This is a genomic window from Campylobacter sp. BCW_6873 (assembly GCF_001762365.1).
Classification (GTDB): Bacteria; Campylobacterota; Campylobacteria; order Campylobacterales; family Campylobacteraceae; genus Campylobacter_D; species Campylobacter_D jejuni.
Window position 1 is genome coordinate 1 of record NZ_MJWS01000077.1, and the last position, 57671, is coordinate 57671.

At 30.1% G+C, this 57671-nt stretch carries 55 protein-coding genes, 3 tRNA genes and 2 pseudogenes (1 of these 60 running past the window's edge); 38 read left to right on the forward strand and 22 right to left on the reverse strand.

The window, feature by feature from the left end; all coding sequences use genetic code 11:
- Positions 1-765, forward strand: a pseudogene (locus AJ932_RS10970) (tyrosine-type recombinase/integrase); the annotation flags it as partial.
- Positions 766-815: 50 nt separating this feature from the next.
- Here the strand turns inward: AJ932_RS10970 and AJ932_RS10355 are convergent.
- From AJ932_RS10355 to AJ932_RS06545, 5 genes are all read right to left on the reverse strand, one after another.
- Entirely contained in the window at positions 816-1187 is a 372-nt protein-coding gene (locus tag AJ932_RS10355; RefSeq protein ID WP_070278547.1) for a hypothetical protein, read from the reverse strand.
- A gap of 11 nt (positions 1188-1198) precedes the next feature.
- Positions 1199-2194 (reverse strand): tyrosine-type recombinase/integrase, encoded by a 996-nt coding sequence (locus AJ932_RS06535; protein WP_410002270.1) that lies wholly within the window; start codon positions 2192-2194, stop codon positions 1199-1201.
- On the reverse strand, positions 2191-2406 hold the full coding sequence (locus tag AJ932_RS10115) for an Arm DNA-binding domain-containing protein (protein ID WP_002881691.1): 216 nt from the start codon (positions 2404-2406) through the stop codon (positions 2191-2193). The genes AJ932_RS06535 and AJ932_RS10115 overlap by 4 nt, the downstream gene beginning before the upstream one ends.
- Positions 2407-2600: 194 nt before the next feature.
- Positions 2601-2686 (reverse strand) — tRNA-Leu (locus AJ932_RS06540).
- Between the two features lie 33 nt (positions 2687-2719).
- Entirely contained in the window at positions 2720-3058 is a 339-nt protein-coding gene (locus AJ932_RS06545; RefSeq protein WP_002861627.1) for a F0F1 ATP synthase subunit C, read from the reverse strand.
- A gap of 231 nt (positions 3059-3289) precedes the next feature.
- Between AJ932_RS06545 and AJ932_RS06550 the strand changes: the two genes are divergently transcribed.
- Genes AJ932_RS06550 through argH form a run of 5 tightly spaced genes read left to right on the forward strand, consistent with a single transcriptional unit; the run spans position 3290 to position 10786 of the window.
- On the forward strand, positions 3290-4624 hold the full coding sequence (locus tag AJ932_RS06550; RefSeq protein ID WP_070278549.1) for a sodium-dependent transporter: 1335 nt from the start codon (positions 3290-3292) through the stop codon (positions 4622-4624).
- Between the two features lie 12 nt (positions 4625-4636).
- On the forward strand, positions 4637-5977 hold the full coding sequence (locus AJ932_RS06555; RefSeq protein WP_044779224.1) for a sodium-dependent transporter: 1341 nt from the start codon (positions 4637-4639) through the stop codon (positions 5975-5977).
- 30 nt (positions 5978-6007) lie between these two features.
- Positions 6008-7807, forward strand: coding sequence for a biotin/lipoyl-containing protein (locus AJ932_RS06560; RefSeq protein WP_070278551.1), 1800 nt, complete (start codon positions 6008-6010; stop codon positions 7805-7807).
- 12 nt (positions 7808-7819) lie between these two features.
- Complete coding sequence (gene pckA, locus AJ932_RS06565) at positions 7820-9394, forward strand: phosphoenolpyruvate carboxykinase (ATP) (RefSeq protein WP_004305981.1); 1575 nt, start codon at positions 7820-7822, stop codon at positions 9392-9394.
- 9 nt (positions 9395-9403) lie between these two features.
- On the forward strand, positions 9404-10786 hold the full coding sequence (gene argH, locus AJ932_RS06570; protein ID WP_070277254.1) for an argininosuccinate lyase: 1383 nt from the start codon (positions 9404-9406) through the stop codon (positions 10784-10786).
- Positions 10787-10807: 21 nt separating this feature from the next.
- On the opposite strand, the gene ychF is transcribed toward argH, so the two are convergent.
- The 6 genes from ychF to rpiB are packed head-to-tail and all read right to left on the reverse strand — an operon-like array spanning position 10808 to position 15285.
- Positions 10808-11911 carry a redox-regulated ATPase YchF gene (gene ychF, locus AJ932_RS06575; protein WP_070278552.1) on the reverse strand — a complete coding sequence of 368 codons (1104 nt, stop codon included), beginning with the start codon at positions 11909-11911 and terminating at the stop codon, positions 10808-10810.
- On the reverse strand, positions 11908-13359 hold the full coding sequence (locus AJ932_RS06580; RefSeq protein ID WP_070277256.1) for a leucyl aminopeptidase: 1452 nt from the start codon (positions 13357-13359) through the stop codon (positions 11908-11910). Before AJ932_RS06580 ends, ychF begins: the two co-directional genes overlap by 4 nt.
- A complete protein-coding gene (locus AJ932_RS06585) occupies positions 13356-13952 on the reverse strand; it encodes a DedA family protein (RefSeq protein WP_002861619.1) in 597 nt (198 codons plus the stop codon). The genes AJ932_RS06580 and AJ932_RS06585 overlap by 4 nt, the downstream gene beginning before the upstream one ends.
- A gap of 18 nt (positions 13953-13970) precedes the next feature.
- Positions 13971-14519, reverse strand: a complete 549-nt coding sequence (gene apt, locus AJ932_RS06590; RefSeq protein ID WP_070277257.1) for an adenine phosphoribosyltransferase — start codon at positions 14517-14519, stop codon at positions 13971-13973.
- Complete coding sequence (locus tag AJ932_RS06595; RefSeq protein ID WP_002853247.1) at positions 14516-14848, reverse strand: membrane protein; 333 nt, start codon at positions 14846-14848, stop codon at positions 14516-14518. Before AJ932_RS06595 ends, apt begins: the two co-directional genes overlap by 4 nt.
- Positions 14848-15285 carry a ribose 5-phosphate isomerase B gene (rpiB, locus tag AJ932_RS06600; RefSeq protein WP_002861617.1) on the reverse strand — a complete coding sequence of 146 codons (438 nt, stop codon included), beginning with the start codon at positions 15283-15285 and terminating at the stop codon, positions 14848-14850. The genes AJ932_RS06595 and rpiB overlap by 1 nt, the downstream gene beginning before the upstream one ends.
- 163 nt (positions 15286-15448) lie before the next feature.
- On the opposite strand from rpiB, the gene AJ932_RS06605 reads away from it, so the two are divergent.
- The 9 genes from AJ932_RS06605 (at position 15449) to kcuS (ending at position 23388) form a co-directional block, all read left to right on the forward strand.
- On the forward strand, positions 15449-16003 hold the full coding sequence (locus tag AJ932_RS06605; RefSeq protein WP_002861616.1) for a CheB methylesterase domain-containing protein: 555 nt from the start codon (positions 15449-15451) through the stop codon (positions 16001-16003).
- A gap of 15 nt (positions 16004-16018) precedes the next feature.
- On the forward strand, positions 16019-16807 hold the full coding sequence (locus AJ932_RS06610; RefSeq protein WP_002861615.1) for a CheR family methyltransferase: 789 nt from the start codon (positions 16019-16021) through the stop codon (positions 16805-16807).
- A gap of 135 nt (positions 16808-16942) precedes the next feature.
- Positions 16943-17671, forward strand: coding sequence for an amino acid ABC transporter ATP-binding protein (locus tag AJ932_RS06615; protein ID WP_002865902.1), 729 nt, complete (start codon positions 16943-16945; stop codon positions 17669-17671).
- 21 nt (positions 17672-17692) lie between these two features.
- On the forward strand, positions 17693-18472 hold the full coding sequence (gene peb1A, locus AJ932_RS06620) for a bifunctional adhesin/ABC transporter aspartate/glutamate-binding protein PEB1a (RefSeq protein ID WP_070278554.1): 780 nt from the start codon (positions 17693-17695) through the stop codon (positions 18470-18472).
- 1 nt (position 18473) lies between these two features.
- Positions 18474-19226, forward strand: a complete 753-nt coding sequence (locus AJ932_RS06625) for an amino acid ABC transporter permease (protein ID WP_002853332.1) — start codon at positions 18474-18476, stop codon at positions 19224-19226.
- A gap of 10 nt (positions 19227-19236) precedes the next feature.
- Complete coding sequence (locus AJ932_RS06630) at positions 19237-19896, forward strand: amino acid ABC transporter permease (RefSeq protein ID WP_002861613.1); 660 nt, start codon at positions 19237-19239, stop codon at positions 19894-19896.
- Positions 19897-20003: 107 nt separating this feature from the next.
- Positions 20004-20933 (forward strand): ribose-phosphate pyrophosphokinase, encoded by a 930-nt coding sequence (locus AJ932_RS06635; RefSeq protein WP_002861611.1) that lies wholly within the window; start codon positions 20004-20006, stop codon positions 20931-20933.
- A gap of 165 nt (positions 20934-21098) precedes the next feature.
- Positions 21099-23210 (forward strand): carbon starvation CstA family protein, encoded by a 2112-nt coding sequence (locus AJ932_RS06640; RefSeq protein WP_044779231.1) that lies wholly within the window; start codon positions 21099-21101, stop codon positions 23208-23210.
- Positions 23191-23388 (forward strand): KCU-star family selenoprotein, encoded by a 198-nt coding sequence (kcuS, locus tag AJ932_RS06645; RefSeq protein WP_002867452.1) that lies wholly within the window; start codon positions 23191-23193, stop codon positions 23386-23388. The genes AJ932_RS06640 and kcuS overlap by 20 nt, the downstream gene beginning before the upstream one ends.
- 40 nt (positions 23389-23428) lie before the next feature.
- Here the strand turns inward: kcuS and AJ932_RS06650 are convergent, their stop codons facing one another.
- Positions 23429-23842, reverse strand: coding sequence for an acyl-CoA thioesterase (locus AJ932_RS06650; protein WP_002853544.1), 414 nt, complete (start codon positions 23840-23842; stop codon positions 23429-23431).
- 61 nt (positions 23843-23903) lie between these two features.
- On the opposite strand from AJ932_RS06650, the gene ciaB reads away from it, so the two are divergent.
- The 3 genes from ciaB to cysM all read left to right on the forward strand — a co-directional run bounded on the left by ciaB (position 23904) and on the right by cysM (position 27160).
- Positions 23904-25736 carry an invasion protein CiaB gene (gene ciaB, locus AJ932_RS06655; RefSeq protein WP_070278555.1) on the forward strand — a complete coding sequence of 611 codons (1833 nt, stop codon included), beginning with the start codon at positions 23904-23906 and terminating at the stop codon, positions 25734-25736.
- A 101-nt stretch (positions 25737-25837) separates the two neighbouring features.
- Positions 25838-26134: an HU family DNA-binding protein gene (locus tag AJ932_RS06660; RefSeq protein ID WP_002861608.1), complete on the forward strand. Its 297-nt coding sequence runs from the start codon at positions 25838-25840 to the stop codon at positions 26132-26134.
- A gap of 126 nt (positions 26135-26260) precedes the next feature.
- Positions 26261-27160, forward strand: coding sequence for a cysteine synthase B (gene cysM / locus AJ932_RS06665; RefSeq protein WP_070210065.1), 900 nt, complete (start codon positions 26261-26263; stop codon positions 27158-27160).
- Positions 27161-27166: 6 nt separating this feature from the next.
- Here cysM and AJ932_RS06670 read toward each other — a convergent pair whose 3' ends face one another.
- The 4 genes and pseudogenes from AJ932_RS06670 to AJ932_RS10800 all read right to left on the reverse strand — a co-directional run bounded on the left by AJ932_RS06670 (position 27167) and on the right by AJ932_RS10800 (position 29115).
- Positions 27167-27727, reverse strand: a complete 561-nt coding sequence (locus AJ932_RS06670; protein WP_070278557.1) for an SCO family protein — start codon at positions 27725-27727, stop codon at positions 27167-27169.
- Complete coding sequence (locus AJ932_RS06675; RefSeq protein ID WP_002861605.1) at positions 27724-28176, reverse strand: hypothetical protein; 453 nt, start codon at positions 28174-28176, stop codon at positions 27724-27726. The genes AJ932_RS06670 and AJ932_RS06675 overlap by 4 nt, the downstream gene beginning before the upstream one ends.
- Positions 28177-28179: 3 nt before the next feature.
- Positions 28180-28599 (reverse strand): copper chaperone PCu(A)C, encoded by a 420-nt coding sequence (locus AJ932_RS06680; protein ID WP_002861604.1) that lies wholly within the window; start codon positions 28597-28599, stop codon positions 28180-28182.
- A gap of 85 nt (positions 28600-28684) precedes the next feature.
- Positions 28685-29115 (reverse strand): annotated as a pseudogene (locus tag AJ932_RS10800) (hypothetical protein).
- A gap of 167 nt (positions 29116-29282) precedes the next feature.
- On the opposite strand from AJ932_RS10800, the gene AJ932_RS06690 reads away from it, so the two are divergent.
- From AJ932_RS06690 to AJ932_RS06705, 4 genes are all read left to right on the forward strand, one after another.
- Positions 29283-30260 (forward strand): murein L,D-transpeptidase family protein, encoded by a 978-nt coding sequence (locus AJ932_RS06690; protein WP_004305957.1) that lies wholly within the window; start codon positions 29283-29285, stop codon positions 30258-30260.
- Positions 30261-31247: an alanine racemase gene (locus tag AJ932_RS06695; RefSeq protein ID WP_002861602.1), complete on the forward strand. Its 987-nt coding sequence runs from the start codon at positions 30261-30263 to the stop codon at positions 31245-31247.
- Between the two features lie 2 nt (positions 31248-31249).
- On the forward strand, positions 31250-31717 hold the full coding sequence (locus AJ932_RS06700) for a tRNA (cytidine(34)-2'-O)-methyltransferase (protein WP_002921721.1): 468 nt from the start codon (positions 31250-31252) through the stop codon (positions 31715-31717).
- Positions 31718-31820: 103 nt separating this feature from the next.
- Complete coding sequence (locus tag AJ932_RS06705) at positions 31821-33287, forward strand: alanine/glycine:cation symporter family protein (RefSeq protein ID WP_002861600.1); 1467 nt, start codon at positions 31821-31823, stop codon at positions 33285-33287.
- 20 nt (positions 33288-33307) lie between these two features.
- Here AJ932_RS06705 and AJ932_RS06710 read toward each other — a convergent pair whose 3' ends face one another.
- Positions 33308-34039 carry an amino acid ABC transporter ATP-binding protein gene (locus AJ932_RS06710; protein WP_002861599.1) on the reverse strand — a complete coding sequence of 244 codons (732 nt, stop codon included), beginning with the start codon at positions 34037-34039 and terminating at the stop codon, positions 33308-33310.
- On the reverse strand, positions 34032-34775 hold the full coding sequence (locus tag AJ932_RS06715) for an amino acid ABC transporter permease (protein WP_004305952.1): 744 nt from the start codon (positions 34773-34775) through the stop codon (positions 34032-34034). Before AJ932_RS06715 ends, AJ932_RS06710 begins: the two co-directional genes overlap by 8 nt.
- Positions 34776-34857: 82 nt before the next feature.
- Between AJ932_RS06715 and AJ932_RS06720 the strand changes: the two genes are divergently transcribed.
- Together AJ932_RS06720 and AJ932_RS06725 are read left to right on the forward strand one after the other, a co-directional pair.
- Positions 34858-35037 carry a hypothetical protein gene (locus AJ932_RS06720; protein WP_072224015.1) on the forward strand — a complete coding sequence of 60 codons (180 nt, stop codon included), beginning with the start codon at positions 34858-34860 and terminating at the stop codon, positions 35035-35037.
- Positions 35030-35599: a DJ-1 family glyoxalase III gene (locus AJ932_RS06725; RefSeq protein ID WP_004305949.1), complete on the forward strand. Its 570-nt coding sequence runs from the start codon at positions 35030-35032 to the stop codon at positions 35597-35599. The genes AJ932_RS06720 and AJ932_RS06725 overlap by 8 nt, the downstream gene beginning before the upstream one ends.
- A gap of 29 nt (positions 35600-35628) precedes the next feature.
- On the opposite strand, the gene AJ932_RS06730 is transcribed toward AJ932_RS06725, so the two are convergent.
- Complete coding sequence (locus AJ932_RS06730; RefSeq protein WP_002857192.1) at positions 35629-35994, reverse strand: histidine triad nucleotide-binding protein; 366 nt, start codon at positions 35992-35994, stop codon at positions 35629-35631.
- A gap of 123 nt (positions 35995-36117) precedes the next feature.
- Between AJ932_RS06730 and pheS the strand changes: the two genes are divergently transcribed.
- The 10 genes from pheS to abc-f all read left to right on the forward strand — a co-directional run bounded on the left by pheS (position 36118) and on the right by abc-f (position 49272).
- Entirely contained in the window at positions 36118-37110 is a 993-nt protein-coding gene (gene pheS / locus AJ932_RS06735) for a phenylalanine--tRNA ligase subunit alpha (protein ID WP_004305945.1), read from the forward strand.
- The gene (gene pheT / locus AJ932_RS06740; RefSeq protein WP_044780503.1) at positions 37107-39428 is read left to right on the forward strand and encodes a phenylalanine--tRNA ligase subunit beta; all 2322 of its coding nucleotides are present in this window, start codon (positions 37107-37109) and stop codon (positions 39426-39428) included. The genes pheS and pheT overlap by 4 nt, the downstream gene beginning before the upstream one ends.
- Positions 39425-40711: a 3-phosphoshikimate 1-carboxyvinyltransferase gene (aroA, locus tag AJ932_RS06745; protein WP_070278559.1), complete on the forward strand. Its 1287-nt coding sequence runs from the start codon at positions 39425-39427 to the stop codon at positions 40709-40711. Before pheT ends, aroA begins: the two co-directional genes overlap by 4 nt.
- The gene (locus AJ932_RS06750; RefSeq protein WP_002861592.1) at positions 40701-41534 is read left to right on the forward strand and encodes a 4-hydroxy-3-methylbut-2-enyl diphosphate reductase; all 834 of its coding nucleotides are present in this window, start codon (positions 40701-40703) and stop codon (positions 41532-41534) included. Before aroA ends, AJ932_RS06750 begins: the two co-directional genes overlap by 11 nt.
- 132 nt (positions 41535-41666) lie before the next feature.
- Entirely contained in the window at positions 41667-43337 is a 1671-nt protein-coding gene (locus AJ932_RS06755) for a 30S ribosomal protein S1 (protein ID WP_070278561.1), read from the forward strand.
- Positions 43337-43825, forward strand: a complete 489-nt coding sequence (locus AJ932_RS06760) for a hypothetical protein (protein WP_070278564.1) — start codon at positions 43337-43339, stop codon at positions 43823-43825. The genes AJ932_RS06755 and AJ932_RS06760 overlap by 1 nt, the downstream gene beginning before the upstream one ends.
- On the forward strand, positions 43822-45405 hold the full coding sequence (gene serA, locus AJ932_RS06765; RefSeq protein ID WP_070278566.1) for a phosphoglycerate dehydrogenase: 1584 nt from the start codon (positions 43822-43824) through the stop codon (positions 45403-45405). The genes AJ932_RS06760 and serA overlap by 4 nt, the downstream gene beginning before the upstream one ends.
- Positions 45392-46054 (forward strand): response regulator transcription factor, encoded by a 663-nt coding sequence (locus AJ932_RS06770; protein WP_004305935.1) that lies wholly within the window; start codon positions 45392-45394, stop codon positions 46052-46054. Before serA ends, AJ932_RS06770 begins: the two co-directional genes overlap by 14 nt.
- Positions 46048-47337, forward strand: coding sequence for a sensor histidine kinase (locus tag AJ932_RS06775; RefSeq protein WP_070278568.1), 1290 nt, complete (start codon positions 46048-46050; stop codon positions 47335-47337). The genes AJ932_RS06770 and AJ932_RS06775 overlap by 7 nt, the downstream gene beginning before the upstream one ends.
- A 3-nt stretch (positions 47338-47340) precedes the next feature.
- A complete protein-coding gene (abc-f, locus tag AJ932_RS06780; protein WP_070278570.1) occupies positions 47341-49272 on the forward strand; it encodes a ribosomal protection-like ABC-F family protein in 1932 nt (643 codons plus the stop codon).
- A 30-nt stretch (positions 49273-49302) separates the two neighbouring features.
- On the opposite strand, the gene AJ932_RS06785 is transcribed toward abc-f, so the two are convergent.
- Positions 49303-49377, reverse strand: a tRNA-Gly gene (locus tag AJ932_RS06785).
- Positions 49378-49387: 10 nt separating this feature from the next.
- Positions 49388-49474, reverse strand: a tRNA-Leu gene (locus AJ932_RS06790).
- A 180-nt stretch (positions 49475-49654) separates the two neighbouring features.
- Here AJ932_RS06790 and flgL point away from each other — a divergent pair.
- Complete coding sequence (flgL, locus tag AJ932_RS06795; RefSeq protein WP_044779240.1) at positions 49655-51904, forward strand: flagellar hook-associated protein FlgL; 2250 nt, start codon at positions 49655-49657, stop codon at positions 51902-51904.
- 107 nt (positions 51905-52011) lie between these two features.
- A complete protein-coding gene (locus AJ932_RS06800; RefSeq protein ID WP_070278572.1) occupies positions 52012-54852 on the forward strand; it encodes an FtsK/SpoIIIE family DNA translocase in 2841 nt (946 codons plus the stop codon).
- An 85-nt stretch (positions 54853-54937) separates the two neighbouring features.
- Here AJ932_RS06800 and rpsO read toward each other — a convergent pair whose 3' ends face one another.
- A complete protein-coding gene (rpsO, locus tag AJ932_RS06805; RefSeq protein ID WP_002852579.1) occupies positions 54938-55210 on the reverse strand; it encodes a 30S ribosomal protein S15 in 273 nt (90 codons plus the stop codon).
- 174 nt (positions 55211-55384) lie between these two features.
- Between rpsO and AJ932_RS06810 the strand changes: the two genes are divergently transcribed.
- Positions 55385-55795, forward strand: coding sequence for an Rrf2 family transcriptional regulator (locus AJ932_RS06810; RefSeq protein WP_002861509.1), 411 nt, complete (start codon positions 55385-55387; stop codon positions 55793-55795).
- A protein-coding gene (gene flhA / locus AJ932_RS06815; RefSeq protein WP_002852599.1) for a flagellar biosynthesis protein FlhA crosses the window boundary here: on the forward strand, positions 55782-57671 show its 5' portion. It continues 285 nt past the right edge of the window; only the first 1890 of its 2175 coding nucleotides appear in the window; the start codon lies at positions 55782-55784; its stop codon lies off the right edge, out of view. Before AJ932_RS06810 ends, flhA begins: the two co-directional genes overlap by 14 nt.

The window sequence follows — 57671 nt, forward strand, 5'->3', positions numbered from 1 at the left end:
AAATGCAAATAAACGATATAAAAACGACTTTTTTAGTCAATTTTCTTAATTATTTAGAAAATAATTCAAAAAATGGCAATAAACTATCAAAAAAAAACAAAAATAACTTATTTGAGAGTATTAACTAGCTTTTTTTATAAGCGATAATAATGATGATTTGTTTATTTTTTCCTTTGATATGAAGAAAATTAGATTTAGAACAGAAAAATCAGAAGAAAAATTAAATTATCTTAATGAAAATGAAATTATAAGGCTAAATAATGTTTTAGAGAAAGAAAAAGCAAAAAAAGAAGTTTACAATAGTTTTAGAAAAAACTTATGCTTTATGGAGGACTTAGAATTTCTGAAGCTTTAAATGTAAAACTTTGTGATTTTGAAGAGGTTGATGATGAAATATTAAAAATATCCATAATAGGCAAGGGCGGTAAAGAACAATTTGCATTTATTAAAAAAGAAGAAATTGAAGACGAGCTTGAATATTTTAAAGAAAATATCCAAGATAGTGATTACATAATGCAAACTAGCACAGGAAAACATTTAAATAGAAGCAATGCTTTTTTGATTGTAAATAATATTTACGCTAAAGCTTTGATCAGCAAAAAAGGACTTCATTTGCTTAGACACACTTTAGCCATGAGATTAACAGCCAAAGGAACAAATCTTGTGGTCATACAAAAAATTCTAAGACATGCAAATCTAAATACTACAACTATATATGCCAAAGCAACAAATGATACAATAAAAGCTGCGTTATCGAATAATTAATTTTTCTAAAATTGAGTATTTGCATAGACTTCAAGAAGAAGTCTATGTGTTTAAAATTGTTCTAATAAAAGTTTAGGTTCTCCGCCAAGTATTTTGATGAAATTTGCAATTCTTGATTGTATTATTTCTACGGAATACATACCTCCTAAACCGCCTAAAGCATAAAATAATTCTTCGAAAATGTCTTCTTTGTTAAATTCAAGTTCTTCTATATCAATAAGATCAGGAGTTCGGCTACATTTTTGTAAATTTTGATATATTTTGACTAAAATCTTGATTTTTTGTAGATTACTTTCAGCCTCTAAATAAGAATTTAAGTGTATTATTAGGGTTTTTATGAGTTTTTCTCTATTTTCTTTATTTTCAAGAAATTCACCCCCCCCCGCCCGAGTGAATGCTTCTTTTAAATATTTGTTTTTCATATTATTCCTTTTTATATAAAATCAAGTAAAATAAAATCTTTTAATTTTGGACATATTTCGCACAAATAATCACTATACCATTGCATCAACTCCCTTCTCTCTTTTAAATTTTGTGCAAAATTATATGAAGCTTTAACCTTATTTTTTTCCGTATGTGCCAAACACATTTCTATAATATTGCTACTAAACTGATGTTTTTGAATATTTTCGTGAGCTAGAGTACTAAACATAGATCTAAAACCATGTGGAGTAAAATCTTCATTTGAATATCCCATTCTTCTAAATACCATTCTTACTGTATTATCACTCAAGATCTCATTTAGTCCATCGCCTTTCTTTTTTGTTCTAATGGATTTAAATAAAAGATCATGATGACTTATTTGTTTGTATTCTTTTAATAATTGCACTGCAATATCACTTAGATGTATACAATGCGCTTTTTTCATTTTCATTTTTGAAGCAGGTATGTTCCACAAGCCATTTTCTAAATCAATATCTTCCCAAGCAGCACTTCTTATGCTAAAACTTCTTTGCGCAGTAAGAAGCGACAATAAGATTGCCATTTTTGTATTTGTATCACATTGTACATAAATAATATTTTCAATTAATTCTTTAATTTTTGAAACTTCCGTAATAGTCGCAAAATGTCTTGTTTTTTTGTTATAGACCAAATCCTTTCTTTTTATACCAAGCATAATATTATTTTCAATCATCTCTTTGTTAACTGTATAAGTTAATGTTGTAAATATTTTTTTGCCGACTTCGGATTTTTTTTGTAGTTTTATTTTTTCAAGAACATTTAAAATGTCGCTTCTTTTAAGATTACTAATGAGAATATCTCCTATAATAGGATAGTAATGATTTTCCATTCGCTTAATAGACTCATTGAGAGTGCGTTTTGTTATGTCGTTTTTTTGAAGAAAATACTGTTCAGCAATTTTTCTAAAACTTGTATCACATCCTTCTTTTTTTCTTATACTTTCATTAGTTTTTAGTAAAGTTTTTATCTCATTTTTTTATCTCGAGCTTCTTTAATTGATATTTGCGGAAATTGCCCCAAAGTTATTCTTTTTAATTTTCTTGTTTTTGGATCTTTACAATCAAATACAAAAGACTTTTTGCCGCTAGGATAAACTAATACAAATAAATTATCACTATCGCTAATTAAAAATTTTTTATCTTTTGGACTAATATTTACTATATCTTTCTGTGTAAGCATTTAAAAATAGACTCCTTGTGGTAATTTCTCCTAACTTTTTAGAATAAAAAATAAAAAGTTAGGAGAAAAGTTAGGAAAAAAGTTTCGAAATGAATTTTAACGGAAAAAACTTTAATTTAGGCTTTATATAGCTATAAATGCCTATTTTATCGATATTTTATAAGTATGATATTTATAGTAGTTTATAGTATCGATGGTGCGGTTAGCGAGATTTGAACTCGCACACGCAGAGCGTACCACCCCCTCAAGATGGCGTGTCTACCAATTCCACCATAACCGCATAAAAAAAGCCCAAAAAGGGCTTTGATAAGTTTTATTGTAAAACTATAAAAGGATTTGCATAAAGTGCTATTAGCGCGATAACAAGAGCATAGATAACTTGTGCTTCAATCATCGCTAAAGCGATAAACATAGTTGTCATTAATTTTGGCCCAAGGCCAGGGTTTCTAGCTGTTCCTGCAATTGTTGCCGCTGCAGTATTACCCATACCGATAGCACCACCAAGTGCTGCAACACCAAGACCTAAACCTGCTGCAAGAACTGAAAATGCTTTAATCCATACATTAATAGCTTCTTGCTCTACTGGAGCATTAGTTTCAGCTGCAAAAGCTACTGCTGAACATGCTAATAATAAAAAAAGAACTTTTTTCATTATCTTAACCTTTCTATAAAAAAATTTTTTCAATTTTTAAATCAGTTCGGCTTGCGTATCCCTACTTAAGACTTAAAAATAAAGCCGAATTATAACCAAAAGTATCTTTATTTTTATTGAAATTTACAAAAATTCACATTTTTGATTTAAATTTGATTGTTTTCAATAAAGCTTAAAAGTTTTTTTGCTTTAATAATATTTTAAAATAATTTTTAAGTTAAGGTTGTAACATTGAGTTCTAAATTTTCAAAAATAGGTTTCATTTTAGCGGTAGCAGGTTCAGCGGTGGGCTTGGGTAATGCTTGGAAATTTCCAACATTAGTAGGTCAAAGTGGTGGATCTGCTTTTATCTTGCTTTATATAATTCTTACTTTAGGTGTAGGTTTTGTGATATTTTTAGCTGAGCTTAGCATAGGAAAAATTAGTGAAAAAGATCCGGTTAATGCCTATGAAAAGTTAGCACCTTCAAATAAAAAAGCTTGGTCTTATGTTGGTTTTACTATGGTGGGGGCGATTTTAATAGTTTCTTTTTATACCTTGGTGATTGGCTGGATAGTTAAATATGTGTTTTTAAGTATCACTGGAAATTTGCCTATGGATCTAGAAGTAAGTAAAGCACAGTTTGGATTTTTTACAAGTGAGGATTTTTTAAGTCAGTTTATTTGTTTTACTTTGGTTTTTTTATGTGTTTTTTATATTGTTTCTAAAGGTGTTAAGAATGGGATTGAAAGGTTAAATGTTTGGATGATGCCTTCATTGTTTATTTTACTTATTTTGATGCTTGTTTATGCTATTAGTAAAGATGGTTTTATGATGGCGGTTAAATTTCTTTTTGTACCTGATTTTTCCAAAATCAACACTTCAAATGTTCTTGAAGCCTTAGGACTTGCTTTTTTTAGTCTTTCTTTGGGCGTTGGAACGATTATTACTTATTCTGCTAGTCTGCCTGATAAAACCAATTTTATTACCAGTACTTTAAATATTATTTTTATCAATCTTTTAGTTGGTTTATTAATGGGTTTGGTTGTTTTTACTTTTATCTTTGAATTTGGCTACAATCCTAATCAGCAAGGACCAGGACTTGTTTTTATTTCCTTAGCTACTTTATTTGAAAAAATTGGGGTGATTGGTTGTATTTTTGGAGCAGCATTTTTTATTTCTTTAATCTTTGCTGGTATTACTTCAGCTGTTTCAATGATAGAGCCTTTTGCTTTTTATCTTATTAATACTTTTGGCATGAGCCGTAAAAAAGCTTTGATTTTAATAGGAATTGTTGTTTATATTTTAGGAATGTTGTGTATTTTATCTTCTTTAAAAAGTACTCAGTTTGGATTTTTTGGAATGAGTTTTTTTGATTTGCTTGATAGTGTTTCAAGCAAGGTTATTATGCCTTTAGGTGGAATTTTGGCAGCTATTTTTGTGGGATTTGTGATGAAAAAAGATGCTTTAAAAATTTTATTTGAACCTTATATGAGCGGTATATTTTTTGAACTTTGGTATGTGTTTTTGAGATTTATTTCCCCTTTGGCTGTTGTTATAGTTATGATAACCGCTTTTTTAAAGTGAGTTTGAAAAATAATGAGAACATATTTTTCAAAAATCGGTTTTGTATTGGCTGTTGCTGGTGGAGCCGTTGGTTTAGGTAATGCTTGGAAATTTCCAACTTTAAGTGCAGAAAATGGTGGTTTTGTTTTTGTGCTTTTATATTTGTTTTTTACCTTAACTATAGGATTTAGTATTTTTTTGGCTGAAGTGGCTATGGGACGTTTAAGTAAAAGTGATCTTGCAAATGCTTATTCAAATCTTGCTATAAAATATGGCAATAGATGGCGATATGGCGGCGTTTTTATGTTAGGTGGTATTTTTGTCCTCTCTTTTTATCTAGTTATCATGGGATGGGTTTTAAAATATACTGTAGTGAGTCTTTATTATCTTCCTAAAACTTTAGATGAAGCAGCAAGTAATTTTCAGAATTTAATCACTACAAATTTGACAAGTTCTGTTTTTTTCTTCACTTTATCTTTTTTTCTTACTTTATTGATAGTATCTAAAGGTTTAATCAAAGGGATTGAAAAATTAAACGTTGTTATAATGCCTAGCTTATTTTTAATGCTTGTTTTTATGTTGTTTTATTGCATGGGATTTAAGCAAGGTTTTGCAAATGCTTTTTCTTATTTATTTTATCCTGATTTTTCACACTTTAAATTTAGCTCTATTGCCGAAGCCTTAGGGCTTGCATTTTTTACCTTATGCTTGGGAATAGGTTGTATAGTTACATATTCATCAGCCTTGGATAAAAAAACAAATTTTATAAAAAGTTCAGTGTATATTGTTTTGATTAACTTATTGATTTCTTTTATTATGGGGCTTATTGTTTTTACTTTTATCTTTGAATTTGGAGCCGATCCACATACTCAAGGAGCGGGGATTGTTTTTGTATCCTTGATGAGTTTGTTTAATCAGCTTGGGATTTTAGGCTATATTTTTGCATTTTGTTTTTTCTTAGCACTTTTTTTTGCTGGTATTACTTCAGCTGTTTCAATGATAGAGCCTTTAACTTTTTATATGATTAATAACTATCAAATTTCTCGTGCTAAAGCTCTATTTTTAATAGGTTTATTTGTTTTTGTTTTTGGAATTTGCTGTATCTTGTCGTTAAATTTAAATTTTTTTTCTATGTTTAGTTTTTTTGGCAAAGATTTTTTTACTTTATTAGATAAATTAACTTCAAATTTTTTACTTCCACTTGGTGCTATAGCATGCTCTATATTTGTAGGTTTTTTTATGAATAAAAAACAAATTTATAAAATTTTTTCTAAATTTATAAGTCGAAAAATTTTCTTAATTTGGTTGTTTTTTATTCGTTTTATATCGCCTATAGCAATAATTTTGGTAATGTGTTATCAAATTTTTGTATAATAATGAAAAAATATTTTTTAAGGAAAAATAATGGCTAAAAAATTCATCGATGTAATGGATACAAGCTTTAGGGATGGTTTTCAGTCTGTTTATGGAGCTAGGGTTTTAATGGATGATTTTTTTCCTGCAGTAGAAGCAGCAAAAGAAGCAGGCATTACACATTTTGAATTTGGCGGTGGTGCTAGATTTCAAAGCTTGTATTTTTATCTTAATGAAGATGCTTTTACCATGATGGATAGATTTAGGGTTATTGTAGGAAAAGATACCAATCTTCAAACTTTAGCAAGAGGGGTCAATACCGTTACTTTAGATACTGGAAGTAGTGAACTTATTGATTTGCATGCAAAACTTTTTGCAAAACACGGTACTACAACGATAAGAAATTTTGATGCCCTTAATGATGTAAATAATTTAAAATTTAGTGGTGAATGTATAGTAAAACATGGGTTAAAGCATGAAATTACTATCACTTTAATGGATTTACCGCCAAATTGTAAAGGTGCCCATGATGTGCCTTTTTATGAAAAAATTTTAAAAGAAATTTTAGCAGCAGAAATTCCTTTTCATAGTATTTGTTTCAAAGATGCAAGTGGAACTTCTAATCCAAATAAAATTTATGAAACCATTAAAATGGCTAGAAAAATTTTACCTCAAGATACACACATTAGACTTCATACGCATGAAACTGCAGGAGTGAGTATAGCCTGCTATCTTGCAGCACTTGAAGCAGGGGTTGATGGTATCGATTTGGCTGCGGCTCCAGTAAGTGGCGGAACCTCTCAGCCTGATATTTTAACCATGATGCATGCTTTAAAAGGCAAAGATTATGATTTAGGCGGACTTGAGGAAGAAAAAATTCTAAAATACGAAGAAGTTTTAAAAGATTGTTTAAAAGAATATTTTTTACCACCTGAAGCTACTATGGTAAATCCACTTATTCCTTTTTCTCCTATGCCAGGAGGAGCTTTAACGGCAAATACACAAATGATGAGAGATAATAATATCTTAGATAAATTTCCACAAGTCATTCATGCTATGAGAGAAGTTGTAGAAAAAGGTGGATTTGGTACTTCGGTTACTCCAGTTTCTCAATTTTATTTTCAACAAGCTTTTAATAATGTGATGTTTGGACCTTGGAAAAAAATAGCAGAAGGTTATGGAAAAATGGTGCTTGGTTATTTTGGAAAAACTCCAGTTGCACCCGATGCAAACATTATTGAACTTGCTTCAAAACAACTTAATTTAGAACCTACTACAGAGCTTGCTATTAATATAGCTGATAAAGATGAGAGTAAAAGTATAGTTTATACCAAAACCTTGCTTGAAAAAGAGAGTATAGAAACGAGTGAAGAAAATATATTTATTGCAGCAGCTTGTAAAGAAAAAGGTATAGCATTTTTAAAAGGAGAGGCAAAGGTAAATATACGCAAATTAGCTAGTATGCCAAAGCCTATGAGTGTAGATGAAAACAAATTTACCGTAGCTGTAAATGGTAACAAATATCATGTAGAGGTAAGCTATGGTTTTGATAAAGATGTTAATGTTAAAAGTGTAAAAAAAGTAGAAGAAAATAAAAATATTGTTTCTTCAAATTCAACAAGTTCTGTAGATGCTGAAAATGAAGTTTTAGCAGGTATTTCAGGTAATGTCTTTAAAATTTATGTTAACGAAGGTGAAGAAGTAAAATCAGGTCAAGCCATCATGGTTTTAGAAGCAATGAAAATGGAGATTGAGGTTAATGCTCCAAAAGATGGAATTATTTCAGAGCTTTGTATTAAAATAGGCGATACTGTTAACGAAGGCGAAGTATTAGCTATCTATAAGAATTAAAGTGAGGGAAAGATGAAAAAATTTGATAATTTAGGTTTGGATAATATAAAAGAAATTTTTCATAATTTAAGTTATGATGAATTAAATGCTCATGAAAAAGCAAATAATGAAGGTTTAAGTACGGATAATGATACTTTTTGTGTAGATACAGGGATTTTTACAGGTAGAAGTCCTAAAGATAAATATTTTGTAAAACAAGATCCATCTAGTAAGTATATTGCTTGGGGAAAGGTAAATCAGCCCATTACAAAAGAATTATTTGATAAGCTTTTGACCAAAGCAAAACAAGAATTAAGTGGAAAGAAAATTTATGTTCAAGATGCTTTTTGTGGCGCTTCTTTGCAAAGTCGCAAAGCAGTAAGATTTGTTACTGAAATTGCATGGCAAGCGCATTTTGTTAAAAATATGTTTATTCGCCCAAGTCAAGAAGAACTTGAGAATTTTAAAGCAGATTTTATTGTTTATAATGCTTGCAAATGTATCAATGAAGATTACAAACAAGATGGTTTAAATTCAGAGGTTTTTGTAATCTTTAATGTTGAAGAAAATATAGCAGTTATTGGTGGAACTTGGTATGGCGGAGAAATGAAAAAAGGTATTTTTTCTATGATGAATTATTGGTTGCCACTAGAAAATAAACTTTCTATGCATTGTAGTGCAAATGTCGGAGAAAAAGGTGATGTAGCACTTTTCTTTGGACTTAGTGGCACTGGAAAAACTACACTCTCAACCGATCCAAAAAGAAAACTTATAGGTGATGACGAACATGGTTGGGATGATGAAGGTGTATTTAATTTTGAGGGTGGTTGTTACGCAAAAACAATCAATCTCGATCCTGAACATGAGCCTGAAATTTATGGTGCCATTAAAAGAAATGCACTTTTAGAAAATGTAGTTTTAAGAGCCGATAAGAGTGTTGATTATGCTGATGCTTCAAAAACAGAAAATACAAGAGTTTCTTATCCTATAGAGCATATTGAAAATCATGAGCCTAGTCTAAAAGCAGGGCATCCAAAAAATATTATATTTTTAAGTGCAGATGCTTTTGGAATTTTACCTCCAGTAAGTAAACTAAGCAAAGAGCAGGCTATGTATTATTTTTTAAGTGGTTATACAGCAAAAGTAGCTGGAACTGAGCGTGGTATTTTAGAACCTCAAGCAACTTTTTCAGCTTGTTTTGGAGAACCTTTTATGCCTTTGCATCCAACGGTTTATGCGAGATTACTTGGTGAAAAGATTGAAAAGCATGAAGCTAATGTTTATCTTGTTAATACAGGCTGGAGCGGTGGAAGCTACGGTGTGGGTAAAAGAATGAGTATTAAGGCTACTAGGGCTTGCATTAATGCTATTCTAGATGGAAGTATTGCAAAATGCGAATTTGAAAATTTTGAAGTGTTTGATTTAGCTATTCCAAAAGCTTTAGAAGGTGTAGAAAGCACGCTTTTAAATCCTATAAATACTTGGTCAGATAAAAATAATTATATTGCAACAAGAGATAAATTAGCACATATGTTTATACAAAATTTTAAACGTTATGAAGATGTCAAAGAAGGCATTGAATTTAGCAAATTTGGACCAAAAATTTAAGGCATTTAAATGAAAAATGAAATGTGGTCAGGACGCTTTAGTGGTGCAAGTGATGAGCTTTTAAAAGAATTTAATGCAAGTTTAAATGTAGATAAAACTTTGTTCAATGAAGATATACAAGGTTCTATAGCACACGCTACAATGCTTGAAAGTTGTGGTATTTTAAAAAAAGAAGAATTAGATGCTATTATAAAAGGTTTAGAGCAGGTTAGAAGTGAAATAGAGCAAGGCAAATTTATTTTTGATATTAAAGATGAAGATATTCATATGGCTATAGAAAAGCGTTTAAGCGAGCTTATAGGTAGTGAAATTGGTGGAAGACTTCATACTGCAAGAAGTAGAAATGATCAAGTGGCTACTGATTTTAAACTTTTTGTCAAAAAATCTCATATTGAACTTATAAAGCTTTTAAAAGAATTGATTCAAACCATGCTCGAACATGCCAAAGTGCATAAAAAAACTATTATGCCAAGTTTTACACATTTACAACACGCTCAGCCTGTGAGTTTTTCTTTTTATATTTTAGCTTATGCTTTTATGCTAATGCGAGATATTAAGCGTTTGCAAAATAGTCTAGAACTCGCTGATTTTTCGCCACTTGGGTCTTGTGCGTGTGCAGGAACAAGCTATGCCACCAATCGTGAGTTGAACGCTAAAATTTTAGGATTTAAAGATATTATGCCAAATGCTATGGATGGAGTGAGTGATAGAGATTTTGCTCTTGATTTACTTTATGATATAGCAGTTATTTTTACACACACTTCAAGACTTTGCGAGGAAATGATTTTATTTTCAAGTTCGGAATTTTCTTTTATATCCATAAGTGATAGTTTTTCAACAGGAAGTTCTATCATGCCTCAGAAAAAAAATCCCGATGTTTGTGAACTTATACGCGGAAAAACAGGGCGTGTCTATGGAAATCTGATTTCTCTTTTAACTATAATGAAAGCTCTACCTTTAGCTTACAATAAAGATATGCAAGAAGATAAAGAAGGGCTTTTTGATAGTGTAAAAACCGCTAAAGATAGTTTAATCATCTTAAATGCAATGTTAAAAGAAATACGAATTAATAAAGAAAATATGCTTAATGCTTGCAAAAAAGGTCATTTATTGGCTACTGATTTGGCGGATTATTTAGTGCGTGAAAAAAATATTCCTTTTAGAAAGGCACATTTTATAGTAGGAAATGTTGTTGCACAAGCTGAAATACAAGGCATTGATATAAGCGAAATTAAAGATCTTTCAAAAATAGATCCTATATTTGATGAAAAAGCTATAGAGCTTTTAAATTTTGAAATTTCTTTAAATTCTAAACAAAGTGAAGGCTCAAGTTCTACTACAAGCGTAGAAAAGCAAATTCAAATTTTACAAGAATTTATTAAAAAAATATAAATATTGTTTAGGCTATTTTGCCTAAACATTGAATCTAAAATGCATTACATCGCCATCTAAAACGATATAGTCTTTTCCTTCAAGGCGTAGCTTTCCTGCTTCTTTGACGCCATTTTCGCCTTTGTATTGGATATAGTCTTCATAGGAAATAACTTCAGCTTTTATAAAGCCTTTTTCAAAGTCATTATGAATCACGCTCGCTGCTTTTGGTGCTTTCCAGCCTTTTTTGATTGTCCAAGAACGCACTTCAACTACACCAGCGGTAAAATAACTGATCAGTCCAAGCTTAGTAAAAGCAGTGCGTATGATTTGATCAAGACCGCTTTCGTTAACTCCTAGAGAACTTAAAAATTCACGACTTTCTTCATCACTTAATTCTACTAATTCTTCTTCGATTTTTGCACAAAGCTTGATAACTTCATGATCATTTTTTTTAGCATATTCTTTTAAAGCTTTTACATAATCATTATCTTCACTAATACCATTTTCATCAACATTTGCACCATAAATCACTTCTTTAGCAGAAAGCAGTCTTAATTCTTTGATTAAGGCTTGATAAATTTCGCTTTCTTTTTCAGGATAAGAACTTGCAGCTAAGCCTTTGTTTAAATGATCAAGTAAAGAATTTGCAAGTTCGAGGCTTTCTTTAGCACCCTTTTGGTTGGCTTTGGTTTCTTTAGTGAGTTTTTCTATTTTTTTACTAAGTTGTTCAATATCTGCTAAAATAAGTTCTGTATTGATAATTTCTACATCACGCAAAGGATTAACTCCACCTTCAACATGGGTGATATTTTCTTCATCAAAACAACGCACTATGTGTAAAATAACCTCAGTTTCGCGTATATTTGAAAGAAATTTATTTCCTAAGCCTTCACCCTTACTTGCACCTTTAACAAGTCCAGCGATATCTACAAATTCTATTAAAGAATGCATAATTCTTTCAGGTTTTACGATTTTAGCAAGTTCATTAAGTCTTAAGTCAGGAACTTCAACCATGGCTTTGTTAGGCTCTATAGTGCAAAAAGGATAGTTTGCACTTTGGGCATTTTGTGCTTTAGTTAAAGCATTAAAAGTCGTTGATTTGCCAACATTTGGAAGTCCTATTATACCTACGCTTAAACTCATTTAGATTTCCTTAAAATTTGAATTAGATAATTAACACACATTCTAACTCCAGCTCCACCTGCACCAAAACTAGAATATCCCCAAGATTTTTCCGTATAAGCAGGTCCTGCTATGTCAAGATGTAACCATTTGTCTTTATATTCTTTACGAATAAATTTATCTAAAAATAACCCCGCGGTAATTGCGCCTCCATAGCGACTAGAGGCAGTGTTGCTAATATCGGCAATATTTGATTTTATAAGTTCTCTTAAGTGGGGGTTAAAGTGTAAGATTGTAGTATATTCTCCACTTTTTTTAGAGCTTAGATAAAAATCATTTTGCAATTCTTCATTGTTTCCCATAATAGCACTTGTAAATTCTCCAAGTCCTACAACACAAGCTCCAGTAAGTGTTGCCATATCGATAAGTAAATCAGGTTTTAAATCTTGTGCAAAAGAAAGACAATCAGCTAAAACCAAGCGTCCTTCTGCATCTGTATTTCTTACTTCTATACTTACGCCTTCGCGACTGATTAACACATCATCAGGCTTATAAGCATTGCCGCCTATCATATTTTCAGTTGCACCTAAAATACAATGCACTTCTAAATCTAAAGCAAGCTCGGCTACGGCTTTTATGATCCCCATTACTGCTGCTGCACCGCTTTTATCAGCTTTCATTGTAAGCATAAAATCAGCTGGTTTTAAGCTTAATCCACCGCTATCGTAAGTTAAGCCTTTTCCAACAAATACAACACGTTTTTTTGCATTTTTGGCTTTATAGCTTAGATGAATGAGGCGTGGTGGGTGTACCGAGGCACGATTTACCGCTAAAAAGGCATTCATTTTTTCTTTGGCCAAAAATTTTTCATCATAAATTTTACAAATAATGTTTTTATTTTCTTTAGCTAAATTTTGTGCATCTTCTGCCATTTTTAAAGGGGTGTAAATTTCAGGAATTTCATTGACTATATTTTTGGTAAAATTTGTAGCATTGGCTAAAATTTCTCCACGCTCTAAACCTATCTTAGCTTCATCTTTATTAAATTTCTTACCATTTAATTCTTCACTTGAAATAATAAATCTTTCTAAAGTTCTTGTTTTTTTCTCGCTTTTATATTTGTCAAATTTATAAGCTCCAAAAAGTACGCCTTCAACTAAAGATGTAAAACTTCTAACTACACAATCTCCTATTATGCTAGGAAGTTTTACGCTTTTTATATTAAGCTTTTCAAGAGTTTTATATGCTGTGCAAAGACTTAATCTTATATCCTCATAAGCAAGGCTTTTAAGCTCTAAATAAAGCTTTTTATTGTTTAAGTCTAGTAATACACCTTCGCCTTTGTAATTATTAAGTTTAAAAAAATCTTTTTCTTTGTTAAAATTTTTTAAATTTTTATCCTGTATAAAAATAAGTTCAAAGTCTGCTTTTATAGCATCTAGTTTTTTATCGTTTAATTCAAATTTCATGATTTTTTCCTTTTATCTTTAAGTATAGCTTTTTCCATTTGTTTAAAACCAAATAATAAAAGGGATAAAAAAGCTATAATAATAATGGCTGCATAATACCAATGTTCTTCAGCCCAAGTCACCATCTTCCAAATTTGTTCTCCAAAATACCAAGCTAAAAGTATAGTGATTGATGCCCAAACCCAAGCACTAAAAAGATTGATAATAGCAAATTTTTTTGCACTATAACGCGTGACTCCTATACTCATAGGTATAATGGTTCTAAAGCCATACATATAGCGTTGTATAAAAATAATAGGCCAACCAAAACGTTGTAAAAGTAAGTGTGCTACTGCAAATTTACGCCTTTGGGTTTTTAATTTTTTTTGTATGTAGCGTTTATTATATCTTCCTATATAGAAATAAATTTGATCGCCTACAAAACCACCAAGTCCTGCTATAAATATAACAAAGCCTAAATTTACATGTCCTTGATGGGCAAAAATACCTGCCAAAATTAAAGCCAACTCCCCTTCTAAAATACACCATAAAAAAATAATAATATATGCTAGATCTTTGTATTGGTAAAGTAAATTTTTTAAAAATTCTTCCATTTGTACCTTTCTATAGTTTTAAATTTCTAAAACACTATAAACTGAAGTAAGTTTTTCAAGTTTATTTGCTCCATTTAAATCTTTAAGATTCATTAAAAAACAAGCTTCAACGCATTTTGCTCCAGCTTTTTGAATGAGTTCATACGAAGCCATAGCTGTTCCGCCAGTTGCTATTAAATCATCTACAAGTAAAACCTTTGCATTTTGAATATTTTTAAATGCATCTTTATGAAGTTCTACTTTATCGCTGCCATATTCAAGATCATATTCACAACTAAAGGTTTCAAAAGGGAGTTTTCCAGGTTTTCTAATAGGTACAAAAGGAAGGTTAAGTTTTGCACAAATCATAGATGCAAAGATAAATCCTCTGCTTTCTGTTCCTGCTATGAAGTCTAGATTGTAATCTTTGTAGCGTTCTTTTAAATGTTTAAGTAGAAAATTTAAAGCCTCTTTGTTATTTAGTAGAGTGGTAATATCTCTAAAAATAATTCCTTTTTTTGGAAAATCAGGAATAATTCTAATGCTATCAAGCAGGTATTTTTGTTCTTCTTGTGTTAGTTTTATCATAATAATGCCTCGATTTTTGCTTCTAATTCTTTAATTCTTTGTCTTAGTTTGTCATTTTCTAAACGATATTGAGAATTTCTAGTTCTTAAAGATGTAAGGTCTGCTTTGATTTTATTAAGCTCTTCTGTGAGTATATCTATATTTCCAAGACTTCTTTGAAGTTGGATTTGTAGTTTTCTAATAACAATCTCGGTATCATCAAGATTGTTTTTGATAAAATCTTTTGATGTTTTTTCTTTATTAAGTAGAGTTTTATAGTAAAACAACATTACAATCAGATAGATAGTTGCACAAATTAATATAGTTAAAACAAGCCAGTTTGTAAACATTATATTTTTACCTCAATTTTTTGAATTCTTTGCATATGTCTCCCTTCTTCAAAAGGAGTTTGAATGAATTTTTCTATAATATCTGTAGCTAATTCAATCCCGATTAATCTTCCACCTAATGCCAAAACATTGGCATCATTATGTCTTCTTGCAAGTTCCGCACTTAAGCTTTCATGGCATAATGCGCAGCGAATGTTTTTATGACGATTTGCTGCAATAGAAATTCCAATTCCACTTCCACAAATAAGAATGCCAAAGCTTCGTTTGTCTATTTTTTCGGCAAGTAAATGTGCATAATCAGGATAATCACAGCTTGCGCAAGTGTTTGTTCCTAAATCGTTAAAAATTATATTTTTTTCTTTTAAAAATACGCAAATTTTTTCTTTTAATTCAAAACCAGCATGATCACTAGCAATATAAATTTTTTCCCTAAGCATTGGTTTCCTAATTACTATATAAAATAAGATAAAAATCTAATCTTATCATATTAAATCATAAAAACAGCTTTTCTTTTTTTAAAAATAAGCTTTATTTTTCTTTATATATGTTAGAATTTGCGACAAGAAAAATAAAATTTCAATAAATTAAGGGGAGAAGAAAATGAAGCTCATACTCATAGGATCTTCAACAGGTGGTCCTAATCAGCTTAAATTTCTTTTAAAGGATATTGATATAAAAAATACTTGTGTAGTTATAGCTCAACACATGAGTGTTAGTTTTATTCCATCTTTTGTGGGGCAATTTAATAAGGAGGCTTTTAGTGAAGTGTGCTTATTGAACGATAAAGAGATATTAAGCAATAAAATTTATATTTGCCCTAAAAATACTATTTTATCTGGAAATTTAAATATTGTAGCCTCTTGGCAAGATGTGGTATCAAGTTTTAAGCCAAGTGTAGATTTGCTTTTTCATTCCGCTGTTTCTTTGGCAAAAACAAATAAAATACTTGCTATTATTTTAACGGGTATGGGAGATGATGGCGCAAAAGGTTTATTTGAGCTTTATAAAACAGGGGTTAGATGTTTATGTGAGAATGAGGCAGATAGCGTCGTTTATGGTATGCCAAAAAGAGCAAAAGATATGAATCCACATTTAAAACCTATGAGCTTAAAAGAAATTAAAAAAGAAATTATAAATTTTATTGATCAGGATTAATAAAAGGAAAATTACATGGAAAAAAAAATAACTCCTAGCGAATTAGAACTTAATGAATTTATAAAAATTATCAACGAAATGAGCGGTATTGATTTAACCGATAAAAAAAATATACTAGCTTTAAAGTTGAATAAATTTCTTGAAGGAACTAATACTAAAAATTTTTCCGAATTTTTGGGAAAATTAAAAAGCAATAGACAACTTAAACAAGAAACTTTAGATTTTGTAACCATAGGTGAAACTTATTTTTTAAGAGAATTGGCTCAATTGAAAGAAATAATTTATTATGCCAAAAGCTTAGAAAAGAGAGTAAATATCCTAAGCGCCCCTTGTTCAAGTGGAGAAGAGGTATATTCTTTGGCATTGTTGGCTACACAGAATTTTATTAAAGATATGTATATTTTAGGCATTGATATCAATTCAAGCGTAATCGAAAAAGCAAAACTTGGAAAATATCAAGGAAGAACTTTACAGCGATTGAGCGAGAGTGAAAAAAGAAGGTTTTTTTTAGAAAGCGAAGATAAATTTTATACTATTAATAAAAATGAGCTTTGTACTTGTAAATTTGAACTTTGCAATGTTTTTGAAGAAAAATTTTCAAGATTGGGAAAATTTGATATTATAGCTTCTAGAAATATGATTATTTATTTTGATCATGAATCAAAACTAAAACTTATGGAGAGATTTCATAGAATTTTAAATGATAAAGGAAGGCTTTATGTTGGCAATGCTGATTTAATTCCAGAGACTATTTATTTTAAAAAGATTTTCTCTCCAAGAGGTGTTTACTATGAAAAAGTATAAATTCTAAAAATTACTAAAAGTTACACTTTGGAAATTTATTGGTAAAAATAAGTTACATTTTGAAGTAGTTTTCTTTATTTAATGATAAAATAATTTTAATTAATTTTATATTTAGTTAGAAATAAAGGAAAAAACTTGATTGAATTAAAAAATGTAAATAAATACTACGGAACTCATCATGTTCTAAAGAATATCAATCTTTCTGTTAAAGAAGGTGAGAAGCTTGTTATTATAGGTCCAAGTGGAAGTGGAAAAAGTACAACTATCCGTTGCATGAATGGGCTTGAAGAAGTTAGTTCAGGCGAGGTAGTAGTTAACAATCTTGTTTTAAATCATAAAAATAAAATTGAAATTTGTCGAAAATATTGTGCAATGGTTTTTCAGCATTTTAATTTATATCCACATATGACGGTTTTGCAAAATTTAACCTTAGCTCCAATGAAACTTCAAAAAAAATCTAAAAAAGAAGCTGAAGAAACAGCTTTTAAGTATTTAAAAGTCGTAGGTTTAGTGGATAAAGCAAATGTTTATCCAGCAACCCTTTCAGGCGGACAACAACAGCGCGTTGCTATAGCAAGATCACTTTGTACTAAAAAACCCTATATTTTATTTGATGAACCTACTTCAGCCCTTGATCCAGAAACCATACAAGAGGTTTTAGATGTAATGAAAGAAATTTCACACCAAAGCAATACTACCATGGTGGTTGTTACACACGAAATGGGTTTTGCAAAAGAAGTAGCAGATAGGATTATTTTTATGGAAGATGGCGCTATTGTGGAAGAAAATATTCCTAGTGAATTTTTCTCAAATCCAAAAACCGAAAGAGCGCGACTCTTTTTAGGGAAAATTCTTAAAAATTAACCAAAATTGAAAGGAGAAAAAATGGTTTTTAGAAAATCTTTATTAAAGTTGGCAGTTTTTGCTCTAGGTGCTTGTGTTGCATTCAGTAATGCTAATGCAGCAGAAGGTAAACTTGAGTCTATTAAATCTAAAGGACAATTAATAGTTGGTGTTAAAAATGATGTTCCACATTATGCTTTACTTGATCAAGCAACAGGTGAAATTAAAGGTTTTGAAGTAGATGTTGCCAAATTGCTAGCTAAAAGTATATTAGGTGATGATAAAAAAATAAAACTAGTCGCAGTTAATGCTAAAACAAGAGGCCCTTTGCTTGATAATGGTAGTGTAGATGCAGTGATAGCAACTTTTACTATTACTCCAGAGAGAAAAAGAATTTATAATTTCTCAGAACCTTATTATCAAGATGCTATAGGGCTTTTAGTTTTAAAAGAAAAAAATTATAAATCTTTAGCTGATATGAAAGGTGCAAATATTGGAGTAGCTCAAGCTGCAACTACAAAAAAAGCTATAGGTGAAGCTGCTAAAAAAATTGGTGTCGATGTTAAATTTAGTGAATTTCCTGATTATCCAAGTATAAAAGCTGCTTTAGATGCTAAAAGAGTTGATGCGTTTTCTGTAGACAAATCAATATTGTTAGGTTATGTGGATGATAAAAGTGAAATTTTACCAGATAGTTTTGAACCACAAAGTTATGGTATTGTAACCAAAAAAGATGATCCAGCTTTTGCAAAATATGTTGATGATTTTGTAAAAGAACATAAAAGTGAAATTGATGCTTTAGAGAAAAAATGGGGTTTATAATATGAATGAAAGTGTAGGTTTTGTTGAACATTTAAGACAAATTCTTACTTCTTGGGGTTTATATGATGAAAATAGTATAAGCCCTTTTGCGGTATGGAAATTTTTAGATGCTTTGGATAATAAAGATGCTTTTATTAATGGTTTTATTTATACTTTAGAAGTAAGCATTCTTGCTTTGCTTATAGCTACAATTTTTGGAACTATAGGCGGAGTTATGGCTACAAGTAGATTTAAAATTATCAGAGCCTACACTAGAATTTACGTAGAGCTTTTTCAAAATGTTCCTTTGGTAATACAAATTTTCTTTTTGTTTTATGCCTTGCCTGTTTTAGGTATAAGACTTGATATATTTACTATTGGTGTATTGGGTGTTGGGGCTTATCACGGAGCTTATGTAAGCGAGGTGGTTAGAAGTGGAATTTTGGCTGTGCCAAGAGGTCAGTTTGAAGCTTCTGCTTCTCAAGGGTTTACTTATATTCAGCAAATGCGTTATATCATAGTACCTCAAACCATTAGAATTATTTTACCACCGATGACAAATCAAATGGTAAATTTAATCAAAAATACCTCTGTATTGCTTATTGTAGGTGGAGCTGAGTTAATGCATTCTGCTGATAGTTATGCAGCTGATTATGGAAATTATGCGCCAGCTTATATATTTGCAGCGGTTTTATATTTTATAATTTGTTATCCTTTGGCTTATTTTGCAAAGGCTTATGAAAATAAATTAAAAAAAGCACATTTAACGAGATAAAGGGTTGTTAATGGAAAATGTTTTTAATGCACAAAATATTGAATTTTTAATGCAAGGTTTATTTCTGACATTAAAAATAGCCTTAGCAACTTGTATTATTTCGATTGTTTTTGGAACTTTTTTAGCTATAACTAAAAATTATGGGGATAGATTAAGTAAATTTTTAGCAGCTTGCTATATAGATATTTTTAGAAATACTCCTTTATTATTATGGATGCTTGCAGCTTGTTTTGTTCTACCTGTATTTTTTGGACAATTTCCTCAAGCTTTTTGGGGTACTATAGGATTTTCACTTTATACGAGTTCGGTTATGGCTGAAATTATTAGAGGTGGATTAAATTCTATACCAAAAGGTCAGTTTGAAGCAGCTTATTCTCAAGGTTTTGGTAAATTTTTTACTCTTTTTTATATTATTTTACCACAAACTTTTAGAAAAATAATACCTGCTTTATTATCTCAAATTGTAACCACTGTAAAGGATACAGCTTATTTAGCGGGTTTAGGTATAGCTGAACTTACTTATAATTCAAAAACTATATTGGCAAAACTAAGAAGTTTTGAAGAAATTTTAGCGATGATAGGTGTTGTTGCAGGAATCTATTTTATAATATGTTTTTCACTTTCTATGTTGGTAAGATATTATGCCAAAAAGACAGCTTACATTTCTTAAAAAAGCTTATATTTTTATATAAGCTTTTTAAATTTACAGCAGTTTTTAACATTTTTTTTATTAAAATCCTTTGTATTAATTCATAATTTTATTGATTAAGGTTTTTTATGCGAGGTTATAAAATTTTTTCAGGCTCAGCTAATGTGGAATTTGCAAGACAAGTTTCTAAATATCTTTCCCTGCCTTTAAGCGATGCTGGAGTAAAACGGTTTAGTGATGGGGAGATTAGTGTTCAAATTGATGAGAGCGTACGCGGAAAGGATGTTTTTATTATTCAAAGTACTTGTGCTCCTACAAACGATAATTTAATGGAACTTTTAATTCTTACAGATGCTTTGCGTCGCTCAAGTGCAAATTCGATTACGGCTATTATCCCATATTTTGGCTATGCGAGACAAGATAGAAAAGCAAATCCTAGAGTGCCAATTACTGCTAAACTTGTGGCTAATTTGATTCAGGCAGCTGGGATTGATCGCGTAGCTACGATAGATTTGCATGCAGGACAAATTCAGGGTTTTTTTGATATTCCAGTAGATAATCTTTATGGAAGTATAGTTTTTAATGATTATATTAAAGCCAAACATTTTAAAAATGCTATTATAGGAAGTCCAGATATAGGCGGTGTTGCAAGAGCTAGGAGTGTTGCAAAGCATTTAGGACTTGATATAGTTATAGTTGATAAGCGTCGCGAAAAAGCCAATGAAAGTGAAGTAATGAACATCATTGGAGATGTAAAAGATAAAGAAGTTATCCTAGTAGATGATATTATTGATACTGCTGGCACTATAGTTAAAGCTGCAGAAGCTTTAAAAGAAAAAGGTGCAAAATCTGTTATGGCTTGCTGTACTCATGCAGTTTTAAGTGGAAAAGCCTATGAGAGAATAGCAAGTGGAGCTTTAGATGAGCTTGTAGTAACAGATACCATACCTTTAAAAGAGCAATTACCAAATATTAAAGTATTAAGTGTTACATCTGTTTTTGCTGAAGTAATACGTCGTGTTTATCATAACGAAAGTGTAAATTCTCTCTTTATTTAGATTAAAAAAGCTTAAAGATTGTTTTTAAGCTTTTCATTTTTATGCTACTTAAAGAAACAAAAAATATATATTTTTTAAAAATGTGAAAAAACTAAACATCTTTCTATACAATTTAATCTATAAATCTGTTATTCTTTGAAAATATTTTATTTTCTTAGGAGAAATATGACTCAGTTAAGTACTAAAATTTTATGGTTGCTTGTTGCAACTTTAGGCGCTATTTGTTTTGGTTATTTAGCTTTACAAAATGGCGAAAGTGTATCAGCGATTTATTTGGTGGTTGCTGCTGTATGTATTTATATGATAGGATATAGATTTTATGGGCATTTTGTAGCTTATAAGGTTTTAGAACTTGATAAAAATCGCGCAACACCGGCGCTTGTAGAAAATGATGGGCGTGATTTTGTGCCTACAAATAAGGCTGTATTATTTGGACATCATTTTGCTGCTATTGCAGGAGCAGGTCCATTAGTAGGACCTATCTTGGCTGCTCAAATGGGATATTTGCCTTCTATGCTTTGGATTTTAGTAGGAGGAGTTTTAGCGGGTGCTGTGCATGATTTTGTTGTTCTTTTTATATCTACTCGTAGAAAAGGTAGAAGTCTTGGCGAGATGATTAAGGATGAGATGGGTAAATTTACAGGTGGAGTTGCTATGGTGGCGATTTTTGGCATTATGCTTATTATTATTGCCATTTTAGCTATGGTGGTTGTAAAAGCTTTAGCAGAATCTCCATGGGGTTTATTTACTATCTCAATGACTATTCCTATAGCAATATTTATGGGAATTTATATGCGTTTTATCCGCCCAGGTAGAGTAGGGGAGGCTTCTATAATAGGTTTTGTGCTTTTAATTTTGGCTATTCATTATGGTAGCGTTGTAGCTGCTGATCCTTATTGGGCTAAAATATTTACTTTAGAAGCTCCAACTTTAGCAGTTGTTATGATGGCTTATGGCTTTATTGCTTCTGTTTTACCTGTGTGGTTTTTACTTGCTCCAAGAGATTATCTTTCAACTTTTTTGAAAATCGGTGTTATTGTGGTAATGGCTGTAGCTATTGTTTTGGTTGCTCCTGATTTGCAAATGCCAAAAGCAAATACTCAGTATTTTGATGGAACAGGTCCAGTATTTGCAGGTGGAGTATTTCCATTTTTATTTATTACCATTGCTTGTGGTGCGATCAGTGGTTTTCATGCTTTGATTTCTAGTGGAACTACTCCTAAAATGCTTGAAAACGAAACTCACGCCTTAGCTGTTGGATATGGCTCTATGCTTGCTGAAAGTGCTGTGGCGATTATGGCTTTAATTTGTGCTTGTATTTTACATCCAGGTCTTTATTTTGCTATAAACTCAAGCTCTGCTTTGATAGGAACAGATGTTGTAAGTGTAGCACAAACTATTTCAAGTTGGGGATTTAGCATTACTCCTGAAGAAATTACTGCTTTGACTACAAATATAGGAGAGCATACTATACTTTCAAGAACAGGTGGAGCTCCAACTTTTGCTATAGGTGTAGCTTTGATCTTGCATGAACTTTTTGGCGGCGTGGATTTGATGGCTTTTTGGTATCATTTTGCTATATTGTTTGAAGCTTTATTTATTTTAACAGCGGTAGATGCTGGAACAAGGGCTTGTCGTTTTATGGTGCAAGATATACTGGGTAATGTTTATAAACCTTTAGGAGATATTCATAATTATCTAGCTGGACTTTTGGCTACGGCTTTAAGTGTTGCAGGTTGGGGATATTTTCTTTATCAAGGCGCCATTGATCCTAAGGGGGGAATTTATACGCTTTGGCCTCTTTTTGGCGTGAGCAATCAAATGCTTGCGGGTATGGCTTTGCTTCTTGCTACAACTATACTTGTAAAAATGGGCAAGGCAAGATATACTTGGGTTACTTTAATACCTGCGGTATTTGTCTTAGTGGCAACTCTGTATGGAGGAATTCAAAAAATTATGCCTTATAAAGAAGGCAATAAAGTAGCAAATGCGGTAAGTCATGTAGCCGCCGTTAGCATACAAAGTCAAAAAATTAAAGATTTAGAATTTAAATTAAATAATACTAAAGATGAAAAAGAAATTTCTACAATTAAAAAAGAAATTTTAATAGCCACTCAAAGTAAAGTTGGAAATTTACTTAATGCAATTCTTTGTGTGTTCTTTATGATAGCCACCTTGCTTGTTATAATTTCTTGTATAGGAATTTGTTTAGGTAAAATTAAAATTCCTCTTAAAGAAACTAAGTATATTAAGATTGATGAATTTCAAAAAATTTAAGTATTATTATGAAAAAGCCGAAAGGTTTTTTCATCCCTTGGTGGGACTTTCTAGTTATGATAAGTATTTAGAACACATGAAACAAAAACATCCAGGAAAAATTCCAAAAACCAGAGGGGAATTTTTCAAAGAATGTCTAGATAAAAAATATAATAGTGGCGGTTTAAATAAATGCTGATAAGCTTAAAGGATAAAGTTTTTATCATACAAAATAAGCTTTAAGCATTTAAAAAGCCATGAATTCTTTTAAGTTCTTCACTAATAGGCTTTTTCTTTCCATCTCTTGTAACACTTACATAAGTTACTAAAGCCGAAGTTACATTAATGCAAGAAGTACAACCTTGAGAATCCACTCTTTGAGCTGTGACTTCTACTTCAACGCTGATTGAAGTGTTGCCCACATTTACAACTTTAGAGTAACAAGAAATTATATCGCCTATAAAAACAGGTTCTTTAAAAACTACTTTATCCATAGAGATGGTTACAACGCGTTCAGGAGAAAGTTCTCTTGCTGCGATAGCTCCTGCTAAATCGATTTGTGAAAGTATCCATCCGCCAAAAATATTTCCCGCTGGATTTGTGTCACTTGGCATGGCTACAATTTTTAATTTTGGTTCTCCCATATCTCTCATTTTTACTCCTTATTTTAAAAAATGAATTATAATTAAAAAAGTTAAAAAGGAGAATAAAAGTATGAATAATTTTAAAGAAATAGCTAAATTGGTTAGAAAATACAAAGAAAGAAATAATGCGTTATATGAGTTTTTAGACAAAGAAGATGTGGGCGAGTATTTTAGATCTTTGATTTCTTTAAGCGAATTAAAACAAGATAAAACAACTATGCTAGCCATACTTAGGCGTTTGGTTGATTTAAAAGAAGAAAATTTAGTTCAAGAATGGAAAAAAAACAACTTTAAGGAAGATAAGATTATAGAGTTAAAACATAAGTTCTATGAAGAGATTAGAAAGTTTTATGAAAAAGAACATCAAAATTTAATTAATGAAATAAAAGAGAAAAAGCTTTTAAATAATTTTTATCAGTCCTTAATACAAGGAGTGCATAATATAGGTTTAATTATGAATATTTTTGAAATTTCTTGGACTAAAGAAATTATAAAAAAAAATAATAAAATTTTATCTACTCAATTTCCAAATTTAGATGATGCAATGGAATTTTTGCGTAAAAATCGTTTATATCAAAAAACTTCAGAAGGAGAAATTTGTGAGCGAAGCTATGGTGTTTTAGTTAGAATAGGAAATTTATGGAAATTTGTTCCTTATGCGAGATTTTTCGAGAATGAAATTTTAAAATTAGAATTTGCTTTTGAAAATATGATTGATCAGCTAAAAATATTTGCTAGCAACGAAGAGGAAAAAGCTTATATAGAATATTTTGAAAAATTAAAATTAGCGTTTTGCGAAAAAGATGAAGATAGAGTTATAAAAGCTTGGCAAGAAGCTGAATTTGCTTGGATGAAAGTAAAATCACCTTTACAAGTGGGACATCCTTTAGAATATTATGAAGATAATTATACTCATGCGGTGGCATTAGAATGGGATATAAGAATAGAAGATGAGAATGATTTTGATGTTTTGAAATTTGGTAGTGAAATTAAGGAAAGTTTTGAACATGTTTATAAAAATATAGGACTTGAAGATTGTGAATTAGAAAAAGAAGTTTTATCTAATATAGAAAAAACTCAACTTTATATTTGCACTCCGATGATATTTTATGGTGCTGAACTTAAAGGTTTATTCTCAGCTCAAGTCGTTCCAAATGATGAGTTTGTAAGTTCTAAGGCGGGCAAAAAAATATTTGCCTTTATAAATTTTGTATATGAAAATGCTAAAACAAAGCCTTTTATGAAAATTTCTAGCGAGATTTTTGATAAAGAATTTTTAGATTTTGGAAGAAATATTTTATTTTATCAGGAAAAAATTTGGAAAAGGGTTTATGAAGTATCAACTATAGGCCATGAATTTGGTCATATATTTTTTATTGCTAATGATACTGAAAAAACAATGAATCAGAGTGGTTTTTTTAAAAATATAGAAGAATATAAAGCTACTACAGGTGGACTTATAAATTTCTTTTATCACGAACAAGATGACTTGATAATGCCTGTTTTTCATGAACTTATAAAAAGGGCTATTGGACTTATTTCTTGGCAAAGGGTTGATGAAGTTAGACCTTATTATACAGAAGGACTTATTCATCTTAGTTTGCTTTTTGAAAGTGAAGTATTGATTTTTGAAAATAATAATTTGAAGATAAATTTTGATTTAGGGCATTATGAAAAATTTAAAGAACTAACTTTAAAAAATTATCATGAATTGGCAAAACACTATGCTTTAAGACTTGATGCAAAAGAGTTTTTAAGTAGATTTTGTGAAATTGAAGATGATATTTTTCTTCCTATTATGCCTAAGTGTAAAGAATTTGTTAAATTTTATTATGATTTATACGAGAAAATTGGTAATGAAATTGATAATAGCGGAGAATTTGAAAGATATAAGAAAAAATAATAAAGTTTTTTGAAAAAAACTTAAAAAAAGCTGTTTTTTACTTGATATTGTTTTTTAAATATGCTAAAATTAGGCGTTTCAATTAAAACAAAGGAGCTTTTATGACTAAAGCAGATTTCATTTCATTAGTTGCTCAAACAGCTGGGCTAACAAAAAAAGACGCTACTACTGCTACTGATGCAGTTATTTCTACTATTACTGATGTTTTAGCTAAAGGTGATAGCATCAGTTTTATTGGTTTTGGTACTTTTTCAACTCAAGAAAGAGCTGCTAGAGAAGCTAGAGTACCAAGCACAGGAAAAACAATTAAAGTTCCTGCTACAAGAGTTGCAAAATTTAAGGTAGGTAAAAACCTTAAAGAAGCTGTTGCAAAAGCAAGCAACAAAAAGAAAAAATAAAACTTCGGCTAGATAAATTCTAGCCTTCTTTCTTGATTGATTCGGATATTTTGCATCTTTTATTTACTTTATTTTTTTAAACTTTTATAAAACTACCATTATTAAATAAAAAAGGATATTAAAATTATGAAAGTACATGAAAAAGTAAGTGAGCTTATAGGAAATACTCCCATTATACATTTGAAAAAATTTGGTATCAATGTTTTTGCTAAATGTGAATTTTTAAATCCTAGTCATTCTATAAAAGATAGAGCAGCTTTTGAAATGATTAAAGATGCTTTAGATAGTAAAAAAATTAATCAAGATACTACAATAGTTGAAGCAACTAGTGGAAATACTGGAATTTCTTTGGCTATGATTTGTGCAGATTTGGGACTTAAATTTATTGCTGTAATGCCTGAATCTATGAGTTTAGAAAGAAGAAAAATGATAACACTCTTTGGCGCTAGGTTAGAATTAACTCCTGCGAATTTAGGAATGAAAGGAGCGGTTGATAAAGCAAATGAAATATTGTTAAATACTCCAAATTCTTTTATGATTTCTCAATTTGAAAATATTTCAAATAAAAATGCGCATCGTAAGAATACGGCTTTAGAAATTTTAAGAGATTTGGATAATAAGCTTGATATTTTTGTAGCTGGTTTTGGAACTGGCGGTACTATTAGTGGAGTTGGGGAAATACTAAAAGAAAAATTAGAAAAAGTGCATATTGTTGGAGTCGAGCCTCTAAATTCTCCATTGCTTAGCAAAGGTGAAGCGGGAAGCCATAAAATACAAGGAATAGGGGCGAATTTTATACCTGCTATTCTAAATAAAGAAGTTATAGATGAAGTGATCACGGTAAGCAATGAAGATGCTATAAATACAGCCAAAGAGCTTGCCAAAAGTGGTTTAATGGTAGGTATATCAAGTGGAGCAAATGTATTTGCCGCAAGTATGCTAGCAAAGAAATTTCCAGATAAAAGAATTTTAACTATGCTAAACGATACGGCTGAAAGATATCTCTCAACTGATCTTTTTGCTTAAGTATAATTATTGAGAATTTAGAAAAATTCTAAGTTCTCTTAAAATTTCTTGTGGATTTAAATCGCTAATTTCTTTATAAAAATGACTTTTTTCATCAATAAGATAAAGCATATTGCTATGTGCTATAGAATAACCCATAAAAGAATCATTTAGATCTATTTTTTGATATTGAACATTATATTGTTTTGTTATTTTTTGAAGAGTTTTTTCATCTTTTGCAATTAAAGCATCTGCTTTTGGGTAAAAGTATCGTAACCATTCGTTTGTATTACTTAAGTTATTATCTCTATTTAGATCTAAAGAAATAAAAAGAAGGTGAGCCTTAGGATTATTGATTTGCTTTAAGGCTTTGCCTACTAAACTAAGAGTTGCTGGACAAACATCAGGGCAATAAGTGTATCCAAAATAGATAATAAGCTTATCTCCTTTAAAATCTTTTAGGGTGGCTTCCTCTTTTAAATCTGATTTCAAGATAAAATCATAAGAATTTTGATGATTTTTAATAAAAAATATTACACCTAAAATAATGGCAACTATAACTATAAATAAAATAATATTTTTTTTCATTTTTTTAGCTCAAAATCAAAATAAAACCCTATGGGTTTATTATTATCCATAAATTCTACCCTAAAACGCATAGTATCTAAAACACAAGTAGCAAGAACTATTTTGCTTTCATAGTCTGTTAAATTTAATCGATGTATTTTAGGCTTAATTTCACCCATATACATATTTAATCCATAAATTTTAATTCCTAAGTTGTTATAATTTCCTAGATTTACAATCTTTAGATTTGTAACATCTAAAGATTGTAAGGGTTTGGGATTTAGGGAAATTAAGACTTCTTTATTATTAAAACTATATGTGCAGTCTTTAACATTAAGATCACAAGTCAATGGGGTGGAAAAATCAGCTTTTGTTATTTTTTGAGAATCTTTTATTATATAAAAATCAAAAATAATATATAAAGTAGCAATAACAAAAGCAAAAGCTAGGATAAAAATAATTTTTCTCATTAATTAAAATTCTTTAGAATCAATATTTTTTAACTCTATGGTTTTGTGATTATTAAATTTTAAATCTAACTTTACCTTCGTATCTTTAATAATAGGTTTTTTTAGTTTTAAAAGCATTATATGGTAACTTCCTGATTTAAGTTCTGTGCTTGAATGAGCTTTTATAATAATTTCAGGAATTTTTTGCATCATCATTTTTCCATCTTTATGTATATGTGTATGCAGTTCACTTGCTTCACTGATATCGCTTTTGACACCTATTAAAGCAATATCTTTATCAGTATTATTAAAAATGGTAAGAAAAATAGCACTATTTTGCGCATGAGGTGGAGTTTGTTTTACAAAGGCATTTTTTACCTCTATATCATTAACAGCCCAAAGATTTACAGCAAAAAGAGCGCCTAAGAGAAGAATTTTTTTCATATTGCATCCTTATTTTTATAACATTAAACATTTGTTCATTATATCAAAAAATATTTTTATTTGAATATAAATTTTTTAAAATCTTTCAATGTGTGTTACCTGTTTGAAAATTTTTTGCATAGTAACATCACAATCAAAGAAAAAACCAGTTGGAGTATTATTGTCTAAAAATTCAACCCTAAATCTAGAATCATTGGTAATACTTCCATCTATAAAATTTATAAGAATATCACCATTAACTATATAAATTTAGGAATTTAAACTATAAATTTTAATCTTTAAATTAGAATAATGAGGAGAATTTTTAATTTTTATAGTAGTTTTATTGAAAATTTTTATAGGTTTTGGGTAGGCTGAAACTTCAATATTTTTTTATTAAAAGAAAAACACAATCTTGTAAATTTAAGTCACAAGCTAGATCTTGGCATGTATTTAAGCTAAATATACTTTCTTTTTATCATATAATACATAAAAAGCTAAAAACAAAATGCCTAAAAAGATATTTCTATAAAAAATTTCTTACCACCATAGACAACCTTTTAAAACAAGCCTTTATGATTTATTAAAAATAATATCATAAATAAGGTCGCATTATTAATATAATTAATATTTTTTAAGAAAAAAAATATTATAATCACAAACATTTTTGACTTAAAAAATTTTGAAATACCTAAGGAAAAACATTGTTAAAACGACTTACTTTATTAATTACACTTTCTTCATTGATGTTGCATGCCTCAGATCTTGTTAAAATTTATCTCAATCAAGGATTAGATGCTGTTGGCGTAGCGATTGAAAAAGAATTAACTCAAAAGGATTTTTGGTTAAGTGAAATAGGAGATAAAAATATTTCACTCGGATATTATGATGATAATGTTGCTATCGTGCTTGCAAATAAAACAGATAAAATTCTCCGTGTTTATTCTTACGAGGATGGAAAAATAAGAAAAGATTTTGAACAAAAAGAAATAATAACTGGATTAATGGGTGATAAAAAAATAGAAGGAGATTTGAAAACGCCAGTAGGTTTTTATGAGTTAGGCCGTAAGTTTAACCCAGGTGATCCTTATTATGGTCCCTTTGCTTTTGCTACAACTTATCCAAATTTACTTGATAAAGTACAAGGAAAAACAGGTGGTGGTATTTGGATCCATGGCTATCCTTTAGATGGTTCTAGACTTGATGAATTTAAAACAAGAGGGTGTATTGCTTTATTTAATAATAATTTGGAGAAATTTGCACAAGTTGTGCAAGACAAAAAAGTTTTTGTTATGACAGAAGAAAAAGAAAAAATTAGAGCTAAAAAGGATCAAATAGCTAGTTTATTGGCTGATCTTTTTACATGGAAACTAGCTTGGACAAATAGTGACACTAATACCTATTTAAGTTTTTATGATGAGCAAGAATTTAAACGTTTTGATAAAATGAAATTTGAACAGTTTGCTTCCATGAAAAAATCTATTTTTTCTCGTAAAGAAGATAAAAAGATTAAATTTTCAGATATTAATATCAGCCCTTATCCGAATTTAGAAAATGAAACTATGTATAGAATTTCATTTTATGAGGATTATTACACTAAAAACTATCAGTTTAGAGGCGATAAAATTTTATACGTTAAGATAGATAGTAAAGGTAAAATGAAAATTTTAGCAGAGCAATAAATGTCTTTAATAAAAATTGATCAAAAAGCTTATGAATATAATTTAAGACATATTGCTAAAAAAATAGGGAGTTTTCAAAGATTAATTTGCGTTTTTAAAGATAATGCATATGGACATGGAGCTAAGCTTTTAGCTCCATTAGCCAAAAATTTAGGAGTTTCTTTTGTTGCTGTTAAGAGTGAAGAAGAAGCTCAAGAAATCGAAGAATTTTTTGAGAATATATTAATACTATCACACCGTCCTCATGGTAATGAAAATTCTCGATTTATTTATGCTTTAAATGATATTTCCCAAGTAAAAAAATACAAGCAAGATATAAAAATACATCTAAAAATAGATACAGGCATGCATCGCAATGGAATTTGTGTAGAAAATTTAGAGCATGCTATAAATCTTATTCGAAGTAGTGATTTAAAACTTACTGGAATGTTTACACATTTTGCTAGTGCAGATGAAATGGATGGAAGTTTTTTTGTTCAAAAAGAAAATTTTCAAAAAGCTAAAAAGATAGTAAAAAAATATTTTTCAAATTTATTATTTCATTCGCATAATTCTGCAGCATTATTTAGAGGGAAAATTCCTGAAGATGAATATTGTAGAGTTGGGCTTGTTCAATTTGGATATGGGGAATCAAATTTAAAAAGAGTTTTAAGTTTGTATGCTCATAGATTAAGTCAAAGGATTTTACAAAAAGGACAGAGTATAGGATATGGAGGCATTTTTACTGCTGCAAAGGATATGGAAGTAGCAACTTATGATTTGGGTTATGCTGATGGTCTTTTCCGTTACAATGGAAAAGGGGAGTTAGTGCTTGGAAATGGAAAAGTAATACTTGGAAAGATGTCAATGGATAGTTTTTCTTGTGAAAATTCTGGTGAGGAAATTTGCGTGTTTAAAGATGCTGATATTTGGGCTGATTTTTTTCATACTATTAACTATGAAATTTTAGTAAAATTAAACCCTAACATTCAAAGAGTTCTAGTATAAACATGTTTAATATAGTTTTAGTTCACCCTAGAATACCGCAAAATACAGGTAGTATAGGTAGAATGTGTTTTAATGCTGGTTTTAAACTTCATATTGTTAAACCAACTGTTTTTGATATTTCTCAAAAGGCTGTTAGAAGAGCAGGACTTGATTACTGGGATAAATTAGAGCCTATTATTTGGGAGAATCTTGAAGAATTTTTAAATGAAAATATGATTTATAAAAATCGCTTTTTTTTCGCAACAACTAAGAGTCAAAAAGCTTATTTTGATGCAGAATTTCAAAAAAATGATTTCTTATTCTTTGGAAGTGAGAGTTATGGCTTACCTATGGAATTAATGCAATTAAATTGGGAAAATGCTATAACTATACCTATGAAATCTTATGGAAGAAGTTTAAATTTAGCTACAAGCGTTGGTATAATCTCTTATGAAGCTTTAAGACAAAATTTTAGCAATTTTGTTTCTTAAAAGTTTCAAATTTACACAATAACTTAAAACAAATAAAATCATAAAGTCCTTTTTATAAAAATTATGTTAAAGTAAAATTTAGATTATTTTTTGAGGAGTTTGGATGAATTTAGATATTATACTAGATTTTGCCAATAAAGCGTCTGATATTATAGCTAATAAGATTGTCCCAAATACAGACATTATTATGGTAGTTTTACTTATTGTTTGTGGGCTTTATTATAGTTTTTTAACTCGCTTTGTTCAGTTTCGTATGTTGAGTTCTGTATTTAAAATTCTTACAGAAAAAAACGAAGGACACACTAAAGAACATATTTCACCTTTTCAAGCATTGATGATCTCAACTGCTTCTAGAGTTGGTATAGGAAATATCGCTGGAATTTCTTTGGCATTGGCTACAGGTGGAGCTGGTGCTTTATTTTGGATGTGGGTTATGGCATTTTTTGGTGGTGCCTCAGCATTTGCTGAAAGTACCTTAGCTCAAGTTTACAAATCAAAAGATGATACAGGCGGGTTTAAAGGTGGTCCAGCTTATTATATAAAAAAAGCCTTAGGCTCACATTTTTTTGGAGCTTTTTTTGCTTTTATTCTTATTATTACTTATGCTTATGGATTTAACGGACTTCAAAGTCAAACAATGACTTCGTCTTTTAAAGTTTATTATGATATGTTTAATCCAAATGCTGCTGTAGATTTTGCATCAAGTTCTTGGCCAATGATTATTGGTATTGTTTTAACTATTTTTGGTGCATGGATGTTTTTTTCTCACCATACTAAAATAGGTAAAATTAGTTCTTTAATTGTTCCTTTTATGGCTTTAGCTTATGTTTTACTTGCCGTGATTGCTGTTTTAATGAATTTTGATAAAATTCCTTCTGTGGTTCATATGATTTTACAAAGTGCTTTTGATTTTAAAGCGATTTTTGGTGGTTTTGCTGGTTCTGCTTTAGTTATAGGGATTAAAAGAGGACTTTTTTCAAATGAAGCAGGTATGGGCTCGGCACCTAATGCAGCTGCAGCAGCTTTGACAAGTCATCCAGCTAAACAAGGTGTTATACAAGCCTTTTCAGTTTTAATTGATGTTGTTGTTTGTACAAGTTCTGGATTTTTAGTTCTTTTTTCTATGGCATATTTAGGACTTGGAGAAAGTAAAATCGATGGTGGAATGCCTTTAGTTCAAGAAGCTATGCGTGAGTATTATGGTAGCTTTGGAATCCATTTTATTACTATAGCTATTGTTCTTTTTGCAATAACTTCTTTAATAGGAAATTATTATTATGCTCAAGCTAATGTTAAATATTTAACAAATTCCAAATTTGTAATGAATTTGTTTAGAATTACAGCTGTAGCTATGATTTTTATAGGCTCGCAAATGAATTTAAAACTTGCTTGGAATTTGGCTGATTTGACTATGGCTTTCATGGCAACGACAAATATTATATCTTTATTGCTTTTAGGTGGTATAGTAAATAAAGTTTTAAAAGATTTTAATACGCAACAAAAATCTGGTATAGATCCTAAATTTAACGCTAGTAAACTTGGAATTAAAAACGCTGAATGTTGGGATTAAAATTCATAAGCCTTAATGGCTTATGAATGATTTAAAACCTTGTTTAAAAATTCTCTCAATCTTTCATTGCTAGGATTTTCAAATACTTCTTTAGGGCTTGCATCAACAGCAATTTTTCCTTTATCCATAAAAAATATACGATTGGCAACATTTCTAGCAAAACCCATTTCATGGGTTACCACAAGCATAGTTAAACCTTCTTTTGCAACATCTTTCATAATGCTTAGAACCTCGCCTATCATTTCAGGATCTAGAGCTGAAGTAGGCTCATCAAATAAAATAACATCAGGATTCATCATCAAGCTTCTAGCAATAGCTATGCGTTGTTTTTGTCCACCAGAGAGCTTATGGGGCATTATATTTTCTTTGTCTGCTAAACCCACCTTAGCAAGAAGTATTTTTGCTTTTTTTATGGCTTCTTCTTGACTTAAAATTCCTGTTTTAATGGGCGTTAAACATAAATTTTCCATAACATTTTTATTAGCAAAAAGATTAAAATGCTGAAATACCATGCTAACTTTTTGCCTGATCTTATTAATATCAATTTCTTTATCAAGTATGTTTTGCTTATTGATTAAAATTTCCCCACTATCAGCTACTTCTAAGCGATTGATGCAGCGTAAAAATGTACTTTTTCCTCCTCCACTTGGACCTATGATAGCTATTACATCGCCTTTTGAGATTGTAGTGTTAATATTTTTTAAAACTTCTAATTCTCCATATTTTTTTTGTAAATTTTTAACTTCAATCATTTTTATTCATCCTAAGTTCAAGTTTTTTTGCAAAATAACTAAAAATTTTTACACTTACGTAATAAACAAGTCCAGTGAAAATAATAGGTTTTGGATTGTAAAGTACGGCTTGCAAGCTTTGACTTTGCATGGTAATATCAACAACACTAATAAATCCTACAACAGAAGTTTCCTTAAATAAAGAAATAAATTCATTAGCTAATGCAGGTAGAATGTTTTTAGTAGCCTGAGGAAGAATAATTTCTTTCATTGAAGTTTTGTAATCAAGTCCCATTGCTCTTGCAGCTTCCATTTGTCCTTTATCCACACTATTAATGCCACTTCTTACAATTTCTGCTATATAAGCCGAGCTATTAAGTCCTAGTGCAAGAATGGCTGCATAAAGGTTATCTATAAAAGTAAAAATTACAAAAGCAAAAATCATCAATTGTAAAATTACTGGTGTTCCTCGTATAATGTCTATATATTCATCTATAATAAAATTAAGTGTTTTAAATTTAGAGAATCGTAAAATAGCTAAGCCAAAACCAATAATCACTCCGATAATAACAGCACAAGCAGTTAATAAAAGCGTAATAAGATAACTTTTTAAATAAGCTTTTGCATTTTCTGTATAGCCATAGCTTACAACTCCGCTAGGATCTTGAATTTTTAATATTTCTATAGGGAAAGAAAAATAGCCCCATAAAATAATAATAACAAAAAAAACAAAAATTCTTATATTTTTCTGATTCAATTTGTAAACCTTTTCAGAGAAATTATTTAAAAAAAGATTTTATAGAAATATCTTTGAATTTTCTCTAAAGATTTAAAAAAATATGTTAGAATTTCCTAAAAATAAGGTTGTATTTATGGAAATTTTAAATTTCATTCTAATAGTTATTTTTGTGTTTTTAATGATTGTTTTGGTCATAGGATTCAATCATCAAATGATGCAAAAAAACAAAGAAAGAGAAGAAAGATTTAAAAAATATAAAAAAGGAGAACAAAATGAGTAAAAAAGTATTAATTCCATTGGCTCAAGGTTTTGAAGAAGCTGAATTTATAGGAATTGCAGATGTTTTAAAACGAGCAAGAGAATTAAATCCGGATTTGGAAGTTGTTATAGCTTCGTTAAATAGTGAGTTATTAGTAAAGGGTGCTAATGGCATTAGTATAAAAGCAGATTGTTCTATAGAGGATGTTGATATAGAAAATTTAGATGCCATTGCTTTGGCGGGTGGCTTTGAAGGTATGATGAATCTTAAGAATTCAAATATTATTTTAAATATCATTAAACAACTTCATAGCAACAATAAAATTGTTGCCGCAATCTGTGCTTCTCCTATAGTCTTAAATGAAGCAGGTGTTTTAGAGGGCGAGTTTGCTTGCTATCCTAGTTGTGAAGTTGGACTTAATGGAAATCGTGTTAACAAGGCTGTAGTTGTAAATAAAAATGTTATAACTTCAGCAGGTCCAGCTACGGCAATTCTTTTTGGTTTAGAACTAGCTAAAAAGTTATGCGGTGATGAAATTTATCAAAAATTATACGAGGGAATGTTGCTACCTCTGACAAAATAATTTAAATGGTAGTTTTTCTACCATTTAAATTAAAATAAAGCTTGAGGATTTTCTTTTTTTGTTTTTTCCTTAGGCAGTTCAAAACCTCCAAGCATATGAAAATGCAAATGAAAAACTTCTTGTCCGCTATTTTTTCCACAGTTTGTTACCAAGCGATATCCACTTTTATCTACGCCTAAAAGAACAGCTAATTCTTGTATAAAACTTGTCATTTTGGCCATAAGTTCAGGATCAAATTCTTGAAAGTCTTTAAAATGTTTTTTAGGGATTATAAGTATATGTATGGGTGCTTTGGGTGCAATATCATGAAATGCTAGAAAATCGTCACTTTCAAGCACTTTATTGCATGGAAGTTTACCTTCAACTATGAGTTCAAAAATTGTTTTTTCTTGCATTATTTATCCTTTTTTATTGTTGGTTTGATACAATTATATCTTTAAAGTTTGGTTTTTATGCTGAATTTAAAATAGTTTTTAATAGAATTAGAACTTGAAATATTTTATTTTAAGGTAAGAAAATTGCAAAATTTTATAGAACAGATTCAAAAATGTGAGAATTTAAATGATTTGGAAGCCATTAGGATTTCCGTTCTTGGAAAAAAAGGTATTTTAACAGAAGGCTTTACAAAGCTTAAAGAGTTAGAAGATGAGGCGAAAAAAGAATTTGCTGCTAAACTAAATGCACAAAAAGAAATATTTAATGAGGCTTATTTAGCTAAATTTAAAGATTTGGAAAATCTTGCTTTAGAAGAAAGAATGAAACAAGATGCTTTAAATTTTAACTATTTTGATGAAAGTATTACAACAGGTGCCTTGCATCCTGTTATGAGTACCATGGATAAAATCATAGAGTATTTTATAGCTTTGAATTTTAGCATAGAAAAAGGGCCTTTAATAGAAGATGACTTTCATAATTTTGAAGCGTTGAATTTACCTAAATCTCACCCTGCAAGAGATATGCAAGATACCTTTTATTTTGATGATAAAAGGCTTTTAAGAACACAAACTTCGCCAGTGCAAATACGGACAATGCTTGCACAAAAACCTCCTATTAGGATGATAGCCCCTGGTGCTGTATTTAGAAGAGATTTTGATATTACGCATACTCCTATGTTTCATCAAGTTGAAGTCCTTGTAGTGGAAGAAGGGCAAAAGGTTAGCTTTGCAAATTTAAAAAGTGTATTGGAAGATTTTTTGCGTTATATGTTTGGAGATGTGAAAGTTCGTTTTCGTCCAAGTTTTTTTCCATTTACAGAACCTTCTGCTGAAGTTGATATTTCTTGTGTATTTTGCAAAGGAAAGGGTTGTAGAGTTTGCAAACATACAGGTTGGCTCGAAGTTTTAGGATGTGGAATAGTTGATCCTAATGTTTATAATTTTGTTGGTTATGAAAATGTAAGTGGCTATGCTTTTGGATTAGGAGTAGAACGTTTTGCAATGCTTTTGCATCAAATTCCAGATTTAAGATCTTTATTTGAAGGTGATTTAAGATTATTGGAGCAGTTTAGATGATAATTACTAAAAGTTGGTTGAATGATTGGTTAGAACTTGAAGAAATAAGTTCAGATAAAATAGCTAAAACTTTAAACTCTATAGGTATAGAAGTTGATAGAGTTGGCGCTTTAAAGGCTCCAGATAAAGTTGTTGTAGGCTATGTTAAGGAAAAAATTAAACATGAAAATTCAGATAAATTAAGCATTTGTCAAGTTGATATCGGAAGTGAAACCTTGCAAATTGTCTGCGGTGCTGCGAATGTTGATGCAGGACAATTTGTAGCTGTTGCAACTAAAGGTGCTATCATGCCAAACGGTATGGAAATAAAAGAAGCAAAATTACGAGGAGTGGATTCTTGTGGTATGCTTTGTTCTAGTTTAGAACTGGGTTTTGAAAAAATCAATGAAGGAATTATGCTTTTAGATGAGAGTATAGGGAAATTAGAACTTGGGAGACCTTTAAATACTTATGAAATTTTTAATGATGAGCTAATAGAAGTAGAACTTACTCCTAATAGGGGTGATTGTTTAAGTATTTATGGCATTGCTCGTGATTTAGCTACAGCTTTAAATTTAAATTTAAAAGAACCAAAACCATTCAAAGAAAGTGAAAATGTTTTAGGTATTGGTAGAATTTTGCGCTTAGCAGCTGAGAAAGAACTTAACGGACTTTATAATTATCGAGCCATAGAGCTAAAAGAAGAAATTCAAACAAATTTATTGCTTAGTTTAAGACTTGCTCAAATTGAAAGTTTGGGAAAAAATTCCATAGAAAATTTATTAAATTATGCAACGCATTCAACTGGTGTTCTTTTTAATGCTTATGATTTAAGTAGTTTTTCTGAAAAAGATGAAGAATTTACCATTAATTTAAGCAAGCAAATGCATGGAGAAACAAAAGTATCTTACAAAGATAAACTTTTAAGCTTTAGCGGAATTTTCCAAAATAATGAAAGTAGATGCAAAGATGATTCTAAAATAATTATTATTGAGGCTAATTATACCGATCCATTGGTGATTGCAGATGCTAAAATATATCATAAAGATCAAGATGAAAAAATACTTTATAGAAGTTTTAGGGGAAGTGAGCCTAAATTAAATTTAGGAATGGATTTTTTACTTAGTATTTTTGAGCAGATTCCAAATCTTGTTATTTATAGTTCTTCTCAACAAATTTTAACCGACAAAGAATTACCAATCATACCAATAAGTATTGAAAGTATTGGCGATATAATAGGGCAAAATGTTGATAAAGATGAAGTATTAAAAATATTGAAAAAATTAGGTTTTGAACTTATACTTTCAGGCGAAGGGCTTATAAATGTTAAAGCACCTTTACATCGTCCTGATATTAAAAATTTATCAGATATTTGCGAAGAAGTTGTAAGAATTATAGGTATTGATAATATTGCTTCCAAGGGTTTAGAATTTGTAGAAAAAAATCGTTTAAATTCTGCATATAAAAATTATATTGAGTTTTTAAATTTAAGGAAAAGAGCAGTAGCTAGTGGTTATTTTGAAAGCTTACATTATGTTTTAGACAATGAAGAAGAACTTAAAAGATTGGGTTTTGACTCTGTTAAATTAAAACTAATCAATCCAATTACAGCAGAACTTAATACTTTAAGAACAACCCTTTTAAATCATTTATTGAATGCAGCAAGTTTAAATGCAAAAAATTCTAAAAAAATTATTAAACTTTTTGAACTAGGGGTTGTTTTCAATGTCAATAATCAAGAATTAAATCGTATCGCATTTATCCATTCTGGCTTAAAAGAAGAAGCTAAAATTTCCAACAAGGCAAAACCTGAATCGGTGCAATTTTATGATTTTCTTTTAGACATTAAAAATATTATAGGCGATTTTAAACTAAAATCATCAAAATATAATATTTTAAGCCCTTATGAACAAGCAGATATTTATCTATCAGATATTAAAGTAGGTTTTATAGGCCGTTTGCATTTAAAAATAGAAAATGAGAGAGATTTGCCAAAAACATATATTTGCGAACTTGATTTAGATTTAATTAAGCAAGATTTTAAAATAGCTAAGCCTTATTCCAAATTCCCAGCTATCACCAGAGATCTTAGCGTGTTAATACCTAAAGGTTTTGAATACAATCAGATTAAAAATTGTATCGAAGAATTAAATTTAGAAATACTTGAAAATTTTCGTTTAGTTGATATTTATAGCGATGAAAACCTTAAAGAATTTTATAGCATTACCATAAGTTTTTCTTTTAGGGATATAAATAAAACTTTAGAAGATAATCAAGTAAATGAATGCATGGATAAAATTTTAAATACTCTTAAAAATTTGGGTCTTGGTTTAAGATGAAAATTTACAAATTGCAAACCCCTGTAAATGCTACACTTGAAAATATAGCAGCAGATAAAAGCATATCTCATCGTTTTGCTATATTTTCGCTTTTAACACAAGAAGAAAATAAGGCTCAAAATTATCTCTTAGCTCAAGATACTTTAAACACTCTTGAAATTATAAAAAATCTTGGAGCTAAAATTGAAGAAAAAGATTCTTGCGTCAAAATTATACCCCCTAAAGAAATTTTATCTCCAAATTGTATTTTAGACTGTGGAAATTCAGGAACTGCTATGCGTTTGATGATAGGATTTTTAGCAGGAATTTCTGGTTTTTTTGTTTTAAGTGGAGATAAGTATTTGAATAATCGTCCTATGAGAAGGATAAGCAAACCACTTACTCAAATAGGCGCTAGAATTTATGGAAGAAATGAGGCAAATTTAGCTCCACTTTGTATAGAAGGTCAAAATTTAAAAGCTTTTAACTATAAAAGCGAAATTTCTTCAGCTCAAGTTAAAACAGCTATGATTTTATCTGCTTTTAGAGCTGATAATGTATGCACTTTTAGTGAAATTTCTCTTAGTCGAAATCATAGTGAAAACATGTTAAAGGCTATGAAAGCTCCAATAAGGGTTGGCAACGATGGCTTAAGTCTTGAAATAAGTCCTTTAAAAAAACCTTTAAAAGCTCAAAATATAATCATTCCTAATGATCCTTCTTCGGCTTTTTATTTTGCTTTAGCAGCTATTATTTTGCCTAAATCTCAAATTATTTTAAAAAATATTTTACTTAATCCTACTCGTATAGAGGCGTATAAAATTTTGCAAAAAATGGGCGCCAAACTTGAAATGACAATAACTCAAAATGATTTTGAAACTATTGGTGAGATCAGGGTAGAGTCTAGCAAGCTTAATGGCATAGAAGTTAAAGATAATATCGCTTGGTTGATAGATGAAGCGCCTGCTTTGGCCATAGCTTTTGCTTTAGCTAAGGGTAAATCTAGTTTAATAAATGCTAAAGAATTGCGCGTTAAAGAAAGCGATAGGATTGCTGTGATGGTTGAAAATCTAAAGCTTTGTGGTGTTGAAGCTAGAGAACTTGATGATGGTTTTGAAATAGAAGGTGGATGCGAACTAAAATCTTCAAAAATTAAAAGCTATGGGGATCACCGTATTGCTATGAGTTTTGCTATTTTAGGTTTGCTTTGTGGAGTTGAGATTGATGATAGTGATTGTATAAAAACTTCTTTTCCAAATTTTATAGAGATTTTATCAAATTTAGGAGCTAGGATTGATTATTGAATTAGCAAAAAACTATGGTTTTTGTTTTGGTGTTAAAAGAGCTATTAAAAAAGCAGAACAAATAAAAGATGCCGCAACTATAGGTCCTCTTATTCATAATAACGAAGAAATTTCTCGTTTACAAAAAAATTTTAATGTCAAAACTTTGGAAAATATAAAAGCTTTAAGCAATGAAAAAAAGGCTATTATAAGAACTCATGGTATTACAAAGCAAGATTTAGAAGAATTGAGAAAAAAAGATATAGAAATTTTTGATGCCACTTGTCCTTTTGTTACAAAGCCACAACAAATTTGCGAGCAAATGAGCAAGGAGGGTTATGAAGTTGTTATTTTTGGAGATGAAAATCATCCCGAAGTTAAAGGAGTAAAAAGTTATGTAAGCACAAAAGCTTATGTAGTTTTGGATAAAAAAGAGCTTCAACATATAAAACTTCCTAATAAAATAGCTGTAGTAAGCCAAACAACTAAGAAGCCTGAACATTTTATGGAGATAGTAAATTTTTTAATACTTAAAACCAAAGAAGTAAGAGTTTTTAATACTATATGTGATGCAACCTTTAAAAATCAAGATGCCATTAAAGAACTCTCGCTTAAAAGTGATGTTATGGTTGTTGTAGGGGGTAAAAACTCAGCCAATACAAAACAACTTTTTTTGATTGCAAAAACCAATTGTGAAGATAGTTATCTAATTGAAACCGAAGAAGAGTTAAAAAAAGAATGGTTTTTAGATAAAAAACATTGTGGTATTAGTGCAGGTGCTAGTACTCCTGATTGGATCATACAAAAAGTTATCGCCAAAATAGAAAATTTTAAAATTAATTAAAAAATGTTTTCAATATAGAATAAAAAAGTCAAAAATTTAAAAAAAATTAACAAAAATAAAAAAACTTAACACTAATTAAAGAAAAATAAGGTAAAATCAATCAATTTCTAAAAATTATTTTAAAGGACCATAATGAGCGAGGTGAACAAAAAAGTTCAAGGCATTGTAGACGATTATCTTGAGGAAGAAGATTTTGGACTGCTTTTAGAGGCTTTCGATAAATCAAGAGAAGAGGCTACAACAGAGGGTGTGATTGTAGAGATCAAAAATGATGAAGTTTATGTAGATATAGGCAAAAAATCTGAAGGTATTTTAGCTCTTAGCGAAATACAAGATGACAATTCTAAGCTATTATTTAATGTAGGCGATAGTATTAAAGTTTCTGTTATGGGTTCTCGTGGTGGCAGATCTTTACTTTCTCATAAAAAAGCTTTGAGAAAAGAAAAAGTTATTGAATTTATTAAAAACTATCAAGAAAATCAAGATGATATTTTTACCGTAAAAGTAGTTGGAAAAAATAAAGGCGGATTGATAGTTGTTGATGAAAATGATGTTGAATTTTTCTTGCCAAAATCTCAATATGGCTTCAAAGAAACAAATAACATTATAGGCAAAACGTTTAAAGTTAAAATTATTAAAATCGACAAAGATGAGCAAAGTATCATTGTTTCTCGTAAAAAAACTTTAGATGAGGAGAGAAGAAAACGCAAAGAATTGATCAATAATGTAGCACAACAAGAAGATTTAATTGAAGGTATTGTGAAAAAAATTACCACTTATGGTATGTTTGTAGATGTAGGAGGTGTTGATGGCCTTGTTCATTACAGCGAAATTTCTTACAAAGGACCTGTAAATCCTGGAACACTTTATAAAGAGGGCGATAAAGTTCCAGTTAAAGTAATAAAGTATGATAAAGAACGCAAACATTTATCCTTATCTATAAAAGCGGCTTTACCTGATCCATGGAGCGAGATAAAAGATACTCTTGATGTAGGTGATACCATTAAAGTAATAGTATCAAATATAGAGCCTTATGGTGCTTTTGTAGATTTAGGAAATGATATAGAAGGATTTTTACATATCAGTGAAATTTCTTGGGATAAAAACATCAAAAATCCAAAAGATTATATCAACAAAGGTCAAGAAATTGATGTTGAAGTAATTGAAATCAATCCGAATGAAAGACGCTTAAGAGTATCTTTAAGAAATTTACTTTCTAGACCTTTTGATGAATTTATGAAATCTTACAAAATTGCAGATGTGGTTGAAGGAGAAATTACCTCGGTAACTTCTTTTGGTGCATTTGTTAAACTTGGCGGTATTGAAGGTTTATTGCATAATGAAGATGCTTCTTGGGATAGAAACGATAAGTGCAAAGATAAATTCTCCCAAGGGGATAAAATCAAAGTAAAAATTATCAAAATAGACGAAGAAAACCAAAAAATATCATTAAGCACAAAAGAATTAAGCAGTTCTCCAGTGCAAGAATATGCCAAAATTCATAAAGTCGGCGATATTGTAAAAGGCGCTATCCGTGATATTAAAGATTTTGGTGTTTTTGTAGAGCTAAGTAAAAATGTTGATGCTTTAATTCATAAAGAAGATATAAGCACTTCTATGCTTGAAAATTTGAAAATTGGCGACGATATTGAAGCTGCTATAGTTTTTATTGATGAAAAGAAAAATAGAATTCGCCTAAGTGTTAAAAATCTTATTAGAATGAAAGAAAGAGAAGTTCTTAATGAAATCAATAATGATGATAAAGTGACTTTAGGTGATATCATTAAAGATCAGCTAACTTAATGAAAAAATACATTACAATAAGCATTTTGAGTATTTTATTACTCATTTTGCTTGCTGTTGTTTTTACATTACTTTGGCAATTTAAAGCTAATGTAAATTTCATTCCACAATTTGCTAAAGATACAAATACGCAGCCAAGTATTCAAGCTCAAAATCAAGATCTTTCATGGCAAGAAGAAATAGCAAAATGGCCTACAAGAGATTTTACCCCAGCAGCAGAAAAATTTACCTTATATTTTGATGTGGATACTAGCGAGCTTAAGGAGAAAAATAAATATTATCAACTTATAGTTGGAAAATATGATATTTATTCTATGTTTTGCTTAAGACAGACTTTAAATTCTTTTAATGTGAAGTATTTTCTTCTTAAATCAGGCGATAGTCCAGAAATCTTTTTGGATACAGGTAATGAAAAACTTATAGATGATATTATGAAAGAATTAAAAAAATATAAAATAAATACAGAAGTAAAGGAAATTTGGCTATGAAAAAAAAGATTATAGTATGTGATGCTATTTTGGATAAAGGTGTCGATATCCTAAGAAAGGCTGAAGATATTGAGCTTATAGAAGCTGCAAAAGTTCCAAAAGATGAACTTATGCAAATGCTAGGTGATGTTGAAGTTGCTATTACTAGAAGTTCTACAGATGTAGATATAAATTTCTTAAATCATGCCAAAAAATTAAAAGCGCTTGTGCGTGCTGGGGTGGGCGTAGATAATGTTGATATTCCAGAGTGTTCTAAAAGAGGGGTGATTGTGATGAATGTCCCAACTGCAAATACTATTGCCGCAGTTGAACTAACAATGGCACATCTTTTAACATCAGCTAGAAGCTTTGTTAATGCTCATAATTTTTTAAAAATTGAAAGAAAATGGAAAAGAGAAAAATGGTATGGCATTGAATTGATGAACAAAACGCTAGGGGTTATAGGTTTTGGAAATATAGGTTCAAGAGTAGCTATCCGTGCTAAAGCATTTGGTATGAAAATTTTAGCCTACGATCCGTATATTTCTACTTCTAAGATTACAGATTTAGATATGGAGCAAGCAAAAAATTTGGATGAAATTTTAGAAAAAAGTGATTTTATTACCATTCACACACCAAAAACCAAAGAAACCAATGGTATGATAGGAAAGCAAGAAATTGCAAAAATGAAAGATGGAATAAGATTAATAAATTGTGCTCGCGGAGGATTGTACACAGAAGAAGCTTTATATGAAGGTTTAAAAAGTGGCAAAATAGCATGGCTTGGTATAGATGTATTCGATAAAGAACCTGCGACTAATCATCCTCTTTTAGACTTTGAAAATATTTCAGTTACTTCTCACCTAGGAGCGAATACTTTAGAAAGTCAAGACAATATCGCAAGAGAAGCTTGTGAGCAAGCACTAAGTGCAGCACGAGGCGTGGCTTATCCTAATGCCTTAAATTTGCCAATTAAAACCGAAGATTTACCACCTTTTGTAGCTCCTTATATAGAACTTGTTTCTAAAATGGCTTTTTTAGCTGTTCAAATTGATAAAAATCCTATAAAAAGTATTAAATTAGAGGCTGAAGGAATTATTGGCGAGTATGCAAATTCTATGCTAACCTTTGCAGCTGTTGGTGCTTTGGGTGGAATTTTAGGAGAGAAAATTAATTATGTTAATGCAGAATTTGTTGCCAAAGAAAAAGGAGTTGAATTATCTTGCGAAACTCTTCCAAATAGTGGTTATAATAATAAACTTAGCGTTAAAATTATCACCGAAAATTCAAATATCAGTGTTTCAGGAACAGTGTTTAATGAAAATGAACAACGCATAGTTGGATTAAATGGCTTTAAAACTGATTTTAAGCCAAAAGGGAAAATGATTATTTTTAAAAACAAAGACATACCAGGAGTTATAGCTAAAATCAGCTCCGTTTTGGCAGCTAAAAATATCAATATAGCTGATTTTAGGCTTGGTAGAGATGGTTTTGGGTATGCTTTGGCTGTTGTTTTGATTGATGAAAAAGTTCAGAAAGAAGTATTAGATGAACTAAAACAATTAGAGGCGTGTGTATTTGTCCAATATGTTGAAATTTAAAATTTTAATTATAGAAGATGATATAGATTTAAACGAACTGCTTGTTTTAAAGTTAAAATCTAGTGGTTATGAAGTTATATCTTTAGTGGATTTTTTTGGAGTTGAAGATTTGCTCGATAATGAGCAAATCGATCTTTTAATAGTCGATAGAAATTTGCCCAGTGGAGATTCTTTAGAAAAAATTCAAGATTTAAGAGAGCAAGGATATAAAGAAGCAGTTATTTTTCTTACAGCCAAGGCTTTGCATCAAGATTTGCTCGAAGGCTTTGAAAGTGGTTGTGATGATTATGTTTGTAAACCTTTTGATTTTAATGAGCTTTTGCTTCGCATTAAAGCAATTTTAAAACGCCATAAAAAAGAAGAAGAAAAACTATCTTTTGGTGATTTTATTTTAGATTTGGCTAATTATGAATTCTTTTACAAAAATCAAAAATTAGAAATCTCAAATCTTGACTATGAGCTTTTAAAATATTTTTTTGAAAATCCAAATACCTTGCTTACTAGACAATTTTTAAGCGAAAGCGTTTGGAAAGATGATACTACAAGTGATAAAACAATCAATATAGCTCTAACAAGACTTAGAAATAAATTTCCAAAACTAAAAGATCATATTATAAGCGTTAGAGGTGTTGGCTATAAATTATGCTAAAAACTAAAAATATTTTTATAGTTTTTTTTGTTGTATTGGCTTTGATTTTTGGGTTTATTTTTTGTACTTTTACTAACTCTTATCTTAATTTCTTGCTTATAAAACAATATGAGCAAAAAATCAAAAGCCTTGATGATGTTTTAAAATTTTCTCTCTTAGAACATTTAAATGATGCTAATATCAAGGATTTTGCTAAAGATACTAGGGCTGATTTTATTATCCTAAACAATGATATGAAAATAAGTTCTGTAAAAAATCCTGATTTTTTTTCTAATCTTAAAGAAGGAGAAATTTTAAATTTCGATTCAAAAAAAATTCTCACTAAAAGCTTTATTTACAAAGGATATAAATATATTATTATTGTTTATCCTCGTTTTTTAGATTTAGAACTTTTTTGGACAAAAATGGCAATCGATTTTGGAGTGTGCTTGCTGTTTGTTTTTATTTTAATGTTGTTGCTAGGTAGAAGAATAGAGAAAAATTTTAATAAAATTTTGGATTTTTTAGATTCTATAGGGGATCATAAAGTTGTTATATTAGAAAAAGGAATGTTTAAAGAATTTAATTTGCTAAATGAGAAGCTTTTAAAAACTAAGGATAAAATTCTAAAGAATACCCAGAAAAATAAAAAACAAAGCGATAAAATCACTTTAAAAAATACTCAGCTTGCTAGTGTGATTTCTGCTATTTCTCATGAGCTTAAAAATCCATTAAGCGTGATTGATCTTAGCTTAGAGATGTTAAAAGATGAGAAATTGGAAGATAAAAAATTAAAAAAGGAATTACTGGAAAAAATTTCACGTCAAAGCGTTAAGCTTAATGCTTTAACCCATAAGCTTAATTTTGTTTTTAATCTTAATAGTGAAGCCTTGCAGATGCAAGAATTTGATCTTTTTTCTCTGTGTGAAAAAATCACTAAAAACCCTGGCTTTGAAAGAGTTGTATTGCAAGGTAAAAGCACGAAAGTTAAGGCTGATGAATTTTTAATCGAGCAAGTGATTATAAATTTGCTTTCTAATGCTTTAAAATATAGTCAAAAAGAAGTCATTTTAACAGCAAGAGATCAAAAGATAATAGTGCAAGATTTTGGAAAAGGTATAGAAGAAGATAAAATAAAATTGATTACAAAAAAATTTTATAAAATTGATGTAAAAAGTGATAATTCTTTTGGTTTGGGACTTTTTTTAGTAAAGAAAATTTTAAGTATACATAAAAGTTATCTTGAAATTTCTAGCACTTTAGGCTATGGTTCTAGTTTTAGTTTTAAACTCAGTCAAGGATAAAAAATGGCTCTTATAGATTTAATTGAAGCTTCAAAAAAATTTGGAGACAAAATAGTTTTAAATGAAGTAAATTTTAGCGCAAACGAGGGAGAAAAGATTGCCATTATAGGCAAAAATGGAGAAGGAAAATCTACTTTTTTAAAAATGCTTTTAGGCGCACTTCCTTTAGATAGCGGTAGAGTAATAAGACAAAATGGAAAAAGCATAGCCATGCTTTCACAAACCGTTGATTTTAACGCAAATTTAAGTGTAAAAGAAGCCATCAAGCAAGAGCTTGCAGAAATTTACAATGCCTTAGAAGAATATGAAATACTGCATAAAAAATTAGAAGAAGATCCTAGCAATAAAGATTATCTTAAAAAAATAGATACGCTTATGACTTTGATTGATAGTAAAGATGCTTGGAATATAGAATCTAAAATAATACGCGTTTTAAAAGAATTTAGTTTGCTTGAGTATGAAAATCGTATTATATCTACTTTAAGTGGTGGAGAAATACGCCGCGTTGGCCTTTGCATACTTTTACTAAAAAATCCTGATATTTTATTGCTTGATGAGCCAACTAATCATTTAGATGTATATATGACAAGCTTTTTAGAAGAATTGCTAAAAAATTCAAAGATGTGTGTGATTTTTATTTCCCATGATAGATATTTTATTGACGCTATAGCACACAAGTGTATAGAAGTGGAGCAGGGTAAACTTAGTATTTTTAAAGGCGGATATGCAAACTATTTAGAGAAAAAAACACAAATTTTGCAAAGCCTTGCTAAGAGCCATGAAACTCTTTTAAAGCAATTAAAAAGCGAAGAAGAATGGCTTAGAAGAGGGGTTAAGGCAAGACTTAAAAGAAATGAAGGACGAAAAGAACGCATTTTTAAAATGCGTGAAGAAGCGAAAAAAAATCCCGGAGCAATCAAACGCTTAAAACTTGAAATTTCAAGAGCGGCCTTAAATTTTAATGGAGGAAAAACGATCAATCGTAAAAAAATGCTTTTTGAGCTTAAAAATATAAGCAAAAATATAAACAATAAAAATCTTTTTAAAGATTTTTCAACGCGTATTTTACAAGGTGAACGCATAGCTATCGTAGGAAGAAATGGTTGTGGAAAATCGACATTGTTAAAAATTCTTCTAGGGCAAATAAAACAAGATAGCGGTGAAATAAAACGCGGAGAGCTTAAGATAGGATATTTTGATCAAGCTAGAAGCTTGGTAAATTCTGATAAAAGCTTGCTTGAAATTTTTTGTCCCAATGGTGGAGATAGGGTTGAAGTTCGTGGTAAAAATATGCATGTTTATGGATATTTGAAAAATTTTTTATTTCCTAAGGAATTTTTAGATAAAAGTGTGGCTCTTTTAAGTGGTGGAGAGAAAAATCGCGTTGCTTTAGCCTTGCTTTTTACTAAAGAATATGATGTTTTGATTTTAGATGAGCCAACTAATGATCTTGATATAGCTACGATTAATATACTAGAAGAATACTTACTTAGTTTTGAAGGGGCTATTTTGCTAGTATCACACGATAGATATTTTGTTGATAAAATCGCAACAAAACTTTATGCTTTTGAGGGAAATGGATATATAAATATTTTACACACTCTTTATACTGAATATCTTGAAAATGAAAAAGAAATTGAAGAATTGGATAATTTTGCTTTAGAGCTTCAAACCCAAGAGCAAAATAATAACCAAAAAGAAAAAAGCTCTAAAAAATTAAGCTACAAAGAAAATGAGATATTAAAAAACCATCCTGAAAAAATAGATTTTTTAGAGCAAAAGATAGCTAAATTAAATCAAGATTTATCCGATCCAAATGTATATCAAGAAATAGGTATTAACAAGCTTTATCAAGAGCTTGAAGTAATGCAAAAAGAACTTGAAATTCTAGAAAATGAGTATTTTTTAGTATTAGAGAAAAGTGAGAATTTATAATTAATAAAGATTTTATATTTTTTTACTCTATGGAGCGGGAAACGAGATTCGAACTCGCGACCCCAACCTTGGCAAGGTTGTGCTCTACCCCTGAGCTATTCCCGCAAAAAATAAGTGGTGCCCGAGGTCGGACTCGAACCGACACAAGGTTGCCCTTACCAGATTTTGAGTCTGGCGCGTCTACCAGTTTCACCACTCGGGCTCATTTTTAAGATTTAAAGTTGAAATTATACTTTTTTAGACTAAAAAATACTTTAAAAATAAAAAGTATTTTCAAAAAGATTATATAAAATTATGTAATTTAAATTTTTGGAACAGTTATTGCTTTTGTTTATTAGCAATGTTTGAAAAGATTTTAACTTTAATACTTTAGAGGAAAAAAATGAGAATTACAAATAAACTTAATTTCACAAATAGTGTGAATAATTCTATGGGCGGTCAAAGTGCTTTATATCAGATATCTCAACAACTTGCTTCAGGTTTAAAAATACAAAATTCATATGAAGATGCAAGCATTTATATAGATAATACGCGTCTTGAATATGAAATTAAAACATTAGAACAAGTAAAACAAGCAACAAACAGTGCAAAAGAAATGACTCAAAACAGCATGAAAGCTTTGCAAGATATGGTAAAACTTCTTGAAGATTTTAAAGTTAAAGTAACTCAAGCTGCAAGTGATGGGAACTCTCAAACTTCAAGGGAGGCTATAGCAAAAGAATTAGAACGCATAAAAGAGAGTATAGTTCAGCTTGCAAATACTAGCGTTAATGGTCAGTATCTTTTTGCAGGCTCACAAGTTGCAAATAAACCTTTTGATTCCAATGGTAATTATTATGGAGATAAAAATAATATCAATGTAGTAACTGGAGCTGGAACTGAAAGTCCTTATAATATACCTGGATGGGATTTATTTTTCAAAGCAGATGGAGACTATAAAAAACAAATTACTACTAATATCAGTTTTACAGATAATCGTTATACAGATAAAGATAAACAAGAATATTTAAACGGGGATTCTGCTTGGAAGCAGCTTATCGGGCAAAATTATGTAAAAGATGGAAAATTAGATCCGGATATAGATTTTGAAGATAAAGACCGAAAACTTAATTTTCCACCTTCAACACTCTATGTTCAAGGAACAAAACCAGATGGAACAAGCTTTAAAAGTGCAGTTTTAGTAAAACCAGATGATAAAATAGAAGATGTATTAGAGCAAATTGGTGCACTTTATGGCAACACTGCTAATAATAAAGTTGTAGAAGTAAGCATCAATAATAGTGGTCAAATTCAAATCACAGATTTAAAACAAGGCAATAATAAATTAGACTTTCATGCCGTAGCCTATACTCCACAAATGGACAAAACAGAAAGTTTCAAGGCAATGGAAAAATTTGTTAAGGATAATGATCTTAACATGGATAATGTTACCAATGCTGTTATGCAAGAGGCTATGAAAAATGGTGATATTACCAATCCAACTAGTCCAGTTACTATTAAATTAACAGGAAAAGATGGAAAAGAGCAAGAGTTTACCTTTAGTTTAGCTCAAACTGATTTTATTAAAAGCAATATGACTGATTCAGCTGGCAACAAAGCCAATGGTGCAGATTATGATAATGTTTATTTTGAAAAAGATGGAAATACTGTTTATGGTAATGTTTCTCAAGTTATTAAAGGAAGTAATGCTTATGCAACTGATTCAACCAAACTTAGCGAGGTAATGGCAGGAAATAGTCTAAATGGTACTACTTTAAATTTAAAAGTCAATTCCAAAGGTGGAAATTCTTACGATGTTACTATAAATTTACAAACTTCAACTGTAAGCTATCCTGATCCTAATAATCCAGGTCAAACCATAAGTTTTCCTATAACCCATACTGATCCTGCAACTGGAAATAGTGGAGTTGTTACAGGATCAAATGATATTACTTATGGTCAAATCAATGATATTATAGGTATGTTTGCCGCAGATAAAATTCCAACCCAAAGCATAACAGCTACAAATGGAAAAGTTGATGCAAATGGTTATAATAGTTTACAACAACTCATGAAAGATTCTCAAGCTACTGTTGATGTAAGCATGGATTATAAAGGTCGCATTAGCGTTACCGATAAGCTATCCTCAGGAACCAACATAGGAATTTCTTTAAGTGATTCTCAAAGTGGACATTTTCCGCAACCACCTTATACTACAACTGCGCAAGTAGAGAATGGTCCAAATTTTAGTTTTAGTGCCAATAATGCTTTAGTTATAGATGAACCAAATGTTGATCTTATAAAAGATTTAGATACTATGATAGATGCGGTTTTAAGTGGTAATATGAGAGCCGATGGAAATTCGGCCGATCCAAGAAATACCGGAATGCAAGGAGCTTTAGAAAGACTCGATCATTTAGCAGATCATATCAGCAAGCTTAATACAACCATGGGAGCTTATCATAATACTATAGATGGTGTCAATACTCGAGTAAATTTCTTAAGCGTAAATGTGCAAAGCATTAAGTCAAATGTTATTGATGTAGATTATGGTGAAGCTATGATGAATTTAATGCAAGTTCAACTTGCATATCAAGCTTCTCTTAAGGCTAGTACAACAATTTCTCAACTTAGCTTATTAAATTATATGTAAAAATTTATGGTATAATTTGGCTTTGATTTTATTTTTAAGGAAAGAATATTAAAAAAGAAGCCATTTTTACCAGCTCTACACTTGTTATTTTTTATATTTGTCTTTGTATGCTAGCACCTAGCATGGGAGAATGGGTTTACAAGGCTAATTTATTTTTATTTGGAGAATTTGGGTATTATTATCCATTTTTTTTACTTGTGTTAAATTATCTTTACTATAGAAAAAATTATAAAATAGAAAATTTTAAGCGTAGAGAGCTTTTTGGTTTTTCTTTGGCCTTTTTTTCTACTTTGCTTTTATTTTCTGTCTTTTATAGAGAGTTTGGGTATATTTTAGAAATTGTATATGGATTTTTTTCTATAATCTTAGGACATACAGGGAGTGGAATTTTTGCTCTTTTACTTTTGCTATTTTCTTTGATCTTATTGTTTCCGAAATTTGCAAAAGAAATTTTAAAAATAGAATTAGATTTTACTTTTTTATTAAAAGTAGAGCAAGCTTTTAAATCTTTACTTATGCGTGTATTTGGCGGAGAAAATGAGAAAGAAGATGTAGGTAAATCAGAACCTATGGCTCCAAAATTAAATATTTTGCAAGATAGTATTTATGAGAATTTGCAAATAAATAAAAAAGAAAAAACCAATAACTTAGAACAGATAATCAAAGATTGCAATATCAATGCAAGTAAAAATTCAATTACCACAGCTAAGGAAAACTTTGAAAAACTAAAAAATCAAATTTTAGATGAAACCATAGAGATTGATACACAAAGCTTAAAAGAATCAAGAAGTTTTGTGTATGAGCATTCTCAACAAGTGCGAAATTTCGCACAAAAGGCTAGCAAAATGAGCATTAGCCTTGATGAAGATTTTAATTTTATTTCAGAGGAAGGGGTAGATATGATTCCTGAACGTTTTTTAAAACCTAAAAAACTTGAAGATATAAAGCAAATAGATACAAATAAAAATTTAGATGAGCCAAGTTATAAGCGTAAAAATATTGAAATTCCAGTTTCTAAACAGGAAGTTAAACCAAAAATTTTCACAAAAGAGCTTGAACTTAGAGAGAATTTGATAAAAAAAGAAAAACTAGAACAAGAATACAAAGCCTATCAAAATGAAATTTTAGAAAATAAAGTAAAACAAGAAATTAAAAAATTAGAAGAATATGATGCGATAAATTCAAGCGATATTATAGAAGGGAATAAATACAGTTTTAATAACTCAAAGACAATCAAAACAGAAACAGAAGAATCAAACAAAATAAATGAAAATAAAAATCCAGATAAAGCAGACAATATCTTCGAATTTACTCCTATTGTAGAAGAGTTAAATCATCCTTATATAGAACCTACTCCTATAAAAAATATAAATGAAATAGTTATAGAAGAAAAAAATACACTCGATTTTATCCAAAATACAGAAATTAAAATCGATAATGAAAAAACAAATGATCAAGAAATTAAACTTCAAAAAGCAGTTTTAGCCAAAGAAATTGCTATTAACCAAGCTTTATTGCGTGAAATAGAGCAGGGTGAGATAGAAAAACCAAAAGATTTCACCTTGCCACCATTAGATTTTTTAGCTAATCCAAAAGAGCATAGACAAGAAATCAATGAAAGTGAAATAGATAAAAAAATTTATAATCTTCTTGAAAAGTTGCGTCGTTTTAAAATAGGTGGCGATGTTATAAGCACTTATGTTGGTCCTGTGGTAACTACTTTTGAATTTCGTCCTAGCGCAGATGTGAAAGTAAGTCGTATTTTAAATTTACAAGATGATTTAACTATGGCTTTAATGGCAAAATCAATCCGTATTCAAGCTCCAATACCAGGAAAAGATGTTGTAGGCATAGAAGTCCCAAATGATGAAATTCAAACTATTTATCTAAGAGAAATTTTACAAAGCGAAGTTTTTAAAAATGCTAAAAGTCCTTTAACTATAGCTTTGGGCAAAGATATAGTAGGCAATGCTTTTGTAACCGATCTTAAAAAACTTCCGCATTTACTCATCGCAGGAACTACAGGTAGCGGTAAAAGTGTGGGGATAAATTCTATGCTTTTAAGTCTTTTATATCGTAACTCTCCTAAAACCTTGCGTTTGATGATGATAGATCCTAAGATGCTTGAATTTAGCATTTATAATGATATTCCTCATCTTTTAACTCCTGTTATCACAGATCCAAAAAAAGCAGTCAATGCACTTTCAAATATGGTGGCTGAAATGGAAAGACGCTATCGTTTAATGGCTGATGCAAAAACCAAAAATATAGAAAATTACAATGAGAAAATGAAAGAATTAGGTAGCGAAGAGCTCCCTTTTATTGTAGTAATTATTGATGAACTTGCTGATTTAATGATGACTGCGGGTAAAGATGTAGAATTTTATATAGGAAGACTTGCGCAAATGGCAAGAGCAAGTGGAATTCACTTGATTGTAGCTACGCAACGACCTTCTGTTGATGTTGTAACAGGGCTGATCAAAGCGAATTTGCCAAGTAGAATTTCTTATAAAGTAGGGCAAAAAATTGACTCTAAAGTTATTTTAGATGCTATGGGTGCTGAGAGTTTACTTGGAAGAGGGGATTGTTTATTTACTCCTCCTGGAACAAGCTCTATAGTGCGTTTGCATGCGCCTTTTGCAAGCGAATTTGAAATAGAAAAAATCGTGGATTTTCTAAAGGATCAACAAAGCGTAGAATATGATGAAAGCTTTTTAAAAGATCAGCAAAGCGTGGGTGTTACAACAAATGAAAGCTTTGATGGGGAAGTAGATGAGCTTTATGAAGAAGCCAAAAGAGTGATCTTAGAAGATGGAAAAACAAGCATTTCTTATTTGCAACGCCGTTTAAAAATCGGCTATAACCGCTCTGCAAATATTATTGAACAACTTACGCAAAACGGGATTTTAAGCGAACCTGATGCCAAAGGACAAAGGGAAATCTTGTAAGATTTTTCTTGTATTTTTGATATATAAAACTGATTACAAAAGAAGAAATTTAAAAAGAAAAAGCCCCGTAAAAAGGGCTTAAAAATTATTTATCTCTAAGATTTAATTCAGTAATTAACTTACTATAAGAATTATAATCTTTTCTTTTAAGATAAGATAAAAGTCTTTTTCTTTGACCTACAAGTTTTAGAAGTCCTAGTCTTGATGAAAAGTCTTTTTTGTAGATTTTTAAATGTTCTGTAAGTTCTGCAATTCTTGCAGTTAAAAGAGCTACTTGAACTTCTGTTGAACCAGTATCACCTGGTTTTTTAGCGAATTTCGCAACTATTTCTGCTTTTTTGGCCGAATCCAAAGCCATGATAGACCTCCTGATTGGTAAAATAATAAAATTAAAGAACTGTAATTTTATCTTAAAAAGCAAAAAATAAACTGAATTTATCCTTTTTAGAAGGTTTTGTCAAAATTTAAGTCTTTTTCTAAGAATTATTTATTATAATTACAGCTATTTCTATAGTTATAATAAGGAGAATCTGTGCTATTTACCAAAGCTAGCGAATACGCTTTACTTTCTTTAATTTATATTTCTCAAAAAGAAACACCTCAAGATGTAGATTCTTTAGCTTTAGAGCTTGATATTCCCAAAAGTTTTTTAGCTAAAATTTTACAAACTTTAGCTAAAGATGGTTTGTTAAAATCCTTTAAAGGGGCAAAAGGTGGTTTTGCATTAATCAAAGAACCAAATCAATATACTATAAAAGAAATTGTTAATAGTGCTGAAAAAAAGGATATCAGTGTATTTGAATGCAGTGGTGGTACTTGTCCAAATAATAAAGAAAAAAATTGCACCTTAATGCCTATGTTAGTAAATTTACAAAATAAAGTAGATGAATTTTTAGATTCTATTACTTTAGAAGATATTATGAAAAATAATGGCAAAAAATAAAATAGTCGATTTAGTTTTTCCTTTTTTGGGGCCTTTAATTGCTCCTGTTTTAAAAGCTAAAAGCTTAACTATTGTTGGTTTTTTAGTTTGCATTTTAGCTATTATCATAGTTCCTTTACCAAGTCCTATTTTGGACTTTTTCTTAGCTTTAAGTATAGCTTTATCAGTATTAATTATTTTAATTTCTATTTATATACCTAAACCGACAGATTTAACAACTTTTCCAACTTTAATCTTGATTATTACTTTATTTAGACTTTCTTTAAATATAGCTACTACAAGGATGATTTTAAGCGAAGGGCAAAACGGCCCTGAAGCTGTGAGTGAGATTATAGCAGCATTTGGAGAATTTGTTGTTGGTGGAAATATGGTCATTGGTGTGATTGTATTTTGTATCTTAGTATTAATTAATTTCATGGTTGTAACAAAAGGTAGTACAAGGGTTTCTGAAGTACAAGCAAGATTTACACTTGATGCAATGCCGGGTAAACAAATGGCTATTGACGCGGATTTAAATGCGGGACTTATCGATGAACAAACCGCTAGAGCAAGACGTCAAGAAGTTATTGCTGAGGCAAACTTCTATGGTGCAATGGATGGTTCTTCTAAATTTATCAAAGGAGATGCTGTTGCAGGAATTATCATAACTATTATAAATATCATAGGTGGTTTTTTAATAGGATCTTTTCAGCACGATATGGCTTTAAGCGATGCTGCATCTACCTATACTATTTTAACCATAGGTGATGGACTTGTATCGCAAATTCCAGGGCTTATTACTTCTACTGCAACCGCTATAATTATCACTCGTGCAAGCAAAGATGAGGAAAATTTTGCAGAAGGAACTTTAACTCAACTTTTAAGTGAATATCGCACGCTTTTAATAGTAGGTTTTGTACTTTTTATCTTTGCGTTAGTACCTGGTTTGCCAACTTTATCCTTGGGCTTTATGGCTTTAGTTTTTTTAAGTCTTGGCTATCTTACCAAGCAGGTTAAGGAAGGTAAAATTGATATAACCACAGTTAAAAAAAGCAAACCAAGTGCTGCAGCTGCATCTCAAAGTGGAGCAGGTGGGACAACGGCAGCGCCTGCTAAGAAAAGCGAAGAAGAAATTCTCAAAGAAGAAGAGCACAAGATTAACGACATACTCAAAGTTGAAATTTTAGAACTTGAACTTGGATACGGACTTATTAAGCTTGCTGAAAACGAACTTACAGAAAGAATTCGCTCAATGAGAAGAAGCATTGCTGAAAGTTTAGGATTTTTAATGCCAAAAATAAGAATAAGAGATAATTTAAGACTTAAACCAAATGAGTATAGTTTTAAACTCAAGGGCGTGTCTATAGCAAGTGCTGAAATTTATCCGGATAAATATTTAGCCATGGATAGTGGTTTTATCACAGAAGAGATAGAAGGGATTGCTACAAAAGAACCCGCTTTTAACTCTGATGCACTTTGGATTGATGCGAATTTAAAAGATGAAGCAACATTAAATGGCTATATAGTAATAGATCCTGCAAGTGTTATTTCAACACATATGAGCGAACTTATCAAAGCACACGCAAGCGAACTTCTCACACGCCAAGAGGTGCAAAATCTTCTTGATAAGGTTAAAAATGATTATCCAATCATTGTAGAAGGTGCTTTAGGTGTTGCACCTGTAAGTCTTATTCAAAAAATTCTCAAAGACTTGCTTAAGCATCACATACCAATTAAAGATATGCTTACTATTTTAGAATCTGTAAGCGATATAGCAGAAGTAAGCAAGAGTTTTGATATGATTATTGAACATGTAAGGGCGTCTTTAGCTAGGATGATTACAAATATGTATTTAGATGATAAAGGAAATTTGGATATTTTTATCTTAGACTCTGCT

Excerpts from the sequence above, each read along its gene's own strand:
- AJ932_RS10355 (WP_070278547.1), bottom strand. The coding sequence starts at position 1,187 with ATGAAAAACAAATATTTAAAAGAAGCATTCACTCGGGCGGGGGGGGGT.
- AJ932_RS10115 (WP_002881691.1), bottom strand. The coding sequence starts at position 2,406 with ATGCTTACACAGAAAGATATAGTAAATATTAGTCCAAAAGATAAAAAA.
- AJ932_RS06545 (WP_002861627.1), bottom strand. The coding sequence starts at position 3,058 with ATGAAAAAAGTTCTTTTTTTATTATTAGCATGTTCAGCAGTAGCTTTT.
- AJ932_RS06555 (WP_044779224.1), top strand. The coding sequence starts at position 4,637 with ATGAGAACATATTTTTCAAAAATCGGTTTTGTATTGGCTGTTGCTGGT.
- AJ932_RS06560 (WP_070278551.1), top strand. The coding sequence starts at position 6,008 with ATGGCTAAAAAATTCATCGATGTAATGGATACAAGCTTTAGGGATGGT.
- pckA (WP_004305981.1), top strand. The coding sequence starts at position 7,820 with ATGAAAAAATTTGATAATTTAGGTTTGGATAATATAAAAGAAATTTTT.
- argH (WP_070277254.1), top strand. The coding sequence starts at position 9,404 with ATGAAAAATGAAATGTGGTCAGGACGCTTTAGTGGTGCAAGTGATGAG.
- ychF (WP_070278552.1), bottom strand. The coding sequence starts at position 11,911 with ATGAGTTTAAGCGTAGGTATAATAGGACTTCCAAATGTTGGCAAATCA.
- AJ932_RS06580 (WP_070277256.1), bottom strand. The coding sequence starts at position 13,359 with ATGAAATTTGAATTAAACGATAAAAAACTAGATGCTATAAAAGCAGAC.
- AJ932_RS06585 (WP_002861619.1), bottom strand. The coding sequence starts at position 13,952 with ATGGAAGAATTTTTAAAAAATTTACTTTACCAATACAAAGATCTAGCA.
- apt (WP_070277257.1), bottom strand. The coding sequence starts at position 14,519 with ATGATAAAACTAACACAAGAAGAACAAAAATACCTGCTTGATAGCATT.
- AJ932_RS06595 (WP_002853247.1), bottom strand. The coding sequence starts at position 14,848 with ATGTTTACAAACTGGCTTGTTTTAACTATATTAATTTGTGCAACTATC.
- rpiB (WP_002861617.1), bottom strand. The coding sequence starts at position 15,285 with ATGCTTAGGGAAAAAATTTATATTGCTAGTGATCATGCTGGTTTTGAA.
- AJ932_RS06605 (WP_002861616.1), top strand. The coding sequence starts at position 15,449 with ATGAAGCTCATACTCATAGGATCTTCAACAGGTGGTCCTAATCAGCTT.
- AJ932_RS06610 (WP_002861615.1), top strand. The coding sequence starts at position 16,019 with ATGGAAAAAAAAATAACTCCTAGCGAATTAGAACTTAATGAATTTATA.
- peb1A (WP_070278554.1), top strand. The coding sequence starts at position 17,693 with ATGGTTTTTAGAAAATCTTTATTAAAGTTGGCAGTTTTTGCTCTAGGT.
- AJ932_RS06625 (WP_002853332.1), top strand. The coding sequence starts at position 18,474 with ATGAATGAAAGTGTAGGTTTTGTTGAACATTTAAGACAAATTCTTACT.
- AJ932_RS06630 (WP_002861613.1), top strand. The coding sequence starts at position 19,237 with ATGGAAAATGTTTTTAATGCACAAAATATTGAATTTTTAATGCAAGGT.
- AJ932_RS06635 (WP_002861611.1), top strand. The coding sequence starts at position 20,004 with ATGCGAGGTTATAAAATTTTTTCAGGCTCAGCTAATGTGGAATTTGCA.
- AJ932_RS06640 (WP_044779231.1), top strand. The coding sequence starts at position 21,099 with ATGACTCAGTTAAGTACTAAAATTTTATGGTTGCTTGTTGCAACTTTA.
- kcuS (WP_002867452.1), top strand. The coding sequence starts at position 23,191 with ATGAATTTCAAAAAATTTAAGTATTATTATGAAAAAGCCGAAAGGTTT.
- AJ932_RS06650 (WP_002853544.1), bottom strand. The coding sequence starts at position 23,842 with ATGAGAGATATGGGAGAACCAAAATTAAAAATTGTAGCCATGCCAAGT.
- ciaB (WP_070278555.1), top strand. The coding sequence starts at position 23,904 with ATGAATAATTTTAAAGAAATAGCTAAATTGGTTAGAAAATACAAAGAA.
- AJ932_RS06660 (WP_002861608.1), top strand. The coding sequence starts at position 25,838 with ATGACTAAAGCAGATTTCATTTCATTAGTTGCTCAAACAGCTGGGCTA.
- cysM (WP_070210065.1), top strand. The coding sequence starts at position 26,261 with ATGAAAGTACATGAAAAAGTAAGTGAGCTTATAGGAAATACTCCCATT.
- AJ932_RS06670 (WP_070278557.1), bottom strand. The coding sequence starts at position 27,727 with ATGAAAAAAAATATTATTTTATTTATAGTTATAGTTGCCATTATTTTA.
- AJ932_RS06675 (WP_002861605.1), bottom strand. The coding sequence starts at position 28,176 with ATGAGAAAAATTATTTTTATCCTAGCTTTTGCTTTTGTTATTGCTACT.
- AJ932_RS06680 (WP_002861604.1), bottom strand. The coding sequence starts at position 28,599 with ATGAAAAAAATTCTTCTCTTAGGCGCTCTTTTTGCTGTAAATCTTTGG.
- AJ932_RS06695 (WP_002861602.1), top strand. The coding sequence starts at position 30,261 with ATGTCTTTAATAAAAATTGATCAAAAAGCTTATGAATATAATTTAAGA.
- AJ932_RS06700 (WP_002921721.1), top strand. The coding sequence starts at position 31,250 with ATGTTTAATATAGTTTTAGTTCACCCTAGAATACCGCAAAATACAGGT.
- AJ932_RS06705 (WP_002861600.1), top strand. The coding sequence starts at position 31,821 with ATGAATTTAGATATTATACTAGATTTTGCCAATAAAGCGTCTGATATT.
- AJ932_RS06710 (WP_002861599.1), bottom strand. The coding sequence starts at position 34,039 with ATGATTGAAGTTAAAAATTTACAAAAAAAATATGGAGAATTAGAAGTT.
- AJ932_RS06720 (WP_072224015.1), top strand. The coding sequence starts at position 34,858 with ATGTTAGAATTTCCTAAAAATAAGGTTGTATTTATGGAAATTTTAAAT.
- AJ932_RS06725 (WP_004305949.1), top strand. The coding sequence starts at position 35,030 with ATGAGTAAAAAAGTATTAATTCCATTGGCTCAAGGTTTTGAAGAAGCT.
- AJ932_RS06730 (WP_002857192.1), bottom strand. The coding sequence starts at position 35,994 with ATGCAAGAAAAAACAATTTTTGAACTCATAGTTGAAGGTAAACTTCCA.
- pheT (WP_044780503.1), top strand. The coding sequence starts at position 37,107 with ATGATAATTACTAAAAGTTGGTTGAATGATTGGTTAGAACTTGAAGAA.
- aroA (WP_070278559.1), top strand. The coding sequence starts at position 39,425 with ATGAAAATTTACAAATTGCAAACCCCTGTAAATGCTACACTTGAAAAT.
- AJ932_RS06755 (WP_070278561.1), top strand. The coding sequence starts at position 41,667 with ATGAGCGAGGTGAACAAAAAAGTTCAAGGCATTGTAGACGATTATCTT.
- AJ932_RS06760 (WP_070278564.1), top strand. The coding sequence starts at position 43,337 with ATGAAAAAATACATTACAATAAGCATTTTGAGTATTTTATTACTCATT.
- serA (WP_070278566.1), top strand. The coding sequence starts at position 43,822 with ATGAAAAAAAAGATTATAGTATGTGATGCTATTTTGGATAAAGGTGTC.
- AJ932_RS06770 (WP_004305935.1), top strand. The coding sequence starts at position 45,392 with ATGTTGAAATTTAAAATTTTAATTATAGAAGATGATATAGATTTAAAC.
- AJ932_RS06775 (WP_070278568.1), top strand. The coding sequence starts at position 46,048 with ATGCTAAAAACTAAAAATATTTTTATAGTTTTTTTTGTTGTATTGGCT.
- abc-f (WP_070278570.1), top strand. The coding sequence starts at position 47,341 with ATGGCTCTTATAGATTTAATTGAAGCTTCAAAAAAATTTGGAGACAAA.
- flgL (WP_044779240.1), top strand. The coding sequence starts at position 49,655 with ATGAGAATTACAAATAAACTTAATTTCACAAATAGTGTGAATAATTCT.
- AJ932_RS06800 (WP_070278572.1), top strand. The coding sequence starts at position 52,012 with ATGCTAGCACCTAGCATGGGAGAATGGGTTTACAAGGCTAATTTATTT.
- rpsO (WP_002852579.1), bottom strand. The coding sequence starts at position 55,210 with ATGGCTTTGGATTCGGCCAAAAAAGCAGAAATAGTTGCGAAATTCGCT.